The sequence below is a fragment of the Lentzea sp. NPDC004782 genome (assembly GCF_040609115.1).
Classification (GTDB): domain Bacteria; phylum Actinomycetota; class Actinomycetes; order Mycobacteriales; family Pseudonocardiaceae; genus Lentzea.
Window position 1 is genome coordinate 1 of sequence record NZ_JBEXJN010000047.1, and the last position, 55,569, is coordinate 55,569.

Genomic DNA, 55,569 nt, shown 5'->3' on the forward strand with positions numbered 1-55,569 from the left:
CCAGCACCCCCACTCCCGACCGATTCCACGATCCCGGCCCCAAACATCCACTTGAGGTGGATGAAGGCGCCCTTCATCGTCAGCAGATCCGGGGCAGCTGCTCGCCGACCAGCACGTCGACCACGCGGGAGGAGCCGACCAGAGTGTGGGCGAGAACGCGCCCCGCCGTCCCCCGCGTCACCTCGCCGATGATCGCGGCCTCCGCACCCTCCGGCAGCCCGCGCATCGCCTCCAGCACCGCGTCGACCGAGGCAGGTGCCACGAACGCCACCAGGCAGCCCTCGTTGGCCACGTGCCACGGATCGAGCCCCAGCAGGTCGCACGCGGCGGCGACCGGCGCGGGCACCGGCACGGCCGACTCGACGATCTCCACGCAGACCCGGGAAGCGGCGGCGATCTCGTTGAGCGAACCCGCGAGACCTCCGCGCGTCGGATCGCGCAGCACGTGCACGTCCGCGCCGCCCGCCGCGATCATGGCGGCCACGAGCTCGTGCAGCGGCTGGCTGTCCGACGAGACGTCCGCCTCGAAACCGAGGCCTTCACGGGCGCTGAGGATCGCGACGCCGTGCCGGCCGATCGGACCCGACACCAGCACGATGTCGCCGGGCACCGCACTGGCGGCGGACGGCCACGCGTCACGAAGCCGGACGCCGACGCCGGTCGTGGTGAGGTAGATGCCGTCCGCGGCGCCGCGGCCGACCACCTTCGTGTCGCCTGTGACGATGGGGACGCCCACCGCGCGGGCGGCGGCCGCGGCGGAGTGCGTGATGTCGCGCAGCTCCGCGATCGGCAGGCCCTCCTCGATGATGTACGCCAGGCTCAACGCGATCGGCCGGGCACCGCGCATGGCGAGGTCGTTCACCGTGCCGTGCACGGCGAGCGAGCCGATGTCGCCGCCGGGGAAGAACCGCGGCGTCACGACGTAGCTGTCGGTGCTGAACACCTGGTCCAGCCCGATCAGCGCGGCGTCCTCCAACGGGCCGGTGAGGCCGAGCTCCGGCGTGACGACCTCGGCGAGCAGCTCGGCCATGAGCTGACCGCCGGAGCCGTGGCCGAGCAGGACGCGTTCGGTTTCCACACGGGGGACGGGGCAGGAGAGGGTCATCGGTGCTCCGCGGTTCGGCCGGCGTTGAAGAACGCCGCGCAGGTGCCCTCGCTGGACACCATCGGTGCGCCCAGCGGTGTTCGGGGGGTGCAGGTGCGCCCGTACGCGGCGCAGTCGGTCGGCACGCGGGTGCCGCGCAGGATGTCGCCCGCGATGCAGTCCGGCGACTCCCGCGTCACGAGATCGCCGACCGCGAACCGGGTTTCGGCGTCGTGGCGGGCGAACTCCGGGTTGAGCTCCAGGCCGCTGGCCTTGATCGGGCCGATGCCGCGCCAGGTCCGGTCGGTCACCCGGAACACGCGGCGCATCGCGTCCTGGGCGGCGGTGTTGCCGGACCGGCGCACCGCGCGGGCGTACTGGTTCTCGACCTCCGCGCGGCCCTGTTCGAGCTGCCGCACCGCCATCAGGATTCCTTCGAGCAGGTCGAGCGGCTCGAACCCGGTCACGACGACCGGCACGCCGTACTTCTCGACGATCGGTTCGTACTCCGTCCAGCCCATGACCGCGCAGACGTGGCCCGCGGCGAGGAACGCCTGCACCTGCGTGTCCGGGTCGTCCATCAGCGCCGTGATCGCGGGCGGTACGAGCACGTGGCTCACCAGCACGCTGAAGTTCGTCACCCCGGTCGTCGCGGCGTGCAGCACCGCCATCGCGTTGGCCGGCGCGGTCGTCTCGAAACCGACGGCGAGGAAGACGACCTCGTGGCCGGGGTTCTCCCTGGCGATGCGGACGGCGTCGAGCGGGGTGTAGACGACCCGCACGTCCGCGCCGCGCGCCTTGAGCGCGAGCAGGTCGTCCGAAGTTCCCGGCACGCGCAGCATGTCGCCGTAGCTGGTGAAGATCACGTCCGGTCGCGCGGCGATCGCGAGCGCCCTGTCGATGGTCTCCAGCGGTGTCACGCAGACCGGGCAGCCGGGGCCGTGGATCATCCGGATGCCCGCGGGCAGCAGTTCGTCGATGCCCTGCCGCACGATGGTGTGCGTCTGACCGCCGCAGACCTCCATGATCGTCCAGGGCGTGGTCGCCGTCGCCCGCAGCTCGGCCAGCAGGCGCCGGGCCAGTACGGGATCGCGGTACTCCTGCAGGTGTTTCACGCTCCGAGCTCCGTCTCGATCGCGTCCGGCATCGCGCGCAGCACGGCGAGCGTCCTGGCCGCCTCGTCCTCGTCCACCAAGGTGATCGCGAACCCGACGTGCACGATCACGTAGTCGCCGACCTCGGCCTCCGGTGTGTAGGCGAGGCAGACAGGGCGGCGCAGCCCGTCGAAGTCGACGGTCCCCGACCGGGGCTCGGCGTCGTCCAGCGTCACGATCCGTCCGGGAATCCCCAGGCACATCAGCGGTCCCCTCCCGCGAGCACGGCCGCCGCCACGGCGGCCTGTCCGTAGCTGATCCCGCCGTCGTTGACCGGCACGCGTTCGCCGGCGAGCACCTGGAAGTCCCCGAGCTCGCGCGTGACGGCGTCGACGAGCCTGCGGTTCTGGAACACCCCGCCGCCCAGGCACACCGTCCGCGTGCTGCCCGCGACTTCGCGCACGAGCGCGGCGGTGACCTCGGCGACGGTGGTGTGGAACCGCGCCGCGGCAACACCCGTCGGGTCGCCGCACGTGACGAGGTCGCGCAGCGTCGGCACCGGGTCGTACACCCACAGCCCGTCGCGGCGGTGCAGCGTCCAGTCGAGCGACGGTCCGCGGTGGTCGGCGGCGGCCGCTTCGAGCAGAACGGCCGCTTCGCCCTCGTAGGAGTTCTCCTCGCACACGCCCAGCAGCGCCGCGGCGGCGTCGAACAACCTGCCGGCGCTGGAGGCGAGCGGGCTGTTGACCTGTCGTTCGATCATGCGCCGCACGAGACCGGCCTCCGGTGTCGGTCGCGTGTCCGGAATGGACGGTGCGCCGAAGTCCTCGGCGCCGTACAGGTAACCGAGCGCCATGCGGGACGGCCGCCGCACCGCGACCTCACCACCGGGCAGCGGCGCGCGGCCGAACCGGCCGAGCCGCCGGTAGTCCCGGTACGTGGCCAGGAAGATCTCGCCACCCCACAACGTGCCGTCGTCGCCGAGCCCGAGGCCGTCGTACGCGACACCGATGAACGGGCCTTGCACGCCGTGTTCCGCCGCCGTCGCCGCGACGTGGGCGTGGTGGTGCTGAACGGGAACCCTGCGCTCGGGTGACCACCGCTGCGCGTACCGGGTCGACAGGTAGCGCGGGTGCAGGTCGTGCGCGCAGTACTCCGGTGTCGTGCCCTGCCACCGGCACAACGCCTCCGCGGTGTGCTCGAACGCGGAGAACGTGTCGGCGTTCTCCAGGTCACCGGTGTGCGGCCCGAGCACCGCGCGGTCACCGACGGCGAGGGTCGTGGTGTGCTTGAGCTGCGCGCCCAGCGCCAGCACCGGAGCCGGCGACGACACGGGCAACGGCAGCGGGTCCGGCGCGAGTCCCCGTGCCCTGCGCACCATCCGTCCGGCGCGGACGACCGAGTCGTCGTAGCGGGCGAGGATCGGCCTGTTGTGCGCGAGGACGCCGTCCACCAGCGGTCCCAGCTTCGCCTCGGCGTCCTCGTCGGAGATCACGATCGGCTCGCCGGCGCGGTTGCCGCTGGTGACGACGAGGGGACGGGCGAGATCGTGCAACAGGAGGTGGTGCAACGGGCTGTACGGCAGGAAAAGCCCGACGTCCAGGCCGCCGAGGCGCGACGGTGCCACGACGATCGGAGCGGCGGACGACTGCAGCAGCGCGGCCGCTGCGCTGTCCACATAGGACAACCGGTTGGCTTCCGCGAGGTTGCGCACCATGACCGCCAACGGTTTGCGCGGCCGGTGCTTGAGCTTGCGCAACCGGGCGACCGCGTCCTGGTCCGCCGCGTCGCAGACCAGCTGGTAGCCCCCGACCCCCTTGACGGCGACGATGCCGCCGCGCGCGATCACCCCGGTCGCCACGTGCAGTGCCTCGTTGCCCAGGACGTCTCCCCAGCGCAGGCGAGGACCGCACTCCGGGCACGCCACGGGTTCGGCGTGGAAGCGCCGGTCGGCCGGATCGTGGTACTCGGCCTCACACCACGTGCACAGGGGAAAACCGCGCATCGACGTGCGCGCCCGGTCGTACGGCAACGACTCGACGATCGTCGCCCGCGGACCGCAGTCGGTGCAGTTGACGAACGGGTACCGGTAGCGCCGGTCGCGGGGGTCGAACAGCTCGGCCACGCAGGCGTCGCAGGTCGCGAGATCCGGCACGACGGTGCGCGGCCCGGCCGCGAACCCGCTGCCCAGCACGACGAACCCGGCGTGCCCGGCGTCCTCGTGCGGCGTGACGGTGATGTTGTCGACGCGCGCGTGCCGCGGTGCCCGCTCGTGCAGGGCCCGCCGGAACGCGTCGAGAGTGTCCGGTGACCCGCACGCGGTGATCACGACGTGCCCGCCGACGTTGCGCACGTCGCCCCGGATGCCGAGCTCGGTGGCGAGCCGCAGGACGTGCGGCCGGAAGCCGACACCCTGCACGGCACCGTGCACCTCGATGCGTTCGCCCGTGATCACGGTTCTCCCACTCTCCGATGGCCAGTCCTCTGAACCTGGCACCCGGCGGTGAGCCGTGGTGAGGGCACTAGGTCCCGCCCGAACCGGGACCGTTGGGACCGCGGCGGGCGATCAGCGGGGCACCCGCCGCATCCGGTGTGTGACCGACGTCTGCAGTGGTGCCCTTGGGCTGATGGTGGGTGGGGCTTTGGACCCTGCGTTCCGCGTGATCGAGGCGCGCACACTCGATGTTGACTTGTTGCGTCGGTGCTCGGGAGCAGACATGTCGGAGCGGCAGCGGCTCGAGGTTCTCGGTCGCGAGCAGTGCATGGCCTTGCTGAAGACCGTCCGGGTCGGGCGGCTGGTGTTCACCGAGGACGCCATGCCGGCGGTGCAGCCGGTCAACTTCGGCGTGCACCGGGGACACGTCGTGATCCGCGTGGCCGGTGGCGCGAAGTTGCGCGCCGCGACCGGGAACTCCGTGGTGGCGTTCGAGGCCGACGACCTCGACCCGGATCTGCGGGCCGGGTGGAGTGTGACGGTGGCGGGGCACGCCGAGCTGGTCGCTGACGTGGACGAGCTCGTGACGCTGTCGGGGACCTGGTTGCAGCCCTGGGTGGACGGCCGGCGGGATCACTTCGTCCGGATCCGCGCGGAGAGGGTGACCGGGCGCTGGCTCCACGTCCCGGTGGTGACCGGCGAGAGGGTGTCTGAGCGCGTGTTCAGGGACGGTCAGGTGGGACCGAGCGCCGAGCAGGCGGTGCGGGCGAAGTCGCGATGATGCCGAAAGGGAAACGCCCAACAGGCTGCCGGCTTTGGTGCGCAATGATGTACGGTGCCAGCGGATGCACCAATCTCCTGCGGCAATCACCGTGATGCGCACGGCAAATGGTGGTGCCAGGCTGGTTCGTTCGATCTGCCGTGCAACCCGGCGTTGGTCGGATTGATCTTCTGTCGGCGTTCCGGTGCTCGTAAAGCTGCGTGCCACTCCGTTCGGTTCACATACTGTGCGCTGTATTGGTGCTCAATTGTCCGTCGAACGCGTTCATTCGACGAGCTATTTGGGAATCTGATGCACCGCATTCGGTTCGGCGAGTGCGATTCGGGCCCTTGTTCCCTGTTTGTGTAACTCGTCGCAGACGACGCTTCGGTGGACCCTGTCTCAACCAGTGGAGCGAGGGCACATGCGTTACATGCCATTTCGTGACGAATACCGCGGTAGACGCACGCTGATTTTCGCGATCAGCGTGCTCGTGGCGGGCACGCTGTCCGCACCGGCGGTCGGCAGCGCGGCACCGGTCCGCATCAACGGCACGCAGACCCGTGTTGCGGCGGCGGGAGCACGTGTCACCGCGGCGGTGTCGGACCAGCCGCGCGGCTACACCGCGGCACAGGTCGCCGAGCTCACCGCGCGCAAGCAGCAGAAGGACAACCACACCGCCAACCTCGGCAAGCAGGGGCCGGAGCCGCGGCACGGCGCCCTGGGGCCGGAGATGGCGGTGCCCGGCGGGATCAGCACCGCGACCGCGAGCGTGCTGCGCAACTCGACGATCCCGGCCAGCGGGATCTCCGGCGGGGCGTCGTTCTCGTCGTTCGTGCAGGAGCCGAGCACGGATGCCAACGGCGGCAACATCTTCCAGACCGGAAACTGGTACGCGACCCGGTCGACGAACAACGGGGCGAGCTGGAGCTACCTCGATCCCTTCACGCTGTTCGGCAGCGGGTTCTGCTGCGACCAGGTGACCCAGTACGACGCCGCGACCGGCCGCCAGTTCTGGTTGCTGCAGTTCGACAACCACCTGGTGCTCGCCAACGCCTCCGCGGCCGGTGCGGGCGCGTTCACCAGCTGGTGCTACTGGAACCTCGACGCCACGTGGTTCGGTCTGGCGGCCGGCACGGAGCTGGACTACAACGACCTCACGATCACCAACAGCTTCGTGGCCATCTCGACCAACTTCTTCCCCACCTCCGGAGCGCAGGGCTCGGCGATCGTGCGGCTGCCGAAGGTGCCGATGAGCACCTGCAGCGGGTTCAGCTACAACTTCCTCAACCGCACCGACAGCTTCACCTTCAAGCTCGTCCCCGGCTCCACCGACACCCTGTTCTGGGGGAGCAACTGGGGACAGACCAACGGCTCGTCGTTCCGCGTCTACTCCTGGGCGGAGAACTCCGGCACCTACTTCTGGTGGGACCGCACCGTGGCGTCGTACGGCTTCTTCACCCGCAACAGCGGGCAGAACTGCGCCAGCACGGACGGCGTGGTGAAGAACTGGTGCCAGTTCGCCGACTCCCGCACGCTCGGCGCGTACCGGGCGAGCGGTGTCCTGGGATTCTCCTTCAACGCCAAGCAGGACGGCTCGCACCCGTTCCCGTACACCAGGATCGTGTGGTTCAACGAGTCGACCAAGGCCTACATCGGTGCCGGTGACCAGTGGGGCGGCTGGGGTGCGATCCAGTTCATGTCCATGGCGCCCAACAACGCGGGCCGCGTCGGCACCACGTTCGCGTGGGGTGGTGGCACCGGCACCACGCACTACTACCCCGGTGCCGCGGTGAACAACTCACCGGCCGGCGCGATCGACACCTCGCCGAACTACTACCTGTGGGGCGCCGGGAACACCTGCACCTCCAGCGGCGGGCTCTACCGCTGGGGTGACTACCTCACGGTGCGCACCTACAAGGCGAACCCGGCTCAGTGGGTCGCCGCGGGGTACGCGATCACCGGCGGGAACTGCGGCGCGGCAGGCGCTTACTCGGAACCGCACAACGTGCTCTTCTCCTGACAAGCTGAAAGGTGGCGGGCCGGCCTCGGCCCGCCACCCTCCCGACGTCGCGGTGGTGGTGCCGATGAAGGTCCTGATCGCGGTGCTGGTGCTGCTGGCCGCCGGGTGCGGACAGCAACCGGCGGCTCCCCGGGACTCCGGCGTCGAAGGGACCACGATGGTGGACGGCGGGTGCCCGCCGGCCCGCGACGCGCCACCCTGCCCGGACAAACCGCTGTCCGCCAGGCTCAAGGTGACTCGAGCAGGGTCGGACGAAGCCGTCGCCACGGTCACCAGCGGCGAGGACGGGCGGTTCCGCATCGCCCTGGCGCCGGGCGACTACACCCTGCACCCGGCGAACCTCGCCGGGACACCTCTGCCGATCGCTCAACCGGTCCCTGTGCACGTGGACGCGAACCGCTTCACCACCGTCGAAGTGGCCTTCGACTCCGGGATCCGCGATGCGCCGACTCCGCCCAGGTGAAGCGTTCACGGCCTGTTCCCGTCACCAGTGGCGCCGGCAGCGACCGCACACCGCGGTGTCCACTGCCGCTGTCGACTGACCGTCAGGCACTGCCCAGCGCGGCCTGGAAGAAGAGGGCGGAGGTGGCCACGCCACCGGCGACGGCGATGACGACCCAGGCGAACGCGCGGCGCAACGTGGCTGCGGGCAGGCGGTGGGTCAGGCGCCCGGTGGCCACCGCGGCGACGAGCGCGGTGCCCGCGAACACCGCCGTGACGGCGGGCTCGACGTGCGTGCCGGTGAGACCGTGGGCGGTGAGGCCGGCCAGTGCGGTGATGGTGATGACGACCAGCGAGGTGGCGACGGCCTCGGCCGCGGTCAGGCCGAGCAACATGGTCAGCACGGGCACGATGACGAACCCGCCGCCGACGCCGAACAGGCCGGTGAGCGCTCCGACGACGGCTCCGGCGGCGAGTGCCTTGGGCAGGCAACGCCGCCAGTTCACCTCCCCGCCGCGGGTGCGGCAGGCTCCGCCGGACTCGGCGGGCGCGGCGAGCATGCGCGCCGCCACCGCGACCATCAGCGCGGTGAAGGCGAGCAGCGACCAGCGTTCGGGGATCAGGCGTCCGAGCGCGGTGCCCGCGAAGGCCGCGGGGATGCTCGTGGCGGTGAAGACCAGTGCCACGGGCCAGCGGATCGCGCCGGTGCGCCAGCGGACGGCCAGGCCACCCAGCGCGGACACCGCGACCACGATCAGGGAGGTCGGGACGGCGGTGGCGAGCGGCACGCCGACGCCGTAGACCAGCGCGGGAACAGCGAGAATCGAGCCGCCGGCGCCGAGCGTGCCCAGCACGGCGCCGATCACCAGCCCGAAGAGCGCGGCCGGCAACATCAGGCCGCCAGGGGCAGGCCGGCCTGCTCGGCCCGGTCGAACTCGTCGTCGATCACGACCACGTGGTGGTCCGCGGCGGCGAGCACGGAGGCGGCGATGGAGGCGCGGTAGCCGGACTTGCAGTGCACCCAGATCTCGCCCGGCGGCACCTCGCCGAGGCGGCGGAGCAGGTCGTGCAACGGCACGTGCACGGCTCCGTCGATGTGCTTCTCCGTCCACTCGAGGTTGCGGCGGACGTCGAGGACGGTGACCGGGCGGTGGTGCCGCACGTGGGCGAGATCGGCGAAGTTCGCGCGCGGGAACGTGCCCAGGGGTGCCGAGCCCGACCACTCCTCGGGAGTGCCGGTCGCGGCCGACTCGACGTGGTCGACGCCGATGCGCACGAGTTCCCGTTGCGCCTCGGCGACCTGCGCGGCGGTCTCACCGAGCAGGGAAACGGGGGTGCCCCACGGGATCAGCCAGCCGAGGTAGGTGGCGAAGCTGCCGTCCAGGCCGAAGTTCAGGCTGCCCACGACATGTCCCGCGGCGAAAGCCGTGCGGGAGCGCAGGTCCACCACCCATTCGCCGGCGTCGATGCGGGCGCGCAGCTCCGCCGGATCGGCGGTCTTCGGCTCGATGAGGGTCACGGCGTCCGGGCCCGCCGTGTTGGCGGGTCCCATGTGCGCGTAGTAGGCGGGGAAGGCGTCCAGACCGGCGAGCAGTCTGTCCACATAGGACTTCTCGTCACTGGTCAGCGCCGGGTTGGTCCGCTTCTCCTCGCCGATGGTGGAACGTTCGCCCCGGGACTGCGTGGCGGAGCAGAAGCTGCCGAACCCGTGGGTCGGGAAGACCTCGGTGTCGTCGGGCAGCAGACCGGCCAGCCGGTGGGCGGAGGCGTACTGCGCACGCACCAGTTCGCCGGTGCTGCCCGGCCCGAGCAGGTCGGGACGGCCCGTGGAACCGAACAACAGCGATCCGCCGGTGAACACCGCGGGCGCGCGGTCGGGCGCCTCCAGCACGTAGGAGAGGTGGGTGAACGTGTGTCCCGGTGTGGCCAGGGCGCGCACCCGCATGCTCGTGCCCACCGCGACGATCTCGCCGTCGCGGACGGGGGAGCGGTCGAACGCCACGGGGTCGGCCGCGTTGACGTGGTACGCCGCGCCGGTCGCGCGGGCGAGCGCGAGCCCGCCGGTGACGTAGTCGTTGTGGATGTGCGTCTCGAAGACATCGGTGATCCGCACGCCGTGCTGCTCCGCGAGGGCGAGCACCCGGTCGATGTCGCGTTGGGGGTCGACGACGAACGCGACCGCGCCGTCGGTCACGAGGTAGCTGCGGTCACCCAGGCTCGGGGTGTCGATGCCGATGATCTCCGTCATTTCTCCTCCTCACGTACCCCAGGGGGTATCTGATCCCCACCATAGCGCGCCCCGCTGGCTACCCCCAGGGGTATGTGGGCTAATTTGCCATGTACCCCAGGGGGTATGCTGGGTACACGGCGTTCGACGAAGGGATTCGCCATGTGTCAACGAGTCACGTGCTCTCGCTGCGGCCGGCCGACCTATCGCGGCTGTGGCAACCACGTGGAGCAGGTGCTGGGAGACGTCCCCCGCGCGCAGCGCTGCTCCTGCGCGGAGCAGCCGCGGGAGTCCAGGTCGTGGTGGCCCTTCGGGCGTCGCTGACCTGCCCGCCGCCGGCGTTCAGGTACCCTCGGGGGTATTGAAGGAGGTGGCCGGTGGAGTTGGACGAGGACGTCCTCACGGACGTGGTGAAGCGGTTGCGGCGGGTCCAGGGACAGGTGGGAGGGCTCGTGCAGATGATCGAGTCCGGCCGGGACTGCAAGGACGTGATCACGCAGCTGGCCGCCGCGTCCAGGGCGCTGGACCGGGCCGGGTTCAAGCTCATCGCGAGCGGCCTGGAGAAGTGCGTGTCCGACGACTCCGAGCAGGCGGTGGCCGACCGGGCTCAGCTGGAGAAGCTCTTCCTGGCGCTGGCCTGACGGCTCAGCCGTGCAGCACGAGCGGCACGGCGGACAGGCAGGCGAGCGTGACCAGGGCGCCGACCAGCAGGAGGACGAGGGGCCGGGTGGTGGCGAGGTGCCGGTGACGGCCGAGCAGGACCAGCGTCACCGCCACGCCCGCCGTGCACACCGCGGGCGCGATCGCCAGGATCCAGCCGTGCCGGGCCGCGGCGTTGATGAGCAGCAGGGCGCACGCGGCGGACGCGAGTGCGGTCCGGTTCCACGCGAGGTTCGTGCGTTCGGGCTGCAGGCCGGGGTCGCGGCTCATCCGATGATCACCAGGACCGCGGCGAGCACCGCCAGGAGCAGTACGCCGGATGCGAGCACCACGACCATCCGGCTGTGCGGCAGGGGAGCGCCGGCCCGCATCGCCCGTTGCACGCGCCGCCACCGCGGGTAGCTCGCCGCCGCGACCATCGAGGCCAGGCCGACGCAGACCAGTGCGAGCGCCGTGGTGGCGCCGGGCAGGGCGAAGGGCGGCACGAGCTGCCGCACCGCGACACCGGCGGCCAGCAGGCCCAACGCGGTGCGGATCCAGGCGAGGAACGTGCGTTCGTTGGCCAGCGTGAACCGGTAGTCGGGTTCGTCGTCCGGTGGTTCGGCCGTCATCGATCCTCCTCGCCTCGCGGTGAGTATCGGCGGTGCCGGCGGGCGCCGCCATCGTCGAGCCAGGTGTCCGGATCGGCGCCGACCGCCGGACGGCGTCCAAGCCGTCGAGCTCATCACCCCCGGTCACCAGGTCGGACGGGCGCACCTCACTGTCCGCATCGGACACGTTCGCGGCCGTCAGGTGCACGGCGGCTCGTAGCCGAGTCCGGGGAAGTACTGCTCCCACTCGGCCCGCGTGATCGCGGGACGGGCCGTCTCGCACACCAACCGGCCGGCCTGCCCGGCGTCGTCGAGGGGGAGCTCGGGAACCTTCCACAGCAGTGCCGTGTCGTCGTCGCTGCCGGTCGCGAGCGTGTGCCCGTCCGGGCTGAACGCGACCGACACGACCGCACTGCCGTGCCCGGTCAACACGGCGATCTGCCTGGGTGACCGGGCGTTCGAGACGTCCAGCAGGCGGGTGGTCTGGTCGACGCCCGCGGTGGCGAGGACACGGCCGTCACCGCGGAACACCACCGACCGGACGATTCCGTCGTGGCCGGTGATCTTGCTGAGCAGGATCGGGTCGCGGGGATCGGTGGTGTCCCACAACAGCACGGCGCCGTCCTGACCGGCCGTGGCCAGGACGCGGCCGTCCGGGCTGAACGCCAGCCACACGACCGGGGCTGTGTGCCCGGTGAGGAACACCGGGTGCTCGGGGTCGGAGAGCCGCCACAGGCCGGGGTGGCGGTCCCAGCCCGCCGTGGCCACCACGTCGCGGTCGCTGCCGAACGCGACGGCGACGATCCCGTCCGTGTGCCCGCGCAGCGTGGTGACCTCCGCGCCGGTGCGCACGTCCCAGATCTTCGCGGTCCGATCGGTGCTCGCGGTCGCGACCAGCGTGCCGTCGTGGCTGAACGCCACGGCGTTGACCTCCCGGGCGTGTCCGCTCAGAACGGCGCGTCCGGCGCGGTCGTCGGAGTTCCACAGCCGTGCCGTGTGGTCCCAGCTCGCCGTGGCAACTGTGCGTCCGTCGGGGCTGAACGCCGCCGCGTTGACGGTGCTCTGGTGGCCGGTCAACGTGGCGATCTCCTTGCCCTGCGCCGTGTCCCACAGCTTCGCCGTGCCGTCGTGGCTCGCCGTGACGACCGTGTGCCCGTCCGCGTTGAACGCGACGGTGTTCACGTGCCCCGTGTGGCCGCGCAATCGGCTGTACGGCAGGGGAAACGTTCCGAGCAGGCTCGTGCGCGCCTCCTCGGTGGGGGACAGGCGGTACGCCGCGAGGCTGAGCTGGGCGGCGAGCGCCGGGTTCGTGCGGCGCAACGCGTCGGCCTTGCCCGCGACGATCCGGGAGAGCGCGACGTCGCGTTGCCGGGCCGCGGTGCTCTCGGCGTGCATGGCGTAGCCCGCCTCGGTGACGGCCAGCACGAGAAGGATCACCAGCGCCACGACCAGCTGACGCGCGCGGCGGGTGCGCCGGAGCTCCGCCGTCGTGCTGGCGTGCAGGAACGCCCGTTCGCGCGTGCTGAGCGCGTCCAGGTGGGGTACCGCCCAGTCACGGGTGAGGCTGAGCCGGACACCCCGGTACAGCGCGCCGGGGTCCCTGCCGAGCGACTCCCAGGTCTGCGTCGCCTCGGTCAGCCCGCGGTGCAGCAGCAGGCCTTCCTCGTCCTCCGCGAGCCAGTCGCGCAGTCTCGGCCAGCGCCGCAGCAGCGCCTCGTGCGCCAGTTCGACGCCGTCGCGTCCGGAGGTGAGCAGGCGTGCGGCGGTGAAGCGTTGGAGCACGACGCGGAGGTTCGGGTCGTCGTCCAGCTCGTCATGTGCCACGAGCCGTTTGACGTCACCGGTGTCCTCGCCGGCAGCGGTCAGCCGCCGGAAAAGGCTTCTCGCCACCAGTCGCTGACGTTCCGTCAGGCCGCCGTACACCGACTCGGCCGTCTGGGCCAGTGCGCCCGCGAGACCGCCCGCGGCCTGGAAACCTCGCAGCGTCAGCGTGTTCCCGCGTCTTCGCCGCCACGTCTCCAGCAGCACGTGGGACAGCAACGGCAGCACACCGGGTTGTACGGCGGCTTCGGCGGCGATCGTCGCCTGCAACGCACTCTCCAGCGCGCATCCCACCTGGACGGCCGGCTGCACGGTCGCGCGCTGGAGCTCGGCCGCGGTCATCGGCCCCACGGTGATCTGCCCGTCGCGCAACTTCTCGACCAGCTCGGGAAAGGCGGTGCAGTGCGCGAAGAAGTCCGCCCGCACCCCGATGACCACGCGGCACGGTGCGCCGACCAGCATCCGGACGAACTCCGCCCGCGTCCCGGTGTCGCGGCTCAGCGTGAAGATCTCCTCGAACTGGTCCACCACGAGCACGGGATCCGGGCCGTCCAGCTCCGTCAGTCGCCGGGCCAGCTCCTGCACCGGCCGCGGCCCCGGCGTGGCCAGGACGGCGGATTCCAAGCGGGGCAGCAGACCCGCGCGCAGCAACGACGACTTGCCCGAGCCCGACGCGCCGAACACGGCGACGAACCTGGTGCGGGACAAGGCGGCCAGCAGCTCTTCGACGAGCCGCTCGCGCCCGAAGAACCGATCGGCGTCCTCGAGCTGGAACGCCCCGAGGCCCACGTACGGCGCGCGGGAGTCATCCTGCTCCGGCGGCGGGCTCTCCGCGGCCAGCTGGGCGGCGAGCTCGTGCCAGCGTTCCTCCCACTGCTCGGCGTCGCCCGCGCAGGCCCGCACGTACGCGGTCGTCACGTCGAGGCTCGGCAGTTTCCGCCCGCTCGCCGCCTCGGACAGGGCGGCCGCCGAGAAATGCGCTCGCGTGGCCAGTTCGCGATAGGGCGGGCTTCCGTTCTTCTCCCTCAGTTTCCGCAGATCCGCCGCGAACCGCAGCAGCGGCGTGTCCCCCGGATCGAGCGGACGTTCCCCACGTGGCATCGACAACCTCCCCAAGTGCCGGCCCCGTGCGCATTGTTCAGCCCTTGTCGTTCATCGTCCGGCGACCGAACGAAGACAACCCGATCGCACTAGACATACGGCGTCGCGAGGGGGAAAGCACATGCCCGGCCCCGCGGTGATCGGGCTGATCGCCGGGCAGGGCGACCGCGACATCAACCACACCGAGGACCAGTACGCCAACTGAGGGGAAGACCATGCAACTGCGAAGACTCTGGCCGGCGCTGACGGCGATCGTGGCCGTGTCGGTACTGGCGGTTCCCGCCGCGCAGGCCGATCCGGCGGCGCTCGACTTCACCACGACCTGGGTGAACCACAACAGCGGCAAGTGTCTGGAGATCGCCGACTCCTACACCTACGACGGTGCCCGTGCCCAGCAGTGGACCTGCGACAGCAGCGTGCTGACTCAGCACTGGTACATGCACGGGGTCGGCGCCGCGTGGGAGCTCAGAAACTCCAACAGCGGCAAGTGTCTGGAGATCGCCGACTCCTACACCTACGACGGCGCCCGCGCCCAGCAGTGGACCTGCGACGGCAGTGCGACGCAGCAGTGGTACTGGGTCCAATGGGGCGGCGAGCCGGGCTATCGGCTGATCAACAAGAACAGCGGCAAGTGCCTGGAGATCGCCGACTCCTACACCTACGACGGTGCTCGCGCTCAGCAGTGGAGATGCGACGGCGGCGTGGGCACACAGCAGTGGCACTGACCATCGCGAAGGAAGGGGAATCGTCTTGTCCAGGAACCGAATGCTCGCGGTGATCTTCGCCGTCGCCGCGGCACTGGGCCTGCTCGGGCCCGCGGTGGCCAACGCCGCCGGCCAGGAGCCCGTCGCACCACTGGCGTGCTCGGCAACGCCGGACCGCGGTTGGGTGCTGTTCTACGAGCACTCCGACTGCCAGGGCAGGTACCAGGGCTGGGCGCGCTGCGGCATCCACGACTTCACCGGCGCGCTGTACCGCACCGCCAGCTCTTACTGGGACCGGCAGACCGGTGGCGCTTTCACGAAGGTCTACGAGGGCGCGACCGAGGTGTTCCGGACACAGCCGAACACGGGTGTCCGCGACGTCGCGCTGTGGGAGAACGACCGCAACGAGTGGGCCATCCTCCAGTGCTAGTACGTCTGACGATGATCGTCCTGCTGCTTCTCACCCTCTGCGGTGAGAAGCAGCAGGGCGTTCCCGCCGACATCGACCTCGACGCGGTGGCGTACCCGCTGGACGCGTTCGGCCTCACCGAACCCGAGCTGGCGGTCGTCGCACGGGCGAGGTACCTGATGACTTGGCGGTGCGTGCGGCAGCTCGGCGCCGACCTGCCGCCACTGCCGACCGGCAGGATGCGGGCAGGCCGCGCCGACCGGTACGGCCTCGCGTCCCGGCACACGGCCTGGGAATGGGGCTATTCGCTGGACAAACCGCCGGAGCGCGTCGTCCCGTGGGAGCTGCTGATCGACCCGGCGTCGCGCCTCTCGCAGCTCCTCCGCGACGGACCGGACGGCGGGTGCCTGGGAGCCACGAACCGCTTGCTGGGCGAGCCCGCCACCAGCCCGCTGCCCCGTCTCGACGACGAGGCGTGGCGCGCGTCCCGTGACACCCCGCCGGTCCAGCAGGCCGCGCAGGCGTGGCGGGACTGCGCGGCCAGGGCCGGCCTGCACTACGACAACCCGGTCGAGGCGCCGTACCAGTACTGGGGTGAGAAGCGGATCGCCGCCCACCGCACGCTGTCCGAAGCCGAGCGCAGAAACGGCCTGCGTCCCACCGGGCCGGAACGCAGGGCGGCGCTGGTGGACGTCCGGTGCAAGCAGCAGTCGGGGTTCCTGCGGGCGTGGGCCGACGCCGACGTCGCCGCCCAGCGCGAGCTCGTCGCGCGGCACCTCGGCGAGCTCACGGCGCACCGCCACGCGCTCGACCTGCTGATGCGCGCGGCAGAAGCCGTGAACACCTAGCGTTTCCGGTGTGTTTTGAGGGAGAGATGACCGGACGGATCGTCGTCGCAGGTGGCGGCATCGGTGGCCTGGCCGCGGCCGTGGCCCTGCACCAGCGCGGCAGGCAGGTGGTCGACGATCTCGGGCCGGTCGCCCGCCGGGCATTGCGCGCCAAACTCCGCAGATCAACGGTGTGACCGTCGGTTGAGGGCGTCGGGCAGTGCGCCACCTGACGCGGAGCGGCCTCGATCGCCCCGGTGATCGCCGCGTCCACTGTGGACCCGACTCGCCGACGCCACGTTCGGTCACTGTGCTCACCGCAGTGACCGAAAGCGGGTGCCAGTCAGGGTTTGAGGATGACCTTCTCACAGTTGTCCTGCTTGTTCTTGAACATCTCGAAGCCGCGTTCCGCTTCGTCCAGCGGGAGGGTGTGGGTGATGATCCGGGTGGGGTCGATCTCCCCGCGTTCGATGCGCTCCAGCAGCGGCTTCATGTAGCGGTGGACGTGGCACTGCCCGGTGCGCAGGGTCAGCGAGCGGTTCATCCACGCGCCGGCCGGGAACTTGTCGATCAGGCCGCCGTACACGCCGATCACCGAGACCACGCCGCCGCTGCGGCAGGACGTGATGGCCTGGCGCAGTGCGTGAGGCCTGTCGGTCTCCGAGCGCACGGCCTGCTTGACCCGGTCGTAGGCGGAGATGTGCGCGCTGCCGTGGGTGGCTTCCAGGCCGACCGCGTCGATGCACTTGTCGGGTCCGCGTCCGCCGGTCAGTTCCAGCAGGCGGGAGCGCACGTCGACCTCGTCGAAGTTCACGGGCGTGTGGCCGGCCTGTTCGGCCATCCGCAGGCGGTAGGGCTCCTTGTCGATGGCGATGACCTTCGCGGCGCCGAGGACCCTGGCGCTGTCCATCGCGAACTGGCCGACCGGGCCGGCGCCCCAGACCGCCACCACGTCGCTGGGCTGGATGTCGCACATCTCGGCACCCATGTAGCCGGTGGGCAGGATGTCGGAGAGGAACAGCACCTGCTCGTCGGTGAGATCCGACTCGATCTTCAACGGGCCGACGTCGGCGAACGGCACGCGCGCGTACTGCGCCTGCCCGCCGGCGAACCCGCCGGTCAGGTGCGAGTAGCCGAAGATCCCCGCGACGGGGTGCCCGAACATCTTCTCCGCGATCCCGGCGTTCGGGTTGGAGTTCTCGCAGCAGGAGTACAGCTCCGCGGCGCAGGCGGCACACGCGCCGCAGGCGATCGGGAACGGCACCACGACCCGGTCCCCGACGCGCAGCCGATCAGGGGCGACCCCTGAGCCGACCTCGACGACCTCGCCCATGAACTCGTGGCCCAGGACGTCGCCGTCCTGCATGGTCGGCACGTAGCCGTCGACCAGGTGCAGGTCCGAGCCGCAGATCGCGGTGGAGGTGATCCGCACGACGGCATCGCGAGCGTTGAGGATCTTCGGGTCCGGCACGTCGCGGACCTCGACCTCGTTGCGGCCCGCCCAGGTGTTCGCCCTCACGCGTCCGGTCCCTTCTCCAGTTCGGCGTCCGACAGCGGTTGTGCCGGGCGCTGCGGGAACTCCTCGCGCGCCCGCTTGCCCCACGGGGCGCCGTCGGACCGGACGACCTCACCGGTCTCCAGCACCTGCTTGAGCCGGCGCAGGTCGTCGTCGAGCTGCTGGTGCGGTTCCTCGCCGAAGTACCGGGCGACCGCCTTGCCGATCGCGCCGCCCGGAATCTCGTACACCAGGCCGACGTGGACCTCGGTGCTCTCGCCGTCCGGGGCGGCCACGAACCGGACCGTGCCGGCGTTGGGCACCTCGGCGTCACCGGTCGACCGCCAGGCGATCTTCTCGGCGGGCACCTCGTCGGTGATCTCCGCGTCCCACTCGACGTCCTTGCCGAACGGGGCGTCGGCGACCCAGTGGCTCGTCCGGTCACCGGTCGTGCGGATCTCCTCGAGATGTCCCATGAACACCGGGAGGTTCTGCAGATCGCGCCAGAACGCGAACACCTCCTCCACGGGTTTGCGGATGGTGGTCGTAGCAGTCAGTTCCACGGATTCTCCTTCGCGTGCTCCGCACCACTGGCGCGGAGCCGATCGACCTGGCTCGGTGGCCGACTCCGGCGGACAGCGCCGGTGACACCGCGGCACGCGGAGAGCTCGCCACGGTTTTGGACGACGTCCCGAGCGCGGTCAGGCCCACCGCCCCGTCCAAGCCAGGGGTGGGTCCCACTCGTACCGAACTACCCCTCGAAATTGCGCCTAACCCCGCCGGTCGACCGGAAACGCTTTGCCGGCAACGCGGTTTCGTCGTGTAGACGTCCAGGCAGCGGGAGCCCCCGGCGGGGACTTCGCGACCAGGGCGCCCGGAGAAGACACTCATCGCGCTGGACGAGGCCGTGTCCGCGGCTGATCCGCCCGCCGGCGAGGGCGGACGTCGAGGGTCTGGTCCGGTCGTTTCACTCGGTCGAGAGTTGGATGACGCGTCTGGCGATCTCGGCGTCGAGCGGGGTCATGTCCTCACCCACGGCGTCCGACGGTGGCCACCACAGGAAGCCGAGCGCCTCGGCGTCGACCAGCAGGCGGGGCGCGGCCTGGAGCCGGACCCGGTAGACGGCGAGCAGTTCGTGCCGGTCCGGGTTGATGAGATCGAACTCGGCCACCGCGACGCCGTCCGGTTCCAGTCCGCGGATGCCAGTCTCTTCGTGCAGCTCCCGAACCGCGGTCCGACGCGGCGTCTCGCCCGGCTCGCGTGCTCCTCCCGGCAGTTCCCACTGCCTTCGCCAGCTGTCGAACATCATGAGCACGCAGTCCGCGTGCTCGACCACGACCACGGACGCCGGAACGCCCACCCGATCACCCGCGCGCTCCAACTCCACATCGGTGACGACACGAAACCCCACCAACGCGTTGCCTGCGCGGTCACGGATCGGAAGCGGAGCCAGGAAAACCATGCAACTGCGTCAACGAGCCAGGTGCACGCTGAAGGCACCCGACGACGTCGACATGAGTGCGTGTTCGAGGTCGGCACCCCTCGGCGGCAGGTGAGTGCGTTCGCCGGGGAGTCAGGCGCCGACGGGCTTGCGGACATCGGCGGCCTTGGCCGGGCCGTACTTCGTGGTGAGGAGCTGGTCGAACAGCTGGTCGGCGGTCAGGCCCTGCTGGTTCTTGAGCCCGTTCAGCGCCTGCTCCGAGAAGGCGGCCACGGCCGGCAGGTCGAACTTCCACGCGCCGTCCTCGAGGGCGAAGCCGAACAGCTCCGTCGACGCTTCACCACGAACGGTCACCCTGGCCAACGCCTTGCCGTTGTTGATGGTCAGCTTGCCCAGGGCGACGTCGCGGAGGCTGTCGTCGCCGACGAGCCCCTTGTCGATGATCGCCTTCGCGAGGTCCTGAGGCGATGCGGTGCGCAGCATCGCGTGGTCCAGGTCGCCGCGCATCGCGTACGCGAGCAGCCGGCCGTTCAGTCCCAAGGCGGGGAGCGTCTGCTCGGTGCCGGTGAGGGCTTGCTGCCTGATCTGGTCGTACGTGGTGAAGGTGCTGCTCGTCAACACCGGTAGGGCCGCGGCGCCGTCCTTGGCCTCAACGGCCTTCATGCAGGTTTCGAACGCGCGGAGGACGGCCTGCGAGTCGTCAGCAGGCTTCGACGCCGTCGTGGAGGCCGAAGTGGACGTCGAGGTCGGGTCGGAGCTCGGGCCCGGGGCGCCGCAGGCGGCCGCAACCAGGCACAGGACGGCCACGATCAGTCGCTTCACGGGCGGAGCTTAGGAGATCGTGCCGCTTCCAGCGCGAAGATCAGGAAACTCGGCACCGACTTCGCGGATCTCGACTCGCAGCACGAGCGTGTGTTGTGTTCCCGCTGCGGTGCACTTGACAAGCCCGCGAGACTGCCACCTAATGGTAGTGCTTGTTACGCTACTTTAGTAACAATCAGGGGTGGGGCGATGGTGAGGTTCCGAGAGTGGGCGGGTGGCGGTCGGCTCCGTTGGCTGGTACTGGCCGTGGCTCCGATGGCGTGTGTGGCGGCAGTGCCGTGGCTGCTGGTGGCGGTCTACGGGGATCGCTTGCCGGATCACGCGTACGTGCAGGGCTGGTCACGGGTGGGGTCGGGGTATGCCTACCTCGCCCCGACCTGGTCGTCGTGGAGCGCTGAATGGCTGTACTGCCTGTTGTGGGCGGCCGTGTTCGGGGCAGTGGTCTGGCGGGTGCGGCAGTGGCCGCACCTGCAACGGGTGCTGGTCGCGGGCAGCTGGGGGGCCAGCACGACGGCCGCCCTCAGCGCGGCCGTCGGCGTGCTGTCCGTGCTCGACGTGCACGGTTATCCCAGCCAGCCAATGGCATGGTGGTACGACGCGCTGCCACCGGTGGTTGGGCTGTGTGGTGGAGCCGTGGGATGGTTGCTGGCCGGCCCTGCACCAACCTTGCCGGAAGCGGCTGAGGCTCCTGCACCGGACCTGCCGGCCAGGCGATTGGGCCGGACCGAACGGGCGATGTTCAGCCAAGTGGTGTGGTCGGTCAAGGCTCGGGTGGTCGGCCTTGTACTCGTGTTGTGTGCGCCGCTGGCGCTGCTGGGGATGTCTGCGTCCGGCGCCGCCGTGATGCTGCTGGCGCTGGGGCTGTTCATGGTGTTGCAGGCCACGGCACGAATCCAGATCGACAGCACCGGCGTGCTGGTGACCCTGCCACTGCTCGGCCGCGCGCGACGCCGCGTGCCCTACGAGCACGTGCGGCAGGCCGAGATCGCTGAGCATGCCCCGGTCGCGGGCTGGGGGCTTACCGAGAACAAGCGGTGCCGTGGGTACGTCACCGGACGCGGGCCCGTGGTGATCCTGCGGCTGACCGGCGACCGGCCCTTCATCGTGAGTCTCCGCGACCCGGTGGCCGCCGTCGCGCTGATCAACGGCCAGCTGGCCCGCGAACGGACCACCGGTACGACGACGGGAGCCTGACCCGCCGATGCTGATCGCCATTGACCCGTCCTCCCCGGTGCAACTCGCCGACCAGGTCGCCCAATCGGTCCGCGCGGGCATCGCCGACGGCTCGATCCAGCCGGGCGACCGCCTGCCCCCCGCCCGGGAAGCCGCCGCGGCCCTCGGTGTCGGCCTGCACACCGTCCTGCGCGGATACCAGCAACTACGCGACGAGGGGTTGGTCGAACTACGCCGAGGACGTGGAGCCATCATCACCGACGCCGGCAACTCGCTACGCGCCCGCACCGACCAGCTCGCACGCGACTTCACCGCCGCCTGCCGCCACCTCGGCCTCACCGCGGACCAGACACTGGACCTGGTCCGCAACGCCCTCCAGCGCCCTTGAACCACCTCACCGCCTGCCCGCACTTCGGCATGAGCGTGCGTTCGGAGCTATCAGATCCGGTCGTGTCCTGCTCCCGGAAGTACTAAGTGCTCACCTGTGCCGTGATCGTCGTACGCCTCCGTTCAGACCTGTTGACCTGCGGTTTGGCGCAGTTGAGCGGAGTTGAGGTCGGCTCGAGGACTCCTTCTGTGTGAACTATGGCGCCGGTACCGCGCCGACCTGCGGAAACAACACCCTGGCAGGTGAGCGCGGGTCAGTTCAGGTCCATTGAGGACCGTTCTGGCATGTTCGACGCGCGGAGTTGCTCCCAAGGCTCATCGGTTCCGGCTCGTCTGAGGCCGGCGTGCACCCTTGGCGGCTATGAGTTTGCGTGGACGGCCAGCCGTGCACAGCGACGTCCATGGCGGTGGAGCAGGCTCCACCATGAGAACGCCCCTTGACTGCACTGACCCCCGCAAGATCGATTCCTAGTCTTCCGACCATGACTTCGATCCCCGTTGCGGGCTCCGGCCGCGCCGCTTCCCACCGCTGGCAGACGCTGGTCCGGCGCTTCCCGCTGATCACGTTCTTCGCCCTGGCCAACGGCATCAGCTGGTTGGCCTGGGTGCCCTACATCCTGTCGTTGGACGGGTTCGGCGTCCTGCACTTCCGGTACCCGGACCTGTTGATGGGCAACCAGCTCACCGCGATCCTGCCCGGCGCGTACCTCGGCCCGCTGACCGCCGCGTTCACCGTCACCGCCGCCACCGAGGGCCGCGAAGGTCTGCGACGGTGGCGCAAGCGGCTCTTCCAGTTCCGCGCCGGCGTCCTGTGGTACGCGTTCGCTCTGTTCGCCGTCCCCGTGGCGGTCCTGCTCGGCACGCTGGCGGCGACCGACGCCGAAGGCTTCCGGGTGCCCTCGCTGATGGTGCTGGTCGTCTACGTGCCGATGCTGGTGCTCCAGTTCTTCACGACCGGCCTGGCCGAGGAACCCGGCTGGCGGGACTTCGCCCTCAGCCGGCTCCAGCAGCGCCACCAGCCGATGATCGCCACGTTCGTCCTCGGCGTTCTGTGGATCACCTGGCACCTGCCGCTGTTCCTCACCCCCTGGGCAGGTCCCGACGTCACCGCTGAAACGATCGCCCGCTTCGCCGTGATGGCCATGGAGATGAGCTTCCTGATCACCCTGGTCTACAACAAGGGACGCCAGAGCCTGCCCCTGGTCATGCTGCTGCACTGCTCGATCAACAACTTCCAGTCCGTCGCCTTCTCCGAGTTCTTCCCCGACGCCGGTGAAGAACTGCTCTGGGGGCCTGTGCTCGGCCTCGGCGTGCTGAGCCTCATCGTCATCGTCGTCACCAAGGGACGGCTCGGCTACACCGGTGGCGTCGACACGAAGATCCAGCCGGCCGCGTCGGTTCGCGGTTCAGCAGCGCGGACGCGGCAGCTCTGATCCGCTCGTCCTTGGTGCAGGAGCGCCATCCTCCGGAGCAGGCGATCCGCTGCGGCACGTGTACGGCAAGGGCGGTGCGAAGGATCTCCGTGTTGCAGCCGGTATCGGTCGGCTGGGACGTCAGCGGCCTGCGGGGGCAGAGCGCCCAGGTGCGGGCGGTCGGCCAGGCCACCGGTGTGCGGGGACACCTCGTGGTCGACCGGGTTCTGCTGAGCGACTGACCACTCCTCAGGTTGACTGCGGGTTGCGGTGCCAGGTCGCCAGCCGGGTCAGCAGTCCGGCGAGCAGTGCGGTCCGCGGCTGGACGGTGTCTGGACAGATGAACTCCTCCCGCGCGTGGGCGCCGCCGCCGACGGCGCCCAACCCGCACAGCACCGGCAGGCCGAGCGCGGCGACGAAGTTCGCGTCGCTCGCGCCACCGACCGCGGCGTCGCGCAGGTCGTGGCCCTGGTCCTGGGCGACGGCGCGGGCGAGGTCGAGCAGCCGGGCCGATGCGGCGTTCAGGGTCATCGGCGGCCGGTTCCAGCCGTGCGTGATGACGATGCGCACGCGGGGGTCGCTGGTTCTGATCGCTTTCAGTTCGGCGTCGACCCGGTCCTTTTCCTGCTGGGTGCGGACGCGGATGTCGATGGTCGCGGTGGCGCGGCCGGCGACGACGTTGGCGCCGGTGCCGCCGTTGATCAGGCCGACGTTGACGGTGGTGCCCGCGTCCGGTGCGGCGACTGCCGAGGCGGCGGTGACGAACTCGGCCAGCGCGTGGACGGCGCTGGCTCCGGCCTCGGGGGCGAGCCCGGCGTGCGACTCGATGCCGGTGGCGGTCACCGTGAACGTTCCGGTGCCTTTGCGGGCGGTCTTGACCGCGCCGTCGGCGGAGGGTTCCAGCACCAGGGTCGCGTCGGCCTCGGCGGCCGTGTGTTCGATGATCGGGCGTGAGGAGGGTGAGCCGATCTCCTCGTCGCCGTTGAAGACGAACGTCACCGTCGGCACCGGTCCACCGGCGTCCCTGGCCAGTTTCAGGGCCCAGATTCCTTGTGCCAGACCGGTTTTCATGTCGAAGATGCCCGGACCGCCGAGCTTCGGGCTGCGGCCGGCCGCGGGTGGTGCCCAGTCGGCGAGGGTGCCGGGCGGCCACACCGTGTCGTAGTGGCCGATCAGGGCGACGTGTCCGGGACCGGTGCCGGTGTAGGTCAGCGTGGCGGTGTCACCGCATCCGTCGCCGCGGTGGCGCCGCTGCACGTCGGGTGGTCCGAGCCGGGCCGTGGCCAGGTCTCGCAGGTGGTCCAGTCCCGCGGCGAGGCCGGGCAGGTCGTGGCTTGACGTCTCGTGGTTCACGAGGGAGAGGATGTCGGCGACGATGTCCGCCGTGAGGTCGTGTGTCATGAGGCGCTGATCCCGAACGGGACGCCCAGCAGGTACCAGGCGACGAAGAACGCGACCCAGACGATCCAGACCACGGCGGCGATCGGGATGGTGAACGAGGCCAGCGTGCCGATGCCCGCTGACTTGCGGTACTGCTGGATGAATCCGAGGGCCATCACGAAGTACGGGCTCATCGGGGTGACGCAGTTGGTGACGGAGTCGGCGACGCGGTAGACGGCCTGGGTGGTCTCGGGGTCGATGCCGACCAGCATGAGCATCGGTACGAGCACCGGTGCGGCCAGCGACCACAGTGCCGATCCGCTGGTGATGACGAGGTTCATCACGGTGATCAGCACGGCGATGCCGACGAGCACGACCCAGCCGTGCAACCGCAGGTCCCGCACCGCCTCGGCCCCGGTGATGGCCAGGACTTCGCCGATGTTGGTCCACTTGAAGTAGGCGAGGAACTGGGAGATGGCGAAGAACAGCACGAGGATGGGCGCCATCGACCGGACTCCGTCGGCCATGGCGGCGACGACGTCGCGCGCGGCGGGCAGCGTTCCGGTCAGGCGGCCGTAGACGGTGCCGACGACCGCGAAGAACACACCCAGGACCACCGCGATGCCGGTGATCAGCGGCGAGTTGACGATGCCGCCGCCTTCACCGCGCAACGGTGACGACGCCGGGACCAGACAGATCACCGCGAGTGCGATGAAACCCAGCGCGAGCAGGCCGGTCACCCGCAGCGCGCGGCGCTGCTGCGGGGTCACGGTCATCGCGTCGCGTTCGGCGGCCTCCAGTTCGGTGCTCGGCTGGTCCGCCTCCAGGTCCGAGCGTCGCGCGAGGACGGTCTCCACGACGACCGTGATCACGGTCGCGATGAGGAACGACGAGGCGAGGCCGAAGAAGTAGTTGGCCACCGGCGTGACGACGTGGTGCTTGTCGATCGTGCGGGCCGCGGCGGTGGAGATCGACGACAGCAGCACGTCGGTTTTGGTCAGCGCCGGGGACGCGTCGTAGCCCGCGGAGATCGAGACGTAGGCGATGATGCAGCCGAGCACCGGACTGCGGCCCGCCGCGCGGAAGATCAGCGCTCCCAACGGGATCAGCGTGATGTACGCGGCGTCACCGACGACGTGGCTGACCATGGCGGTGATCGACAGCGCGAAGGTCAGGTACTTGGCCGGCACCCGCGCGACCATGCGCCGCAGCATCGTCGAGAGCAGCCCGCTCCGCTCGGCGACGCCGATCCCCAGCATCACGGTGAGGATCGTGGCCAGCGGCGGGAAACTCGCGAAGTTCTCGACGGCGTTCGCGACGACCAGCGTGAGCCCGTCCCTGCTGAGCAGGCCGGCGACCTCGACGACCTTGTTCGTCGCCGGGTTCACCGCGTGGACGTGCATCGCCGCGAGCACGGCGCTCAGCACGGCCACACCGCCCGCGAACAGCCAGAAGAGCCAGAACGGGTTGGGCAGCCGGTTGCCTGCCTTCTCGATGGCGGCGACGCAGCGGAACGCGGCGCGCAGCACTCTCGACTGCGGTTCGGCGGTGGTGGTCATCGGTACCTCGTCGGGGCGCTTGAGGGAACTTTCGGCATACAGTGACCATTAGATGGAAGATTCGCTAGCGTGTAACCGATTCAGTGGGAATTACTGGCACATGAGGCGGGATGATGGCTCCTCCGAAGCTCGACGAGTTCGACCGCCGCCTCATCGGCGCGCTGCACCTGGCGCCGCGTGCCACGTGGGACGACATCGGCGAAGTGCTCGCCGCCGACGCGAGCACGCTCAAACGCAGGTTCAACCGGTTGCACGACGCGCGGATGATCCGCGTGATCGGTCAGGCCGACTGGGGCGTGCACTCCACCGCGATGCCGGTTCACCTGTTCCTCGACGTCACGGGCGCCACTCCGCTCGCCGTCCTCGGCCGGCTGCGCTCCGTGCCGCACGTGCAGCTGCTGGCGCAGATCTCCGGCGATTACCCGGTCTACGCGGTGGTGCACGCCCCGTCGGAAGCTGCCACCAGCGAGGCGATCGACCGCCTGTTCTCCATCCGGGGCGTGCGCCGCGTCAACGCCCTGCCCGCCCTGACCACCCTGCGCCGCGGCTTCAGCTGGGACCCCGGCTTCCTGACCGACGCGGAACGGGCCGAGCTGCTGGCCCTGACCGGCGACCGGACCGAGGGAAACGCGACCGCGACCGGCAAACCCCTGAGCGACGCCGAACGCACCGTGGTCGCACTGCTGATGCGGGACGCCAGAGCCTCCGCCGCGAGCATCGGCCGCGCCGCGGGACTGCCCACCTCGACGGCACATCGCCTCGTCCGCCGCGTCCTCGACGAGAAGTGGGTCCGCCCACGACTCGAAGCCGTGTCGGAATGGCTCGGGTTCCGCACCCCGTTCCTGCTCCGACTGCGAGTCGCCCCTGGCGAGACGCCCGCCGTCATGCGCCGCCTGGACAGGCTGCCCCAGACCCGCGTCAGCGTGCACGTCGCCAGCGACATCTCCGTCCTGTGCACAGGTCTGGTGGCCGATCGCGCCGCGCTGGCCGCGTTCGTCGACGCGGAACTGGCCGGAATCCCCGGAATTCGCGCAGTCAGTGTGGACGTGTATCTCTCGGAGCCGCGCCGTTACTGGCTGGACCGGGACACCGTCTCGGGCCTGGGGGAGTTCCACCCGCCGGCGGTCTTGTGACTGAGCGAAATCCAGGCTCCGAACAGGCAAGACGTGCAGATCGGGTCGTAGTGGAAGGTTCCGTCACAGGCTTGCGGTTTCGCGCTTTCGGACCTTTCTGGTACGACTTCTGTTCATCCGGGTGCGACTGCAACGTCGTGCGTCGTTCAGCAGCGCGGCAGAGAGTCCAGCGGTGTTCGCCGGGAAGGGGAGAACTGTGAAAGCTCGTCGCATTGCTGTCATCGCCGCAAGTCTCACCCTGGCTGCGTTCGGGATCGGGCCGGCCGGTGCCGCGGTCACACCCGATCACGCCGACGACCACGGCAACGGGCACGGGGGCAGGTACACCTTCGCGGTGATCGGCGACATTCCTTACGGCGCCGACCAGATCGCCAGGTTCCCGCGCGTGGTGCAGCAGATCAACGATGATCCGCAGGTGCAGTTCGTCGACCACCTCGGCGACATCAAGAGCGGTTCGTCCGTGTGCAGCGACGAGTACTTCACCTGGGTGAAGGCGCAGTTCGACAGGTTCACCGATCCGCTGGTCTACACCGTCGGCGACAACGAGTGGACCGACTGCCACCGAACCAACAACGGCGCCTACAACCCGCTCGAACGTCTGGCCGAGATCCGCTCGGTCTTCTTCCCCGAGCCGGGCCACACCCTCGGGCAGCACCCGGCCGAGGTCATCTCGCAGGCCGCTCAGGGCATCCCGGAGGACGTGCGCTACACCCGCGCCGGCGTGGCGTTCGCCGGGCTGCACATCGTCGGCAGCAACAACAGCCTGGCTCCGTGGACCGGCAAGACCGGCCCGACCCCGGAGCAGACCGCCGAGGTGCTCACCCGCACCGCCGCGGTGATCCAGAGCATCCGCGACACGTTCGCTCAGGCCCGCACCGACCACAACAGGGCGGTTGTCCTGCTCACGCAGGCCGACATGTTCGACCCCACGGTTCCCAGCCCGTCCTATGAGGACTACTTCGCCTTCCAGCCGATCGTGCAGGCCATCGCCCGCGAGTCCGCCGGCTTCCACGGCCCGGTGTACCTGTTCAACGGCGACAGCCACGTCTACAACGACGACCAGCCACTCGCGGCCGGCTCCAAGTGGCTTTCCTTCTACGGCGTCGACCGGCCCGTGAACAACCTGACGCGCGTCACGGTCGACGGTTCCACCGCCGTGAACAACTACCTGCGCGTCACCATCGACCCCCGCGACCGCGCCGTCCTGAGCTGGACGCGGGTGCCGTTCACCTCATGACCGCCGGTCGGCCGGATCGACGACAATCGGATTCGCCGTGTCCGGGACTTCCGCGCGATGCCGTTGCTGGATGGCGGGTTTCCTCGCGTGTGGTCGGCGCGGCACCGGGGCGGAGAGCGCTTTTGTCCCTGCGGCTCAACCAAGTCGTTGAGTCGCAGGGACGAAAGCGCCCGATGCCTGGTTCGAGTGCGAAGTCCGGTTCGGACGGACGTCACCGCATCACGTGCTCGAAGACGCCGGCACCCTCAGCTCGCTTCGCACACCGTGCTGTGACAGGAAGTCCAGCCAGCGCGCGGCGGATTCCGCCGTCGCCCGGTGCAGGCCCGGCTCGGTGCGACCCGCCAGGAGGTCGGCCACCCCGCACGCCAGTGTCACCGACACCGTCCGCGCCATCGCGGTCTCTTCGCGGTCGCCCACCAGGTCCAGCACGTACTCGCCCGACCAGCGCCGCCCGTCCTCGGTCTCGAGGGTCAGCGCCACGGAGAGGACGACGCGGTCGAGGTCGTCGTCGTTCATCGGGTACTTCTCGGCCAGCTCGCCCGCCAGCGCGGTGACGCGGTCGTCGTCGTCCTCCCGCAGCACGGCGAACACCTCGGACCAGGCTCGGCGCCAGCCGTGCAGGCGCACGGTGCCCCGGACGAACGTCTCCAGCCGCCAGGCGCCGGGCACCTGGTACTGCCCGATGAACGGCACGCTGTCGCGGTTGGGATACACCTCGAACGTCTCGCCGTTGACGGTCTGAGGCCTGGTCGCCTCCCACGGCCTTTCCGCGACCCGCTCCCGTCCGTTCTCCACGTACCGGGCGGCCGTGCGCAGCGCCGTCAGCACGCTGCGCGGCGCCCAGCTGAAGCGGTAGCGGAACTCGTTCGGCTCGGCCGGGAGTCCACCGCAGTAGGACGTGAACACCGCCGACGCCGGGGTGTCCGCGCCGATCTCCGCCTTCGCGCGCTCCACGAGCAGGTGCGCGTACAGGTGGTCGATGCCGGGGTCGAGACCTGCCTCGGTCAGCACGACCACACCGCGGTCCGCGGCGTCCTGCCCGAGCGCGACGAGCTCGTCGGAGGCGTAGCTGGAGCACGCGAAGTGCGCGCTCCGGTCGAGGCACAGCCGCACCAGGGCCGGGTGCTCGGGCGCGGGCAGCATCGACACGACCACGTCGCCCGCGCGCAGCTCGGCGGCCAGCGCGTCGTGGCCGAACCGCCGCACGCCCGCCTTCCCGGTCAGGCCGAGCCCGGCCAGGCACCGCTCCGCCTTCTCCTCGGTGCGTGCCCACAGCACCACGTCGTGCGACGACGCGAGCACGCCCAGCCCGCTGCCGGTGGACAGTCCGGTGCCGATCCAGTGCACCCGGCCGGTGGGCGGGACGAGGTCGGTCATCGGGACGCCTCCTTCATCGATGTGACGGTGTCGTGGAACAGCCGCTCGCAGCGCTGCCAGGGCGAGGTCGACCGGGGCAGGTCCAGCAGCAGCGGCAGCAGGTCGGCGGAGAACGCGTCGGTGGCCTCCAGCGGCACCAGCGACGGGAGGTTGTCGATCGCGATGAGGTCCAGCGGCGGCTCGTCGCGCAGCGCCCGCGCAGGGCTCTCCCAGCTGGTCGTGCGGTCGTAGATCGGCAGGACGTTGAACGGCGAGCCGACGTCGCACGTCACGTCACACAGCGTCCGCAGCACACGCCCTGGCGCGTCGAGGTCGGCGGGCCGCAGGAACGGGGGCACCGGCGAGGACGTGAGCACGGCGTTGACCATGACGTCGTGCCGCAGCAACGCCGACCGGTCCAGATCGCGCGTCTCGGCGAGGTCCCAGCGCGTCGGTGTGACGCCGGCGGCCGTGAGCGCCCGGTCCGCGCCGCGACCGCACCGCCCCAGCGCACCGACGACCACCGCGTTCAGCGGGGCTCCGCCGGCCAGCCGCGCGTCCAGTTCGGGCACGGACGTGGGCCGCAGCGGTGCGTCGAGTTCGCCGCGGTGGTGCAGCACGGCCAGCGCCGCGCCGACGTACCCCGCCCAGTAGCCGAACGCCGCGAGCCGCCTGCCGGAGTCGTCGGTCAGGTACTCCAGGTCGAGCAGCACACCGCCACCCGCGTCGAACCGGCGCAGCAGCCGTTCCGCGCCTTCCTGCTGCTTGTAGGCGTGCCCGAAGAACACGTGCCGGTGCCGCAGCGCGGGTGGATCTTCCGGCAGCTCCTTCAGCCCGACGACCACGGCGTCCCCCGGTGCGTCGACCCAACTGCCCTCGTCGGCCACGGAGCAGCCCGCGGCGGCGTAGTCCTCGATCGGGTGCACGCGTTGCGCGGACCGCTCGACAGTCACGGCGAAGCCTTCGCGCACGAGCGAGGCGGCGTCGGCCGGCGTGATCGGCGCGCGGCGCTCGGTGGCCCGCACCTCGCTGCGCATCCACAGTTCGATCGTCATGTCGCGCAAAGGTAGTCGTAGCGACCGATCACCTGCTGGGCCGCGGTTTCCACCGCGTGCAGGTGGTCGAACGTCGCCTTGACCACGGTCGGCCTGGACCGGCCCCGTTCGGCGGACCGCACGGCGAAGTGCAGCGCCATCGGCAGGTCGCGCCACGCGGCGCAAGCGGCGAGGAACTTCTCGGCGTCCTGACCGGTGGGGTGCCGGGTGTGCAGCAGCCGTGCGTAGCGGAACGTGTGGTGCTGGGAGGCGGCCCACACGTCGTCGAGGAACCTCGCCCGGCCAGGGCGTTCGCCCAAGGCGATCCAGAACTCGCCCAGCGCCCCGATCGCGTCCGCCCCGAGCCGCCAGCCACCCGGCAGACCGGGGGAGCGGTGACCGCGGGGGCCGAGCACGAACCACCGGTAGCGGTCGGCCGGCGGTGGCGGCACGGGCACGCCGAACAGGTGCTCGTCGCGCAACCGGTGCTCGGGTCGCCGCACGGGGACCGGCGCCATCGCGGACAGCAGCGCGGCGTCCTCCACCCGCCCCTCGAACGGCTCCTGCCGTCCCTGCGGCAGCAAGGCGGAGAAGTCGTCCACGACGTGCCACCAGCCGCGGCCGCGGCCGTCCACCAGCAGCAGGTGCGGTGCGCTGTCCTCCGCGCGGGCGACCGACCACGGCAGCGCCGCGCTGGAGGCCGCGACGACGACCTGGCCGCGCCGGTCGAACTCCTCGGCGACGCCTGCCAGAGCGGATTCTCCGGTCGCCGCGGAGGCGTGCTCCAGCACGCCCTCCCTCGGCAGTTCGTGCAGGGGCACGGCGTGATGGGACACCGCGAGCGCGTCGCCCGGCAGGTCCACCCGCACGGCCAGGCGCACCGAGCGGGCGATGGCGTCGAGCGCGTCCGGGTCGTCGCGCAGCAGATAGCGGGCGAGGTTCGCGGTGTAGCAGCTCAACGCCCGTGTACCGGCCTCCTCGGGTGCGGTGGGCGTGCTCATCCGGCCCTCTGGCCCGTGCAGGTGGGCGTCACCACGTCCACCAGGTCGGCCACGGTGTGGAAGCTGCGGCCCGCGAAGAGGTCGTCCGGCAGTGTCACGCCCAGCTCGTCCTCCAACCGGATCAGCATGGACAGGAAACCGACCGAGGTCACCCGCAGCACCTCGCCGTTCAACGGCTCGGTGTCGCCCACCGTCGCCGGGTCGATCGTCAGCCTCGACTCGGCCACCACCATCTTCTTCACCGCCGCGTTCACCTCGTCGCGCACGCCGGCGTCCGCCTTCGTCATCGGTCCTCCCCTTCGGTGCCGTCGTGGCGGAACCGGACGGCCCCGCCCCCGTCGACCACCCAGCTCCTGGTGAGCAGGGCGGCCAGGCCGACCGGGCCGCGCACGTGCAGCCGGCCGGTGCTGATCGCGATCTCCGGGCCCGCGCCCATCGTGGGTCCGTCGTGCAGCCGCAACGAACCGTTGACCACGACGGCGGCCGCGTCGACGTGTGCGGTGAAGTGGTCGATCACCTCGGCCGAGCGGGCCACGACGCCTTCCGTGTGCCCGGTGCCGAACCTCCGCACGTGCCGCACCGCTTCGTCCACACCGGACACCACACGCACGCCCAGCGTGGTGTCCAGGAACTCCCGGCCGTCGTCGTTCCCGGCCAGTTCCAGCACTTCGAGCGCACCGGTCAGCTCGGCGGGCAGCCGCTCGGAGACCTCGGCGGGCACGCGCAGCACGAGCTCCCGCACGTCCGGCTCGTGCAGCTGGCCGATCAGCGCGGAGAAGAAGCCGTCGGCCAGGCCCTCGTCCAGCAGCAGCATCTCCAGAGCCGTGCAGCCGGCGGGGTCGGGCAGCTTGCTGTCGAGGACCAGGCGGACGGCCTCGTCCGGGTCGGCGGAGGAGTGCGCGTACAGGTGGTTGACGCCCGCGCCACCCGCGATCACCGGGATCCGGGACGCGGTGCGGCAGTACGACACGAGGCCCGCGCCGCCGCGGGGCAGCAGGACGTCGATCGCGTCGTCGCGCTTCATCAGCTCGCGCAGGCCGGCGCGGTCGGTGTCCAGCAACACCTGGGCCAGGTGCTCCGGCAGGCCGGACTCCCGCAGCGCCGACGCGATGACCCCGGCCAGCACGGCGTTGCAGCCGCGGCATTCGCTGCCTCCGCGCAGCAGCACGGCGTTGCCCGCGCACACCGCGAGCACGGCGCTGTCCAGCGTCACCATGGGGCGCGACTCGTAGACCATGAGCAGCACACCCAGCGGCCTGGCCACCAGGCGAGCCCGGCTGCGCCCGGCGCCCCGCACCTCCGGTCCCGGCGCGGTCACCTCAGGCAGGTCCTTCGCGACCCGCCGGGTCAGCTCGACCACGGCGTCGCGATGCGCGCCGGTCAGTCCCATCCGCTCGGCCATGGCGGGCGACAGGCCCGCGTCACGGGCGGATCGCACGTCCGCCTCGTTGGCGGCCAGCACCTCGTCCCAGCACTCCTCGAGGTGTCCGCGCACCGCGTCCGCGAAGGCCGTGTACGCCGGGTCACCCACCGGCGGAGCGGCGTCGGCCGCCCGGCGCGCGTTCGACACAATGGTTTCGATCATGGCTCCGTCCGGTTCTGCGATAAAGGTCGTCGACTTCACGGAAGCAGAAGTCCGTGCCACTCACAACTCCACCCGGCAAATGATCTGAAGAGTCAATGTCCGAAAAGGACGACGAAAAATTGTGACCCCTCCGGATCAATTCCCGGACAGCGCTGGTACGTCTGGAGCAAACCTGGTTGCGCCGGCCGGTAGGGGGGTGCGGCCGAGTGGCGTGGTTTGGCCAGGGTGATGACGTTTCGCTGCTGGTCCCGGCTGATCCATAAACCTGTTCGGTCAACTTTTTTCGCACTTGCGCCCCTCCTGGTGTGGCAGTACCAATGAACTGCGAGTTGTAATCGAAAGGCCCGGGCGGGTGCCGTCAAACAGTGAGCGGCTACCGGATCCCGGTCTGGGGAAACGTGGTTTGGCGCGTTCTGGTCGCGTGTACACGTATTCGTGCGCGCCTCTTCGGCGTGTGTGTTCGTTTGAGCAAGTCGGTTATTCGTTCTAGGGGGGAATTGCGTGGTCGCATTTGTCCAATCGCTCGCGTTCGCACCGTGCGCGGCTTTGTTGAACCGGGTCGACTCAGCTCTGCTGGACTGCGTCTCCGACGACCTCGCCCTGCTGCTGGCGCAGGCCGGGGTGGACGACGTCCGCACCCCGTTCGCGTCCCGCTGGAAGTTCTGCCTGATCGAGGACTCCGACGGGCCGCCCCGGCTGAACCTGCCGTCCCGAGACCAGGACACGTGGCTCGCCACGCGAACCGGGTTCACGCCCCGCTGGCGTGACGTCGGCGGTGACGTCGCAGCGGCCGTGCTGGCCTGGCACGCCGAACTGCACGCGGGCAGGGCCGTGCTGGTCGTCGGCGACGCCTTCCACATGCCGTGGCTGCCGTACCACCGCAACGAGCACATGGCGCACGGGTTCGTCGTCGAGGGGATCGATCCGCTGGGTGAGTCCAGGGAACCGGTGCTGCACGTCGTCGACCCCTACGACAACGCCACCGCCTACGGCCGCGCCGTGCCGCTGAGGGCCAAGGTCGGCCTGGCGGACGTGGCGCTCGCGCTCGGCGACGGTTCGTGGGCCGTGCTCGACCGCGTCGGCGAGCCCACGCCGGTCGACGTGCCGCACCAGGTCGGCACCAACGCGGAGGGAATCCTCGCCGCCGAGCGGGACGGCTCGTTCGACCGGCTGCTCGACGGGCACGCCGACCTCGGCAGGGAGGCCGTGGAGAACCTGGCGCTGCAGATCTGGCTGCTCGTCCGGGACCGGTCGCTGCACCGGCTGTGGCTGATCGACGAGCGCGCGGAGCTGCGCCGCATCGGCGTGGAGGAACTGCCCGCCCGGTTCGAGGCCGAGCTGGTTCCCGCGTGGCGCAAGGCGTCCGAAATGGCCTACGTCGCCACCCGCCGCGTCCACGCCGGCCGGGCCGCGCCGCGTTCGGTGCTCGACGCCGTCCGGATCGCTACCGAGCAGGAGACCGCCGTCGCCCGCTGGGTGGTCGAGACGACGAGGAGCGCCGCATGATCACCGTGCTCGATCGCGTCCTGGCCGCGGCTCGGCGCACACCGGACGCCACCGCCCTCGTCGACGCCGCCGGTGCGACGATCTCCTACCGCGAGCTCACCACCGCCGTCGACGGCCTGGCAGCGGCGCTGCTGCACCGGGTCGTCCCCGGCGGCCGGGTCGCCGTGGTCAGCACCAAGCGGCCGGGCACGGTGCTCGCGATGCTCGCCGTGCTGCGGGCCGGATGCGCCTACGTGCCGGTCGACCCGTCCGCACCGCAGGAGCGGCAGCGGTTCGTCGTGGCCGACTCGGCGTGCGCCGTCGCCATCGGCGGCGACGACCTCGGCGTCCCCGCCGTCACCGCACCGGGCACCCCGGCGTCCGGCTTCCCGCGGCTGCACCCCGACGACGAGGCGTACGTCCTCTACACCTCCGGTTCCACCGGTACGCCCAAGGGCGTCGTGATCACCCACCGCAACGCCGCCGCGTTCGTCGACTGGGCCGCGGCCGCGTTCCCGCTGCGGCCGGGCGACCGGGTGGCCGTGCACGCGCCGCTGCACTTCGACCTGCCCGTCTACGACGTCTACGTCGGGCTGGGCGCGGGCGCGGAGCTGCATCCCGTGCCGGAGCGGCACGCGTTGTTCCCCCAGGCGCTGCACCGGTTCCTCGTCGAGCGCGCGATCACGCACCTGTACGCGGTGCCGTCGGCGTTGACCGCGTTGCTGCGGCGCTCGACGCTGCGCGCCGACGGGCTGCCCGCACTGCGGCGCGTCCTGTACGCGGGGGAGGAGTTCCGCGCCGCCGCGCTCGCCGAGCTGATGCACGCGCTCCCACAGGCGACGGTGGCCAACCTCTACGGCCCGATCGAGACCAACGTCATCACCAGCCACGTGCTGGACGGCCCACCCGATCCGGACGGCCGCGTCCCCGTCGGGCGCCCGGTCGACGGCACTCTGATCGGCCTGCTCGGAGCGGACGGCACGGCGTCGTTCGACGGCGCCGGCGAGGGCGAGCTGGTGGTGACCGGCGACTGCGTCACCCCCGGCTACCTCGGCCGGCCGGACCTCACGGCTCGCGCGACGGTCGAGCTGCCGACCCCCGCCGGACCGCGCCGCTGCTACCGCACCGGCGACATCGCCCGCCGTGACGCGGACGGCCTGCTGCACCTGCTGGGCCGCCGCGACGGACTCGTCAAGACGCGCGGCTACCGGGTCGAGCTGGGTGACGTGGAGGCCGCCGCCGGCACCCACCCGGACGTGGCCGAGGTGGTGGTCGTCGCCGTTTCCGACCCCGAGCTGACCCACCGGCTGCACGCGCTGGTCGTGCCCCGGCCCGACCGCGGCGCGCTCACCGGGGCGGACGTGCTCGCGCACTGCCGGGCCAGGCTGCCCGGCTACATGGTGCCCGGCGCCGTGCACGTCGTGCCGGACCTGCCCCGCACCAGCACCGGCAAGGTCGCCCGCGCCGACCTGCCCGCCCTCGTCACCACCATCGGGAAGGAAGTCTGATGCGGCCCCAGAGACAGGAACTGGCCGACCGGGCCGCGCACGCGGTGGCCGCGGTGCTCGGCACACCACCGGGCGCGCCGCGTTCGGCGCACTCGCTGTTCGACCTGCCGGGCTTCGACTCGATCGCGGTCGTCGCCGTGCTGGAACGCCTGGAGACCGACCTGGGCGTGGAAGTCCCCGCGGACCTGATCGTCCCCGAGGCGTTCGACTCGCTGGACTCGCTCACCGACCTGCTCGCGACCACCGTCGCCGGCGCGAACCGGGAGGCGGTCCGATGACGGCCTTCCTGCTGCACCACCTGCTCGACCGGCGGGCCGAACTGACCCCCGACGCACCCGCCGTGCGCCGCGGCGAGCAGACCTGGACCTACCGGGACCTGCGCACCAGGTCCCTCGCCTGCGCCCAGTGGCTGCGCGGCCGGGGTGTCACGCGCGGCGACCGGGTGCTGCTGCTCGCACCGCACGCGCTGGAGACGACCGCGCTCGTGCACGCCTGCTCCCGGCTCGGCGCGCTGCACGTCGTGCTCAGCGACCGCATCCGCCCCTACCACCTCGACCACATCCTCGGCGACAGCGAGCCTCGGCTCGTCCTGGCCACGGACGAGGCCGCCGACCGCCTGTCGGTCGACGTGCCCGTGCACCGGCTGGCCGAGCTGCCCGCCACGCCGTCCGAGCCCCTGCCCGCCGGCGACCCGTGCGCGGGCACCGACCCGGTCGCACTGATCTACACGTCGGGCAGCACCTCCATGCCCAAGGCGGTGATCTCCACCCACGCCCAGGTGCTGTTCGCCGTGGCCGCCATCCAGGCGCGGCTGGGCTACCGCCCCGACGACGTGGTGTTCTGCTGCCTGCCCCTGTCCTTCGACTACGGCCAGTACCAGATGTTCCTGTCCTGCCGGGCGGGAGCGTGCCTGGTGGTCGGCGACGACGGCGACGCCGGCCCCGCGCTGCTGCGCCGGCTGTCCGAGCACGGCACCACGGTGTTCCCGCTGGTGCCGAGCCTCGCCTCGACCCTGGGCCGGCTCGTGGGCCGCGCCGGCGGGCCTCCGCAGCGGCTGCGGATGGTGACCAACACCGGCGCCGCGCTGCCGGTCACGGCGTCCGTGCGGCTGCGGGAGGCCGTGCCGGGGCTCGACGTCGTGGCCATGTTCGGCCTGACCGAGTGCAAGCGCGTCTCCATCGCCGAGCCGAACGCCGACCTGACCCGGCCGGGCTCGTGCGGCCTGCCCCTGCCCGGCACCGAGGCCTACGCCGCCGACGAGGACGGTCACCGTCTACCGGCGGGCGAGGCCGGTGAACTGGTGGTGCGCGGACCCAACGTGATGGCCGGGTACTGGCGCGCGCCGGAGCTGACCGCCCGCCGGTTCCGCCGCGACGCGTTCGACCAGCCGGTGCTGCACACCGGAGACCGCTGCCGCTTCGACGAGGACGGTCATCTGTACTTCATCGGCCGCGACGACGACATCTACAAGCAGCGCGGCATCCGGGTGAGCTGCCTGGAGATCGAGGCGGCGGCACTGGACGTGCCGGGGGTGGAGCTGGCCGCCGTGCTGCCGCCGGACGACTCGTCCGGGTCGCGGCTGGCGGTCGCGGGCGACCTCCTCGTGCCGTACCTGGTGGAGCAGCTGGGGGACCGGCTGGAGGAGCAGAAGCTGCCGAGCCAGGTGGTGGTGCTCGACGCCCTGCCGCTCAGCGTGAACGGCAAGGTGGACAAGAAGGGGCTGGCGGAACTGCTGGCCCGCCGGGGCGGTGCACGATGACCGCGCTGAACGACGCGGGCACCCGGTGCGCCACCACCGCGCCCGCCGCGGAACACGTCGCAGACCTCGTCGGCACGCCCGCCTACGTCTACGACCTCGCCGCCGTCGAAGCCGCCCACGCCGACCTGCGGCGCGCGCTTCCGCACCCGTCGGTCCTCTACTACTCGCTGAAGGCCAACCCCCACCCGGCAGTCGTCGGCACCCTCGCTCGCCTCGGGTGCCGTGCCGAGGTCAGCTCGGACGGCGAAGTCGACGCGGCGCTGGCGGCGGGCGTGCCCCCGGGCGAGGTGCTGCTCACCGGGCCGGGCAAGTCCGGCGCCGTGCTGGAGCACGCGCTGCGCCTCGGGGTGACCCGGTTCTCCGTCGACTCGCCCACCGACCTGCGGGCGGTCGGCGAGCGCGCGGCGAGGCACGGGGTCGAGGCGAGGTGCCTGCTCAGGGTCAACGCGGACGAGGGGGTGGCGGGCACCGGCCTGACCATGACCGGCACGGCCTCGCAGTTCGGCGCCGACGCGTCGTGGGTCGCCGCCGACCCGGCGTCGTTCCTCGGTCACGCCGCCGCGGTCGTCACCGGCCTGCACCTCTACATGGGCAGCAACTTCCTCGACGAGGACGCGCTGGTACGCCAGTTCGAGGTGGCCGTCGACCTCGCCACCGCGCTGTCCGGCCGGCTCGGGCGGCTGGAGGAGGTCGACCTCGGCGGCGGGTTCGGGGCGCCCTACGCACACCGGGGTGAGCGGCCCCGGTTCCCCGGGCTGGCCGCGCGGCTCACCGTTCTGCTGGACCGGCGGTTGCCGGGCTGGCGGGACGGCGCGCCGCTGATCGCGTTCGAGTCCGGCCGTCACCTCGTCGGCGACTCCGGTGCGCTGGTCACGCGGGTCGTGGACGTCAAGTCCTCCAAGGGGGAGCTGTTCGTCGTCCTCGACACCGGCGTCAACCACCTCGGCGGCATGTCCGGTCTGCGCCGGCTGCCCCGGCTCGCGCCCGACGTCGTGCCCCTCGGACGGCGGGAGCCGGGCGAGGTGACCGCGACGCTGGTCGGTCCGCTCTGCACGCCGCTGGACACGCTCGGCCGCGGTATCCGCATGCCCGCCGTGCGCCCCGGTGACCTCGTCGTCGTGCCCAACGTGGGCGCCTACGGGCTCACCGCGAGCCTGCTCGGCTTCCTGGGCCACACCCCTCCCGCCGAGGTGGTGGTGCGCGGCGACACCGTGCTCGACGTGTCGCGCCTGCGTCTCGTGCGGGGCACGGCGCAACCCCCGGTCCACAGTGGATGAAAGGACGAAAACCGTGGAAGAGAACGCCTTCGACGCGGTCCTGCGCCGGCACCTCAAGAACCTGCCGGAGGGCGCGGAACTGCCGCAGGACGCGCCGCTCAAGAAGTTCGGCCTGGACTCGATGCAGGCCGTGGAGCTGCTGTTCGACCTCGAGGACGAACTGGGCGTCGTGCTGCCGGACGAGATGATGACCGGCGACACCTTCGCCACCGCCGAAAGTCTGCGCCGGGCCGTGGACGACTCCGCCGTGGGGACGTCGTGACGACCACCCAGGCCCGGCCGGCCGCGCGCCAGGAGATCGGCGACCGGGTCGCGGCGGTGCTGCCGGTGCTGCGCGAACACGCCCGGCGGGTCGACGCGGACGCCTCGTTCCCCACCGCACCACTGGAAGCGTTGCGGCGCTGCGGGTTGATGGGCCTGCTGGTGCCGACGGCGCACGGCGGGCTCGGCGGCGGACTGGACGACCTCGTGCGCGTCGCCGCCGAGCTGTCCGGCGAGTGCCTGTCCACCGGCATGATCTGGGCGATGCACTGCCAGCAGGTCGCGGCGCTGGCCGTGCACGCGGGTCCGGAGCTGCGGGCCGGCCTGCTGCCCCGGCTCGCCGCGGGTGAGGTGTACGTCGCCTCGGTCACCAGCGAGAAGGTCAAGGGCGGCCACCTGCTCAGCGCCCACGCGCCACTGCGCCGCGAGGGCGGCCGGGTGCACGTCGACCGCGACGCGCCGATCGTCACCGGTGGTTCGGACGCCGACGGCTTCCTGATCACCATGAAGGACTCCGAATCGGCGCAGCCGGCCGAGGTGTCGCTGGTCTACGCCGACCGCGCGCAGCTGACCGTCACGCACGCCGAGGGCTTTTCCTGGGACCCGATGGGGATGCGCGGCACGCACAGCGGACCGCTGCACCTGTCCGGCGTGGTCTCCGAGAGCGCGATCGTCGGCGGCGCGGGAGGGTTCCGCGAGGTGGCGCTGCGCACGTTCGTCCCGGTCGGCCACATCGCGTGGGCGTCGTGCTGGCTCGGTGCCGCGCGCGGGGCGTTGCGGGCCGTGCTCGAGCTGGTGCGCAGCCCCGTCGGCCGCAAGCAGTTCGCCCTCGACTCGGACCTGCTGCGCGCCCGGCTGGCCAGGGTGCGGCTCGACCTCGACACCACGGCCGCGCTCCTCGCGCAGGTGGTGCGCGACACCGGTCTCGCGCCCGATCCGGAAGCGCCCGACGTGCAACTGCGCCTCAACGGGCTGAAGGTGCACGCCGCCGAACGCTCGTTCGCCGTCGTGGACACCCTGATCGAGGTGGTCGGCCTGCGGCACGGCTACCTGCGTGACGCGTCGCTGCCGCTGGAGCGGTTGTTCCGCGACCTCAGGTCGGCGTCGCTGAACTACGCGAACGACCGGCTGCTCGGGGCCAACGGGGCGCTGGTGCTGGTCGACCGCGGGGTGGGGCTGGCGCTGTGACCGCGTCCACGACCCTCACCGTGCCCGTCCTGACCGTGCCCGCCGGTCCGGGACTGCGGCCGGCGCACGTCGCGGTCGTCCCGGCGGACGCCACCGGCACGAGCTTCGCCGACGAAGCCGAGCACGCCGCCGCCGAGGGCATGGGACCGTTGCGCGCCAACGAGTTCCTGCGCGGACGGTCGTTGCTGAGGCAACTCGTGGCCATGGTGCTCGGCCACCGTGCGGCGGCCCGGCCGCTGCGGACCACCGGCCGCGGCAAGCCGTTGCTGCTGCCCGGAATCGGCGTCTCCGTCTCGCACACCGACCGCCACACCGCCGCGGCCGTGTGGACCGGTGGCGACATCGGCGTCGACGTCGCCGAGCCGCCCGAACCGCTGCACCGCGGACTGGTCCACCGCTGCTGCGGCCCGCACGCGACCGACGTGCTCGCCCGGCCCGACGCGGCCTGCGCGTTCAGCCGCGTCTGGGCCGTCCAGGAAGCGTGCGTGAAGGCCACCGGCATGGGGCTGGCCGACCTGCCGTGGCGCATCCCGGTCCACCCCGACGCGCGCGAGGGCCGGTGGCGCCACATCCGCTGGCGCCGGGTGGACGCCGAACCGCCCTGCGCCCTCGCCCTGGCCGTCCGGCCGTCCCACCACGAGGAGATCCGGTGACCACACCGCCCACTGCCTGGTACAACGTCCTCGCCGACCTCGACTTCGAGCTGCCGCCGGACCTGCCGCCGCCCGCGCGGCCCGAGGACGCCCGGCTCGACCCGCAGGTGCCGCTGAGCCTGATCCGTCAGGAGGTCACGCGCGAGCGCTGGGTGCCGATCCCCGAGGAGATCGCCCGGCGCTACGCCCAGTGGCGCGTCACGCCGTTGCGCCGCGCCACCGAGTTCGAACAGGCGCTCGGCACCCGCGCCCGCATCTACTACAAGTACGAGGGCGGCAACCCGTCCGGCAGCCACAAGCTCAACACCGCCATCGCCCAGGCCCACTACTACCGGGCGGCCGGCGCCAAGCGGCTCGCCGTCGCCACCGGTGCGGGACAGTGGGGCACGGCGGTCGCCACGGCGTGCCACCTGTTCGGCCTGGAGTGCGTGGTCTACATGGTGCGCACCAGCCTGGAGAACAAACCGCACCGTCGCACCATCATGGAGATGCTGGGCGCCGAGGTGATCGCGAGCCCCAGCGACGGCACCGCGGCGGGCCGCCGGTTCGCCCACGAGCACGCGGGCACCCTGTCCATCGCGCTGGCCGAGGCGATGGAGGCCACCCGCGAGCCCGGCACCCGGTTCTGCGCGGGCAGCGGCGAGACGTATTCGTTGCTGCACAACACCGTCATGGGCCTGGAGGCGATCGACCAGCTCACCGAGTGCGGTGAACGGGCGGACGTCGTGATCGCCGGGCTCGGCGCGGGCAGCAACTTCGGCGGGCTCGCCTTCCCGTTCCTGCGCGGCGATCAGGGCCACGTGCGGTGCGTGTCGGTGGAGCCCGCCGCGTGCCCGAAGCTCACCAGGGGCCGGTACGCGTACGACTTCACCGACAGCTCCGAGCAGAACCCGTTGCAGAAGATGTACACGCTGGGCTCGCGGTTCACTCCGCCCCGGATGCACGCGGGCGGTCTGCGCTACCACGCCACGGCGAAGGTGATCAGCGCCCTGTACGACCGAGGCCTGATCGAGGCGACCGCCTACCAGCAGCGCGAGGTGTTCGAGTCCGCCGTGCTGTTCGCCCGCAGTGAGGGCCTGGTACCGGCACCCGAGAGCGCGCACGCCGTGCACGGCGCCGTCGTCGAGGCCGCCAAGGCCGACCGCGACGGCAGGTCACCGGTGATCCTGTTCTCGCTCAGCGGGCACGGCCTGTTCGACATGAGCTCCTATCGGTCCTATTTGGATGGTCATGTGGACGAGGAGGTGGTGGTCACCGACGAGGACATCGAGCGGTCGCTGGCACACCTGCCGCCGCAACCAGAACACCAAGCGGCCGGCGTCTGACGGCCGCTGGAGGAGGACGCCATGCGCACCCAGGACCGGCTCGCCGCCGGTACCGAGTTCCGCGACTTCATGACCCAGTGGCCCACCGGCGTCACGGTCATCACCACCGGCGACGGTGCCACCCCCGTGGGGTGCACCGTCAACGCGATGATCTCGCTGTCGGTCCGGCCACCGACGCTGCTGGTCTCGCTGGCCACCTGCAGCGGCACCCTCGGCGCCATCCGCAGATCACGGCTGTTCGGCGTGAGCGTCCTGTGCTCGCGGCAGGCGGACCTGTGCGGGCGCTTCGCCACCGGTGCCCAGGCCGACCGCTTCCGGGACGTGCCGGCCCACGTCGTGCACGGCGTGCCGCTGCTGGCCGGCGCCGCCGCCGCGATGGTCTGCGACCTGCGCGACGAGCTCGTCTACGGCGACCACGTGCTGCTGGTCGGCGTGCCGCTGTGGCACGAGGTCGACACCGCCAGCTCACCGCTGGTGCTGCACCAGCGGGCGTTCCGCGCACTCGGCTAGGAGAGAGGTTTGTGGATGAAGGGCGCCTTCATCCACACCAGGTGGAGGAAGGAACCCTTCATCCACCTCACCGGACGGGCTATCTGCTCAGGAGGGCTGCCAGTGGACTTCCGGACGTTCTCGGTGCACCACGCCGGCGGCGGTGTCGCCGAGGTCGTGCTCGACGGCACCGGTGAGGGCAACGTGATGGGCGGTCTGGTGTGGACGGAACTGCCCGCGCTGGTGGCCGCGCTCGACGCGGACGCGGACGTGCGGGCCGTCGTGCTGCGGGGCGCGGGGGAGTGTTTCAGCGGCGGCCTCGACCTGCGGTGGTACCTCCCGCACTACCGCAGGCTCGCCCGCGGCACCGACCTGCCCGCGCGGCTGCTCGCCGAGGCGACGTCGATGCAGGACGCGCTCGGCGCGGTCAACCGCAGCAGGCTCGCGTGGATCGCCGCCGTCCACGGGCCGTGCGTCGGCGCGGGCCTCGATCTCGCGTCGGCGTGCGACATCCGGCTCGCCTCGGCCTCGGCGTCCTTCTCGCTGCGCGAGGTGCGGCTCGGGATCGTGGCCGATCTCGGTGGCCTGCAACGGCTTCCGCACGTCATCGGCACGGCCGCCACCAGGGAGCTCGCCCTCACCGGCCGCGACGTCGGCGCGCCGGAGGCCCTGGCGCTGGGGCTGGTCACCAGGGTCGCTCCCGACGCACGCGCGCTGCGGGAGGACGCCCTCGCCACCGCCCGGCAGATCGCCGGGCACCCGCCCGCCGCCGTCGCGGGCGTCAAGGCCGTGCTCGACCGCACCAGGGACCTTCCCGTCGCCGACGGGTTGCGCCACGTGGCGCTGTGGAACGCGGCGTTCCTGCCGTCCCCGGAGTTGCCCGGCCTGCTCGCCGCGGCGCTCAAGTCGTCACATTGAGCCAGGAGGAACGATGAGCGAGACCACCGCGCTGTGGTTCAGCGCACTGACCAGGGACACCTCGTCGGAGGAGGTGCGCGGCCGGGCGCTCGTGTCCGGCCGGGGCTGCCACGTCACCGACGCGAGCGGCCGCGAGTACCTCGACGCGCGGTCGGCGCTGTGGAACGCGAGCCTCGGGTACGACAACCGGGCCGTCGCCGACGCCGTGTCCCGCCAGCTCGCGACGCTGCCGGTCGCCCAGTCGATCCGGCACGACCAGCCCGCGGAGATCACCCTGCGCTACGCCGAGCGCCTGGTCGCCGTGCTGCCGGAGCACCTGCGGCACGTGCGGTTGTGCACCACCGGCGCCCAGGCCGTGGAGGGCGCGGTCTTCCTGTCGCGCTTCACCCGCATCGTCGCCGGCGACCCGGACCGCACGCACGTGGTGGCCCAGCTCGACGGCTACCACGGCATCGGCGGCCTGGCCACCGCGATCACCGGCGAGCCGGAGGTGCACGCGCTGCACGGACCGCTCACGCCGGGCGTGCACCACGTGCGCCCGTGGGACCTCGGCCACCTGCGCGCCGAGGTCGAGCGGATCGGCCCCGGCCGGATCACCGCGATCGTGCTCGAACCGGTGCTGGGCACCGGTGTGGTGGAGGCGCCGCCCGGTTATCTCGCCGAGGTGCAGCGCCTGTGCCACGAGCACGGCATCCACTTCGTGATCGACGAGGTGTCCACCGGGTTCGGTCGCACCGGCGCGCTCACCGTCACCGGAGAGCTCGGACTGCGGCCGGACATGCTGTTGCTGAGCAAGGGGATCAGCTCCGGCTACGTCCCGCTGGCCGCGATCGCCACCACCGCCGAGGTGCTGGCCGCGGCTACCGCGCGGCCCGATGTCGTGCTGCCGCACGGTTCGACCGGCGACGGCAACCCGGTGGCGGCCGCCGCGGGACTGGCCGTCCTCGACGAGCTGGCGGACGGCCGCGTGCTGGCAGGTGTCCGCGAGCGGGGCGCGCAGCTGGAGCGGGCGCTGGCGGAGCTGGACGGCGTGCTGAGGGTGCGCGCCAGGGGCCTGATGATCGGCGTCGACCTCGACGCGGACGCCGGCACCGTGGCCGACCTGCGCCTGCGCTGCCGAGCGGAGGGCTTGCTGCTGTCGACCGCGGGCAGCACCGTCATCCTGACGCCCCCGCTGGTCATCACCGCCGCGGACTGCGAGGAACTGGTGGCCAAGCTCGACCGGTCGATGCGGGCCACGCTGCCCGCCAGGGTCGCCTCGTACGCGGGCTGACCTGAACGCCGTCACGGCGGGGGCGTGCTCTCAAGGCACGCCCCCGCCGACGTCCGCGGGATCAGGCCTGGCCGGCCGGCACGGGCTGTGCGGCGGCCGCCTGCTGCTGCACGCGGATGACGAGCACCACGCCGACCATGATGAGCGTGAACCCCAGCACCTGACCCAGCGGTGGCCACTCCTGCCGCGCCGCGTAGACGTAGGTGTAGCCGGACAACGTCTCGACGTTCACCAGCATCCCGGCAACGGTGGGGGAGAGCTTCGCGGAAGCGGCGTTCCACAGCCACGTCGCCACCCACGACACCAGAACGCCCAGCACGATCGCGACGACCAGGAACCCCGCGACCCCCGTGCCCCCTGGTGCCACGCTCAACTGCCCCGCCACCGCGGCCAGCGGCAGCGCCACCACCGTGACGGCGCCGGTCGCGACACCGACCACCGTGGCCCACTGCCCGGCGGGCACATCGGGGTTGTTCGCCATGAACTCGGCGTTCGCGATGCCGTACCAGGTCCACAGCGCCACGGCGGCAACGCACGCGAGCAGGCCGAACACCTTCGTCGTCACCGACGTCGGCTCAGTGGCCTGGGCACCGGAGATCTCCAGCCCGTTCACCACCACCAGGCCGATCGCCACCAGCGTGACCGGCAGCGCCAGGCTGCGCCAGGAACACAGCCTCGACACCCGGTTGCCCACCAGCGCCATCACCACCGGGATGCAACCGATCACCATGTTCGTGACCGGTGCGCCGACGGTCTGGATGCCGACGACCAGGAGCAGGTAGTACCCGGCGTTGCCGGCGATGCCGAATCCCAGGGCGGCCAGCCAGTGCCGCCGGGCGATCCGCCGCACCGCCGCGCCACCCAGGACGAACAGCGCCAGGGACAGCGCCCCGTAGGCGAGATACCGGCCGGCCGTCACGGCCACCGCCGACCACCCGGTCAGCAGGTCCGGCAGCACGAACGCGAGACCCCAGACGAGACCTGCGCTGACACCGGCTCCGAGCGCCACCGCGCCCGAACCGCGGCCGAAGGACATGGCGACTCCTCCCCTGAGTCCTGTGGGAAGAGGTTGCACGGATCGGCCGGGCGGTAAACGACGCGGTCACGTCCCTCCGCGAGCTCCATCGCCTGCGGCGACAACGCGATGCCGGAACCGCTGAGGTGGTCGAGCCCGGTGAGATCGCCCTTCAGCCCGTGGTCAGGTCGACCCCTTCGCCGTTGAACGTCACCGGACGTTCCTCACCACGACGCGGGCCACGTCCGATCCGATGCGTTGGCCCGAGATGTGGTCGATGCGGCTGTGCACGCCGGCGAAGATCCGGCTTTCCCCGGCCTCGTCGGCCACCTGCTGGAACGTCTGGAAGTGCCGGGCGGTGCCCGGCGACACCTCGGACGTCACCGACAGCATCTGGTGAGCGCCGAGTTCGTGCCGCAGGATCGTCGCGCCCGCTTGGGAGATCACGCTGTGCGCGCCGGGGTACGCCGGGTCGGCCGGGGTGGTCGCCAGGCTGTTCCAGGCGGGGTTGGCCGTGGTCGCCGGGTTGCCGTCGGTGTCGGCCAGCCGGACCGCGGTGATCGGCCGCCAGATCCGGTAGTGGTACTTGGCGTCGTAGAAGGCGATCACGGCGTCGGCGAACGCGAGGTTGAGCCGGGCGAACACCCGCGCGGCCTTCGCCGTGGAGACGGTGGTCAGTGCGGACTGGGCAATCTCGTTCCAGTAGTTCCAGATCGGCGCGGCCCAGAACTTCGCCTGCGCGGTCTGGTCGGCGGTACGAGCCGCGCTGGTGTCCTGCCCCAGCGAAGCGACCTCGTTCGCGGCGGTCCCGTACCGCGCGCTCGTGAGGTCCGGGTACCGGCCTGGCCGGAAGACATCGGCCCGGACCAGCACGAACGGCCGCACGGCCGGCCAGTGGGTGAACACAGCCGGCGCGAACCCGGGCGGGGTCGGGCGGTACTGGCCAGGTTCGCCGCCTGGTGGGATCGCGGGTGGGGTGGCCGTCGAGCCGTCGTTGGCGCGTGCGCGGAGGATCTGCCGGGCGGCCTGCCTGCCGGCGCGGATTCCGGGCTCCGGGTCGTGAGCAGTGGCCAGTTCACGGGCCAGTTGGGCGGCGAAGTCGGCGGCCATCGCCGGATACAGGCTCGCCAGCACGTCGTGCGCAGCCTGGGCCGCGGCGGCCTCGTGCGACCGGGTGGCGGTCACGGCGTCGTGGACGGCCGCGTGCATCATCGCGAAACTGCGCGTGGGATGCACGGTGGCGGGATGTGCCCCGGGAGCTCGGACGATCCGCAACAACGTGCGGTTCCAGGCGATGACCGGCGTGCTGGTGGCCGGTTCGGCGAGGACGGGCAGGCCGGTGACGGCCAGCGCGGCAGTCGTGCCGCCGATGACAAGAAGGCTCCTGCGGGAAAGTGGTGTGGTCACGCAAGGGATACGGGCGGAGGTTACGTGTAACCCGGCTGCGTATCCATGGGCAAGGGGTGGGGAGGGTGACACACGTGGCTCAACGGTTCCGCGCCCGGTACGACGCGCCCGCAGACGCCGAGCAGGATCCGCCGCGCTTGCGTGTGGTCGACATGGACGCGTACCCGGACTGGGATGCCATCTACCGGGACAACGTCGAGCGCGTCTACCGGTTGATGTACGCGAAGGTGGGCAACCGACCGGATGCCGAGGACCTCACCACGGAGGTGTTCGTGACCGCTTTGCGGCCCATGCACGCCTCAGCGAGCGTGGGGGAGGTTCGCGCGTACCTGTTGGCCACCGCACGCACGGTTCTGGCCACGTTCTGGCGGCGCACCCTCGGCCGGGAGATCACCACCTTGGACGAGGAACGGGACGTCGGCCTGCTGACCGACGACCCGCCCCCGGAGGACACCGGCGCATCCGAGGTGGAGAAGATCCTGGCCGAGCTGCCCGACCGGCACCGGCGCATCCTGCAGCTGCGTTTCCTGGAGGGCTGCTCCATCAAGGAGGCCGCGGTGGAGCTGGGGATCAGTGTCAGCAACGCGAAGGTGTTGCAGCACAGAGCCTTGCGCCAGGCGACGGCGGTGGCGGAGGGGATGCGGACGTGAGCCCTGCGTGGAAGTTCGTCGAGGACATGCTCGCCCGGCGACGGGTCCGCCGCACCGAGACCACCGAGGACGACGCGGCCGACATCCGCACGGCGATCCTGCTCAACTCCGCCCGGCCCGGCGGTGATCGGCCGGACGAGGAGTTCGTGGCCAGGCTCGGCGCCCGGCTCGCGGCCGAGGCGGAGGGCAAACCCGAGGTCAACAACCGCCGCAGGTTCGTCCAGACCACCTCGGTGGCCGCGGCCGCCGCCGTGCTGGGTGCGACCGTGGATCACCTGGTCCACCCGTCTCTCCCCACCGAAGAGGCGACCATCGTGCCCGACCACGGGCAGTGGCGGGTTGTGGTGTCGTCCGCTGACCTGGTGGAGGGCGCGGTGCGGCCGTTCGACCTCGGCACGGTCACCGGGTTCGTGCAACGGGCCGGTGGCGAGGTGCGCGCGGTGTCCGGAATCTGCACACACCTGGGGTGCAGGCTCGCGCTGGACACGGCGGCTCCGCGGTTGAACTGCCCGTGCCACCGCACGGCGTTCACTGTGGACGGTGCGGTCGCGTTCCACCAGCTGCCCGCCGCTCCGCCGCCGTTGCCCCGGCTGGAGGTCCGGGAGAACGCGGGGAACGTCGAGGTCCTGGTGCCGCAACGGCCGGTGTGAGAAGCAGCGGTGAGAGGGGCCGCCCCCTGGCACTCCGTGGTCGGTCGGGGTACGGGGCGGCTGCCGGCGGCGGGATTTCCCGCGAGCGGTGCCATGACGCTCATCGACAACCCCGCCGCCATTCCTCCTCTGAGCAGGTAGCCGGAAGTCAGCTGAGCAACCCGCCGTCTGGTTCAGTGGATGAAGGCGCCCTTCATCCACGTAACTGCCCGGCAGACGGGTTGCGGGCAAGACCTCTGGCAGGGCGCTCAGCCGCAGTCCGGCGGGGCGAAGGGCAGGTCGACAAAGCCGTCGATGGTCTCACCGGTGTCCAACCGCTTGGCGTGCACCGACATGCGGTTGGTCTGGTTGTGCTTGGTCGGGTTCGGATGGACCTCCCTGATCCCCTCTGCCGTGGAGACGTCATCCGGGTTGCTGAAGAACCCGACACCGTTGTCCGCGAAGGACACCGACCAGTGTTGCCCGACGGCGGTGGCGATCTCGAACTCCTCGCCCGCCACCAACGGATTGCCGACCGGACCGTCGTCGTCGTACTGGGACTTCAGTTTCCACGAAGTGCCCAGCGTGCCGACGCCGTTCGTCTTCACCGCCGGGCCGCACCTCCGGGCACCTGCCTGCGCGATGCCACCCATCACACCGCTGACGACAGCCAGGCCACTGAGGGCGATGGCGATCCCGGCCGTTGCTCTGCGCATCAAACCTCCTCCCACTCCGTCTGGACACTCACATGTGTCGATACGCAGGAGGGTTACAGCTCCCGCAGGGCTGCCGCCGTCTGGTCGTCGATCGGCGAACCCCGCTGGTGCCGGACAACGTCAAGCCGGTCGAGCAGGTGACACCGGCGGAAGTCCTTTGTAGACGGTTCAGGGGCGGAACTGCCAGTCGATCTCGGTGCTGATCTCCGAGACGTGTGCGCTGACGATTCGCCAGCCGGCGGGCATCCGCACCCACGTTTGGCTCTGCCGGCCCACGACTGGCCGGCCGGGGTAGCGGAACAGGGTGGTCACCACGGCGGTGTCGGTGCCGAAGGTGGTGATCCGGGTGTCCCGGCCGTCGAGCGGTCCCTGGGTGGCGCGCCACGCGCGCAGTTCGTCGATGCCCTGCTGGTGGTCGGCGATGCCGAACCGGACGGTGGCCGGGCTGGCCCAGAACGACTCGTTCAGCACGGCGTGGTCGCCGGCCAGCAGTGCCGCTTCGTAGCGTGCGAAGGCCGCCGACACCTCGGCGTGCACGGCTGGGTCGTCGGCGGCCGGGGCGGGGGGGCCCGGGGGCGCCGCCCCCGCCGCCCCCCGACCGGGCTGGTGGTGTTCATGAGGCGGCTGCCGCGGGCTTGGCGTCGATCAGGTCCGTGGCGGCCGGCTGCGGCTCGCCGCCGGACGTCGAATCGCGGTGGAACGATGCGAACACCGCGCAGACCACGGCGAAGAACAGGTAGCCCAGCGCGACCTGACCGCCACCCGCGTTCCAGCCGATCTGCTCGGCGTGGATCAACCCGACGAACGACAAGAGCTACTCGGAAACCCGGTCCGGTGACCAGCAGGGCACGACTCGCCGCCCTTGTCGTGGTGGATGAAGGGACCCTTCATCCACCCCAGGTTCAGGAAGGGTCCCTTCATCGACAACGCTCGCCGCGTGGGCGGGCTCGCAATCCTCGGCCTCGCACTCGCCGGCACCGTGCCGATGGTCGCCTCCTGAGAGACGAAGGTCCCGAGCAGGGCGGGCCCCGGGCCACTGACCGGTGGGCACGCTCCGCGAGACGCTGAAGTACATGAGCGACAGCGAACTTCGTCCGATCGTGGTCGGCGTCGACGGGTCCGCGGCCGGCGCGGCGGCATTTCGCTGGGCCGTTGAGGAAGCGCGCCGGCACGACTGCCCGATCGACGCCGTCTCCGTGTGGCACATGGACTACGGCGTGATGATGACTCCAGGAGCGGCTGAGGCCGGGCTGGACCCGGCCGGCATCGAGGCGGAGAACAGGTCCGTGCTCGACGCGGCGACGGCGGATGTCGACGACGTGGACCTGCGGCGGGTTCTCATCGAAGGTGACGTGAAGAGGCTGCTGGTCGAGATGTCCCGGGACGCGCGGATGCTCGTCGTGGGCAACCGAGGACACGGCGCGGCGGCCGAGCTGCTCCTGGGGTCGGTGAGCGCCTACTGCGTGCGCCACGCGAGCTGTCCGGTCGTCGTGGTCAAGGAGACCTCGTGAGCACGCGATCGCACCGCCTCACCGTCCGGCACGTCCGCGACGACGAGTACGCGATCCGGCTTCGCGCCCACGAGCTGCACACCGACCAACCGGAAAGCGATCGCGCGCCGTCACCGATCGAACTGTTCGTGGCATCGCTCGCGACGTGCGTCGCGCACTACTGCGGGACGTACCTGCGTCGGCACGAACTTCCAGAGGACGGGCACGCCGTGCACGCCGAGTACGAGATGGCGGCCGATCGGCCGGCTCGGGTGGCCGCGATCCGCGTCCGGGTGCACGTCGACGCTTCGCTCACACCGCAACAGAAAGCGGCGTTGCAGGCGGTCGTGAACCACTGCACCGTCCACAACACGCTCCGGCAGCCACCGGTGGTCGAGATCCGGGTCGACTCCGGCGATCCAGCGCCCGCCGAGCGACAAGAAGCAGGGAGGCAGCGATGACTGCGGCAGCCACCGGCTATCCGGTGCACGTGCACGCGCGGCTCGACTCCGGCCTGAGCCGGTGGTTGTGGCTGGTGAAGTGGTTCCTGGCGATTCCGCACTACCTGGTGCTCGTGTTCCTGTGGGTGGGGTTCGCGGTGTTCAGCGTGGTGGCGTTCTTCGCGATCCTGTTCACCGGGCGCTACCCGCGGGTGTTGTTCGACTTCAACGCCGGCGTGCTGCGCTGGTCGTGGCGCGTGGCCTACTACACCTACGGGGCGCTGGCGACGGACCGCTATCCGCCGTTCAGCCTGGGCGCCGAGCCGGACTACCCGGCGACGCTCGACATCGCTTACCCGGAGCACCTGTCCCGCGGTCTGGTGCTGGTGAAGTGGTGGCTGCTCGCGATCCCGCACTACCTGATCGTGGGGTTCTTCGTCGGTGGCAGCACGTACGTCACCTACCAGGCAGGCGAGACGATCCGCAACTCGGGCGGCGGCCTGATCGGTCTGCTGGTCTTCTTCGCCGGGGTGGCGCTGCTCTTCACCGGCCGGTATCCGAAGAGCCTGTTCGACTTCGTGCTCGGCATGGACCGCTGGGCGTTGCGCGTGGCCGCCTACGCCGGGCTGATGACCGACGCCTACCCGCCGTTCCGGTTCGACACCGGCGGCGACGAACCCGCCACGACGACGATCGACCAGGCGCCGAAGCCCGCCCCTGAGCACCGCGGCTGGACACCGGGGCGCGTGGTCTCGGTGGTGATCGGGGCGCTGCTGCTGATGACCGGTGGCGCGATCGGCGGCACCGGCGGGTTCGGGCTCTGGGCGGACTCGACGCAACGCGACGCGGCGGGGTTCCTCAGCACCGGTTCGGAGTCGTTTCACGGCACGGGCTACGCGCTGGAGTTCGGCACGGTGGAACTGCGCTGGACGGACGCGGACTGGGGCCTCGCGGACAGCTGGCTCGGCGAGGTCCGGGTGAAGGCGGACGACGACGTCTTCATCGGCATCGCCAGGACGGACGACGTCACGCGTTATCTGTCCGATGTGGAGCATGATGAGGTGAGCATGGTTCAGTCGCGGGTGACTTACCTGCACCGCGGCGGCGGTGCGCCCGCGGATCCCGCCGCGCAGAACTTCTGGGCGGCCTCCGGCACCGGCCAGGTGACCTGGCGGGCCGAGCAGGGCAACTGGACCGCGGTGGTGCTGAACGCCGACCGCTCACGGGTGGTCGACACCCGTCTCGCGGCGCAGGCCGAGGTGCCCGCGCTGCGGCCGGTCTCGATCGGCCTGATCGTCGGTGGCGGCGTGATGGTGTTGCTGGGGCTGGCACTGATGCTGGCGGCCGCACTGACTGCCGGACGGTCCCGGCGTGACGACACGTCCGCCGCCCCGGCGGGACCGACGCCGTAGCGTCGGTGAACAGCTTGACCTGGAGGTGGTTCGGGTGCGCGCGTTCGACGTGATGTCCGCTCCGGCGCTGACGGTGTCACCGCGGACGACGGTGGAGAAGGCCGCGGCCCTCTTGGCGGAGCACGGATTCGCCGCTCTGCCGGTGATCGGCGACAACGGCGAGCTGGCCGGTGTGGTCTCCGGAGAAGACCTGCTGCGCGAGCAGCTGAGGACGCGGCGCACCGCACAACGGGTTGCGGACGCGATGAACCCGTGCGCGGTGGCCGTGGACGCCGACATGCCGGTGGGTGAGGTGGCCAGGCAGCTGCTCGGCCACCACTACCGTTCACTGCCGGTGGTCTGCGACGGCGTGGTGGTCGGTGTGGTGAGCCGGGAGGACCTGCTGCGCGCGCTCACACCACAAGACGAGGTGAACGCGGCGAGAGTGAGCAAGTTGTTGTGCGACAACCTTGGCGCTCGCCCGTGGGACGTCGTCGTGCTGGGTGGCGCGGCCACGGTTCTGGGCGTGTTCCACAACCACGACGAGGAGCTGGCCGCGAGGGATCTCGCGGCATCCGTGCCGGGGGTGCGTTCCGTCGTGGTGCAGCCGTGCGCGTCCCCGGCCTGAGCTCGTCAGGATCGAACACGACGCCTGTTCAAGTGGCCAACTCACTGCGTGCGACGCATCCACCTGCCACCGAGGCTCGTCGCGAGCAGCACCGCACCGGCGACGAGCAGCAGCACCCCACCGCCCACCGCGCCATCGGTGAGGTCCCACACCAGCTCCGGCACGACGATGGTCGTCGCGACCACACCTGCGACGAGCAGAACCGTTGAATGCACACCGAAGTAGATGACGAAGCAGACGACCGCGAGGCAGGCGGTGAGCGCGTAGGCGACCGGGGCATCGCCTCCCAGCGGTTGCTGTGCACCGAACAGCGCCGTGGCGGCACCGACGGCGAGCGCGAGCTGGGCCGGCCTCAGAACGTCCACGAGGGACAGGAACAGTCCGGCCAGCCCGAGCGCGAACAACGCGGCGCCGCTGGGGAGCGCGCTGTCGGGCGCCAGTTCGGTGATCCACGCGATGACCGTGAGAATCGCTCCTGCCGCCAGGACCAGGTATGCGAACGCCGTGGTGACGAGGACGTAGGCCGCGACCGCCACGAGCAGACCCGTCGTGGTGCCCACCACGAACTGGTGCGAGCTCGCTGCCGTGCCCGCGGTGAACGCCGCGGTCACGGCAGCGAGCGAGAACAACGTGCTGACCACACGACGTCGGCGATGCGCGACGGACCGCACTGCGGACATCCCGCCCGCCACCGCGAAAGCGGCGACCACGAGACCCGCGGTGGCGGCACCGAGCACCCCGACCCTGGCGAGCCGGGTCAGGTCCTCCCAGGACACCCCGAGCACCAGCGCGGCGCCGCCGAGCACCAGGCCGCCGCCGAGGTAGGCGGTGACCTCGGCGAGGCGGTCGGCGATCCGCGGCGGTGCGGCGGTGTCCTCGAGAGCCGCGACCACCGCCTCTTCCTGCTCTGCTGACAGCACTCCTCGCGCGGTCAGCGCGTGCAGCGCCTGCTTCTGCCGTGCGGTCACCGCCATGGTCACTCCTTCGGCCGGTTCGCCACCACGACGGCACCGAACAGCGCGGTGCCGTTCACGGTCAGGACGGGCGCGTCGTCGGGAAGCTCGCGCTCGTCGTTGCTCGTCTTGTCGTCGATGCCGCCCATGAACGGCAGGCCGCCGACCGACACGCGCCAGCCTTCCGGCACGAGGACGTCGACTCCGCCGAAGAGCGCGAACGCGTCGACGTCCGCGTCCGTGTCGATGTGCGCCTCACGGAGGTCGAGCGTCGCACCTCCGAAGATGGCTGAGACGTCGGCGTGCCGCAGGTGCTTCGACCGCTCTTTCGTGCTGGCACCACCGAACATCGCGACGGGAGTGCGGGTCCCGTGGTGCCGGCGCAGGCCGACGAGCACCGCGACGCCCACCCCGGCGAGCACCGTGGGCAGCAGGAGATTCCCGGTCGTCCAGTCGAGCGTGCCCGCGAGCAGCACGAGGCCGAGCACGACGATCACGACCGGCCCGAGCGACACCCGCCGTTCAGCGGCCATGGCGACGAGGCCGAGCACGACCACGGCCGCGGGCCACCAGTTCGCGATGACCGGACCGGAGTCGAGCACGCCGACCGCGTCGAGGATGCCGAACACGCCGAGCGCGAGCAGCACCAGCCCGACCCAGAGGCGGACGGGTTTCACAGCTGCTCTCCCTGGCGTTCGACCTCGATGGTCCAGTCGCTCGCGAGTGCGGCGATGGCACCGATGGCCGTCACGACGGGCGCGGCGATCGCGGCCACCACGCCGGCGGTGACCGGGACCTCCATCACGGTGTGTCCCTTGTCGTTCTTGATGATCAGACGCCGGACGTTGCCCTCGTGGATGAGCTGCTTGGCCTTCTCGACGAGTGCGTCGCCGCGCAGGCGGGTCTCGGACTTCTGTTCGATGG

Annotated in this window: 60 protein-coding genes (1 of these 60 only partly in view); 32 read left to right on the top strand and 28 right to left on the bottom strand. The window is 71.2% G+C overall.

The window, feature by feature from the left end; genetic code table 11:
- Positions 1–79: 79 nt before the first annotated feature.
- Genes hypE through hypF form a run of 4 tightly spaced genes read right to left on the bottom strand, consistent with a single transcriptional unit; the run spans position 80 to position 4,633 of the window.
- Positions 80–1,105 (bottom strand): hydrogenase expression/formation protein HypE, encoded by a 1,026-nt coding sequence (hypE, locus tag ABZV40_RS33950; protein WP_355450967.1) that lies wholly within the window; start codon positions 1,103–1,105, stop codon positions 80–82.
- Positions 1,102–2,199: a hydrogenase formation protein HypD gene (gene hypD, locus ABZV40_RS33955; protein WP_355450970.1), complete on the bottom strand. Its 1,098-nt coding sequence runs from the start codon at positions 2,197–2,199 to the stop codon at positions 1,102–1,104. The genes hypE and hypD overlap by 4 nt, the downstream gene beginning before the upstream one ends.
- Positions 2,196–2,441 carry a HypC/HybG/HupF family hydrogenase formation chaperone gene (locus ABZV40_RS33960; protein ID WP_355450973.1) on the bottom strand — a complete coding sequence of 82 codons (246 nt, stop codon included), beginning with the start codon at positions 2,439–2,441 and terminating at the stop codon, positions 2,196–2,198. Before ABZV40_RS33960 ends, hypD begins: the two co-directional genes overlap by 4 nt.
- Entirely contained in the window at positions 2,441–4,633 is a 2,193-nt protein-coding gene (gene hypF, locus ABZV40_RS33965; RefSeq protein ID WP_355450976.1) for a carbamoyltransferase HypF, read from the bottom strand. The genes ABZV40_RS33960 and hypF overlap by 1 nt, the downstream gene beginning before the upstream one ends.
- A gap of 262 nt (positions 4,634–4,895) precedes the next feature.
- Between hypF and ABZV40_RS33970 the strand changes: the two genes are divergently transcribed.
- The 3 genes from ABZV40_RS33970 to ABZV40_RS33980 all read left to right on the top strand — a co-directional run bounded on the left by ABZV40_RS33970 (position 4,896) and on the right by ABZV40_RS33980 (position 7,858).
- Positions 4,896–5,393 (top strand): pyridoxamine 5'-phosphate oxidase family protein, encoded by a 498-nt coding sequence (locus ABZV40_RS33970; protein WP_355450979.1) that lies wholly within the window; start codon positions 4,896–4,898, stop codon positions 5,391–5,393.
- A gap of 403 nt (positions 5,394–5,796) precedes the next feature.
- A complete protein-coding gene (locus tag ABZV40_RS33975) occupies positions 5,797–7,395 on the top strand; it encodes a hypothetical protein (RefSeq protein WP_355450982.1) in 1,599 nt (532 codons plus the stop codon).
- Between the two features lie 64 nt (positions 7,396–7,459).
- A complete protein-coding gene (locus tag ABZV40_RS33980; RefSeq protein WP_355450985.1) occupies positions 7,460–7,858 on the top strand; it encodes a hypothetical protein in 399 nt (132 codons plus the stop codon).
- An 82-nt stretch (positions 7,859–7,940) separates the two neighbouring features.
- Here the strand turns inward: ABZV40_RS33980 and ABZV40_RS33985 are convergent, their stop codons facing one another.
- Both ABZV40_RS33985 and ABZV40_RS33990 read right to left on the bottom strand, forming a co-directional pair.
- Positions 7,941–8,729 (bottom strand): sulfite exporter TauE/SafE family protein, encoded by a 789-nt coding sequence (locus ABZV40_RS33985; RefSeq protein WP_355450986.1) that lies wholly within the window; start codon positions 8,727–8,729, stop codon positions 7,941–7,943.
- The gene (locus tag ABZV40_RS33990; RefSeq protein WP_355450989.1) at positions 8,729–10,084 is read right to left on the bottom strand and encodes an MBL fold metallo-hydrolase; all 1,356 of its coding nucleotides are present in this window, start codon (positions 10,082–10,084) and stop codon (positions 8,729–8,731) included. Before ABZV40_RS33990 ends, ABZV40_RS33985 begins: the two co-directional genes overlap by 1 nt.
- A 356-nt stretch (positions 10,085–10,440) precedes the next feature.
- On the opposite strand from ABZV40_RS33990, the gene ABZV40_RS33995 reads away from it, so the two are divergent.
- Positions 10,441–10,704: a metal-sensitive transcriptional regulator gene (locus ABZV40_RS33995; RefSeq protein WP_355450992.1), complete on the top strand. Its 264-nt coding sequence runs from the start codon at positions 10,441–10,443 to the stop codon at positions 10,702–10,704.
- Positions 10,705–10,708: 4 nt separating this feature from the next.
- On the opposite strand, the gene ABZV40_RS34000 is transcribed toward ABZV40_RS33995, so the two are convergent.
- From ABZV40_RS34000 to ABZV40_RS34010, 3 genes are all read right to left on the bottom strand, one after another.
- Positions 10,709–10,993 (bottom strand): DUF202 domain-containing protein, encoded by a 285-nt coding sequence (locus tag ABZV40_RS34000; RefSeq protein WP_355450995.1) that lies wholly within the window; start codon positions 10,991–10,993, stop codon positions 10,709–10,711.
- Complete coding sequence (locus ABZV40_RS34005; protein ID WP_355451004.1) at positions 10,990–11,334, bottom strand: DUF202 domain-containing protein; 345 nt, start codon at positions 11,332–11,334, stop codon at positions 10,990–10,992. Before ABZV40_RS34005 ends, ABZV40_RS34000 begins: the two co-directional genes overlap by 4 nt.
- Positions 11,335–11,511: 177 nt before the next feature.
- A complete protein-coding gene (locus ABZV40_RS34010) occupies positions 11,512–14,235 on the bottom strand; it encodes a WD40 repeat domain-containing protein (RefSeq protein ID WP_355451007.1) in 2,724 nt (907 codons plus the stop codon).
- Positions 14,236–14,450: 215 nt separating this feature from the next.
- Between ABZV40_RS34010 and ABZV40_RS34015 the strand changes: the two genes are divergently transcribed.
- Genes ABZV40_RS34015 through ABZV40_RS34030 form a run of 4 tightly spaced genes read left to right on the top strand, consistent with a single transcriptional unit; the run spans position 14,451 to position 16,372 of the window.
- Positions 14,451–14,960 (top strand): RICIN domain-containing protein, encoded by a 510-nt coding sequence (locus ABZV40_RS34015; protein ID WP_355451010.1) that lies wholly within the window; start codon positions 14,451–14,453, stop codon positions 14,958–14,960.
- Between the two features lie 25 nt (positions 14,961–14,985).
- Positions 14,986–15,369, top strand: coding sequence for a hypothetical protein (locus tag ABZV40_RS34020; RefSeq protein WP_355451013.1), 384 nt, complete (start codon positions 14,986–14,988; stop codon positions 15,367–15,369).
- Positions 15,370–15,380: 11 nt separating this feature from the next.
- Entirely contained in the window at positions 15,381–16,196 is an 816-nt protein-coding gene (locus tag ABZV40_RS34025; RefSeq protein WP_355451016.1) for a hypothetical protein, read from the top strand.
- A 26-nt stretch (positions 16,197–16,222) separates the two neighbouring features.
- Positions 16,223–16,372, top strand: coding sequence for a hypothetical protein (locus ABZV40_RS34030; RefSeq protein ID WP_355451019.1), 150 nt, complete (start codon positions 16,223–16,225; stop codon positions 16,370–16,372).
- Between the two features lie 146 nt (positions 16,373–16,518).
- Here the strand turns inward: ABZV40_RS34030 and ABZV40_RS34035 are convergent, their stop codons facing one another.
- From ABZV40_RS34035 to ABZV40_RS34050, 4 genes are all read right to left on the bottom strand, one after another.
- The gene (locus tag ABZV40_RS34035; protein WP_355451022.1) at positions 16,519–17,694 is read right to left on the bottom strand and encodes a zinc-dependent alcohol dehydrogenase; all 1,176 of its coding nucleotides are present in this window, start codon (positions 17,692–17,694) and stop codon (positions 16,519–16,521) included.
- The gene (locus tag ABZV40_RS34040; protein ID WP_355451025.1) at positions 17,691–18,233 is read right to left on the bottom strand and encodes an SRPBCC family protein; all 543 of its coding nucleotides are present in this window, start codon (positions 18,231–18,233) and stop codon (positions 17,691–17,693) included. The genes ABZV40_RS34035 and ABZV40_RS34040 overlap by 4 nt, the downstream gene beginning before the upstream one ends.
- A 404-nt stretch (positions 18,234–18,637) precedes the next feature.
- A complete protein-coding gene (locus ABZV40_RS34045; RefSeq protein WP_355451028.1) occupies positions 18,638–19,081 on the bottom strand; it encodes an NUDIX hydrolase in 444 nt (147 codons plus the stop codon).
- A gap of 162 nt (positions 19,082–19,243) precedes the next feature.
- On the bottom strand, positions 19,244–19,933 hold the full coding sequence (locus ABZV40_RS34050) for a hypothetical protein (protein ID WP_355451031.1): 690 nt from the start codon (positions 19,931–19,933) through the stop codon (positions 19,244–19,246).
- A 264-nt stretch (positions 19,934–20,197) separates the two neighbouring features.
- Between ABZV40_RS34050 and ABZV40_RS34055 the strand changes: the two genes are divergently transcribed.
- The 4 genes from ABZV40_RS34055 (at position 20,198) to ABZV40_RS34070 (ending at position 23,147) form a co-directional block, all read left to right on the top strand.
- Entirely contained in the window at positions 20,198–21,127 is a 930-nt protein-coding gene (locus tag ABZV40_RS34055; protein WP_355451034.1) for a hypothetical protein, read from the top strand.
- A 7-nt stretch (positions 21,128–21,134) separates the two neighbouring features.
- Entirely contained in the window at positions 21,135–21,494 is a 360-nt protein-coding gene (locus ABZV40_RS34060) for a GntR family transcriptional regulator (RefSeq protein WP_355451037.1), read from the top strand.
- A gap of 481 nt (positions 21,495–21,975) precedes the next feature.
- A complete protein-coding gene (locus tag ABZV40_RS34065; RefSeq protein ID WP_355451040.1) occupies positions 21,976–22,926 on the top strand; it encodes a CPBP family intramembrane glutamic endopeptidase in 951 nt (316 codons plus the stop codon).
- An 89-nt stretch (positions 22,927–23,015) separates the two neighbouring features.
- Positions 23,016–23,147, top strand: coding sequence for a hypothetical protein (locus tag ABZV40_RS34070; protein WP_355451043.1), 132 nt, complete (start codon positions 23,016–23,018; stop codon positions 23,145–23,147).
- A gap of 7 nt (positions 23,148–23,154) precedes the next feature.
- Here the strand turns inward: ABZV40_RS34070 and ABZV40_RS34075 are convergent, their stop codons facing one another.
- Positions 23,155–24,306 (bottom strand): M20 family metallopeptidase, encoded by a 1,152-nt coding sequence (locus ABZV40_RS34075; RefSeq protein ID WP_355451046.1) that lies wholly within the window; start codon positions 24,304–24,306, stop codon positions 23,155–23,157.
- Positions 24,303–25,844: an AbgT family transporter gene (locus ABZV40_RS34080; RefSeq protein WP_355451049.1), complete on the bottom strand. Its 1,542-nt coding sequence runs from the start codon at positions 25,842–25,844 to the stop codon at positions 24,303–24,305. The genes ABZV40_RS34075 and ABZV40_RS34080 overlap by 4 nt, the downstream gene beginning before the upstream one ends.
- A gap of 110 nt (positions 25,845–25,954) precedes the next feature.
- On the opposite strand from ABZV40_RS34080, the gene ABZV40_RS34085 reads away from it, so the two are divergent.
- On the top strand, positions 25,955–26,977 hold the full coding sequence (locus ABZV40_RS34085; protein ID WP_355451052.1) for an Lrp/AsnC family transcriptional regulator: 1,023 nt from the start codon (positions 25,955–25,957) through the stop codon (positions 26,975–26,977).
- A gap of 196 nt (positions 26,978–27,173) precedes the next feature.
- Positions 27,174–28,214 (top strand): metallophosphoesterase, encoded by a 1,041-nt coding sequence (locus ABZV40_RS34090; RefSeq protein WP_355451055.1) that lies wholly within the window; start codon positions 27,174–27,176, stop codon positions 28,212–28,214.
- Between the two features lie 219 nt (positions 28,215–28,433).
- Here ABZV40_RS34090 and ABZV40_RS34095 read toward each other — a convergent pair whose 3' ends face one another.
- From ABZV40_RS34095 to ABZV40_RS34115, 5 genes are read right to left on the bottom strand one after another with little or no spacing between them, the layout of a single operon-like run.
- Entirely contained in the window at positions 28,434–29,591 is a 1,158-nt protein-coding gene (locus ABZV40_RS34095) for a saccharopine dehydrogenase family protein (RefSeq protein WP_355451058.1), read from the bottom strand.
- Positions 29,588–30,625 (bottom strand): saccharopine dehydrogenase, encoded by a 1,038-nt coding sequence (locus tag ABZV40_RS34100; protein ID WP_355451061.1) that lies wholly within the window; start codon positions 30,623–30,625, stop codon positions 29,588–29,590. The genes ABZV40_RS34095 and ABZV40_RS34100 overlap by 4 nt, the downstream gene beginning before the upstream one ends.
- Entirely contained in the window at positions 30,622–31,605 is a 984-nt protein-coding gene (locus ABZV40_RS34105; RefSeq protein WP_355451064.1) for a hypothetical protein, read from the bottom strand. Before ABZV40_RS34105 ends, ABZV40_RS34100 begins: the two co-directional genes overlap by 4 nt.
- Positions 31,602–31,892 carry an acyl carrier protein gene (locus ABZV40_RS34110; protein ID WP_355451066.1) on the bottom strand — a complete coding sequence of 97 codons (291 nt, stop codon included), beginning with the start codon at positions 31,890–31,892 and terminating at the stop codon, positions 31,602–31,604. The genes ABZV40_RS34105 and ABZV40_RS34110 overlap by 4 nt, the downstream gene beginning before the upstream one ends.
- Positions 31,889–33,190 carry a glutamate-5-semialdehyde dehydrogenase gene (locus ABZV40_RS34115; protein WP_355451069.1) on the bottom strand — a complete coding sequence of 434 codons (1,302 nt, stop codon included), beginning with the start codon at positions 33,188–33,190 and terminating at the stop codon, positions 31,889–31,891. The genes ABZV40_RS34110 and ABZV40_RS34115 overlap by 4 nt, the downstream gene beginning before the upstream one ends.
- A 546-nt stretch (positions 33,191–33,736) precedes the next feature.
- Here ABZV40_RS34115 and ABZV40_RS34120 point away from each other — a divergent pair.
- The 12 genes from ABZV40_RS34120 (at position 33,737) to ABZV40_RS34175 (ending at position 45,326) form a co-directional block, all read left to right on the top strand.
- Positions 33,737–34,696, top strand: coding sequence for a hypothetical protein (locus tag ABZV40_RS34120; RefSeq protein WP_355451072.1), 960 nt, complete (start codon positions 33,737–33,739; stop codon positions 34,694–34,696).
- The gene (locus tag ABZV40_RS34125) at positions 34,693–36,183 is read left to right on the top strand and encodes an amino acid adenylation domain-containing protein (protein WP_355451075.1); all 1,491 of its coding nucleotides are present in this window, start codon (positions 34,693–34,695) and stop codon (positions 36,181–36,183) included. The genes ABZV40_RS34120 and ABZV40_RS34125 overlap by 4 nt, the downstream gene beginning before the upstream one ends.
- Positions 36,183–36,461 carry an acyl carrier protein gene (locus tag ABZV40_RS34130; RefSeq protein ID WP_355451078.1) on the top strand — a complete coding sequence of 93 codons (279 nt, stop codon included), beginning with the start codon at positions 36,183–36,185 and terminating at the stop codon, positions 36,459–36,461. Before ABZV40_RS34125 ends, ABZV40_RS34130 begins: the two co-directional genes overlap by 1 nt.
- Positions 36,458–37,942 (top strand): class I adenylate-forming enzyme family protein, encoded by a 1,485-nt coding sequence (locus ABZV40_RS34135; protein WP_355451081.1) that lies wholly within the window; start codon positions 36,458–36,460, stop codon positions 37,940–37,942. The genes ABZV40_RS34130 and ABZV40_RS34135 overlap by 4 nt, the downstream gene beginning before the upstream one ends.
- A complete protein-coding gene (locus tag ABZV40_RS34140) occupies positions 37,939–39,219 on the top strand; it encodes a type III PLP-dependent enzyme (RefSeq protein ID WP_355451084.1) in 1,281 nt (426 codons plus the stop codon). Before ABZV40_RS34135 ends, ABZV40_RS34140 begins: the two co-directional genes overlap by 4 nt.
- A 13-nt stretch (positions 39,220–39,232) precedes the next feature.
- A complete protein-coding gene (locus tag ABZV40_RS34145; RefSeq protein ID WP_355451087.1) occupies positions 39,233–39,481 on the top strand; it encodes a phosphopantetheine-binding protein in 249 nt (82 codons plus the stop codon).
- The gene (locus ABZV40_RS34150; RefSeq protein WP_355451090.1) at positions 39,478–40,668 is read left to right on the top strand and encodes an acyl-CoA dehydrogenase family protein; all 1,191 of its coding nucleotides are present in this window, start codon (positions 39,478–39,480) and stop codon (positions 40,666–40,668) included. Before ABZV40_RS34145 ends, ABZV40_RS34150 begins: the two co-directional genes overlap by 4 nt.
- Positions 40,665–41,321, top strand: a complete 657-nt coding sequence (locus ABZV40_RS34155; RefSeq protein ID WP_355451093.1) for a 4'-phosphopantetheinyl transferase superfamily protein — start codon at positions 40,665–40,667, stop codon at positions 41,319–41,321. The genes ABZV40_RS34150 and ABZV40_RS34155 overlap by 4 nt, the downstream gene beginning before the upstream one ends.
- The gene (locus ABZV40_RS34160; RefSeq protein WP_355451096.1) at positions 41,318–42,646 is read left to right on the top strand and encodes a TrpB-like pyridoxal phosphate-dependent enzyme; all 1,329 of its coding nucleotides are present in this window, start codon (positions 41,318–41,320) and stop codon (positions 42,644–42,646) included. Before ABZV40_RS34155 ends, ABZV40_RS34160 begins: the two co-directional genes overlap by 4 nt.
- Positions 42,647–42,667: 21 nt before the next feature.
- Positions 42,668–43,156 (top strand): flavin reductase family protein, encoded by a 489-nt coding sequence (locus ABZV40_RS34165; protein ID WP_355451099.1) that lies wholly within the window; start codon positions 42,668–42,670, stop codon positions 43,154–43,156.
- A 102-nt stretch (positions 43,157–43,258) separates the two neighbouring features.
- A complete protein-coding gene (locus ABZV40_RS34170; protein WP_355451102.1) occupies positions 43,259–44,053 on the top strand; it encodes an enoyl-CoA hydratase-related protein in 795 nt (264 codons plus the stop codon).
- Positions 44,054–44,066: 13 nt separating this feature from the next.
- On the top strand, positions 44,067–45,326 hold the full coding sequence (locus ABZV40_RS34175; RefSeq protein ID WP_355451105.1) for an aspartate aminotransferase family protein: 1,260 nt from the start codon (positions 44,067–44,069) through the stop codon (positions 45,324–45,326).
- 61 nt (positions 45,327–45,387) lie between these two features.
- Here ABZV40_RS34175 and ABZV40_RS34180 read toward each other — a convergent pair whose 3' ends face one another.
- A complete protein-coding gene (locus ABZV40_RS34180) occupies positions 45,388–46,362 on the bottom strand; it encodes a DMT family transporter (protein ID WP_355451108.1) in 975 nt (324 codons plus the stop codon).
- 189 nt (positions 46,363–46,551) lie between these two features.
- Positions 46,552–47,748, bottom strand: a complete 1,197-nt coding sequence (locus tag ABZV40_RS34185; protein WP_355451111.1) for a vanadium-dependent haloperoxidase — start codon at positions 47,746–47,748, stop codon at positions 46,552–46,554.
- 74 nt (positions 47,749–47,822) lie between these two features.
- On the opposite strand from ABZV40_RS34185, the gene ABZV40_RS34190 reads away from it, so the two are divergent.
- Complete coding sequence (locus ABZV40_RS34190) at positions 47,823–48,398, top strand: RNA polymerase sigma factor (RefSeq protein ID WP_355451114.1); 576 nt, start codon at positions 47,823–47,825, stop codon at positions 48,396–48,398.
- Positions 48,395–49,048 carry a Rieske (2Fe-2S) protein gene (locus ABZV40_RS34195; RefSeq protein ID WP_355451117.1) on the top strand — a complete coding sequence of 218 codons (654 nt, stop codon included), beginning with the start codon at positions 48,395–48,397 and terminating at the stop codon, positions 49,046–49,048. Before ABZV40_RS34190 ends, ABZV40_RS34195 begins: the two co-directional genes overlap by 4 nt.
- Before the next feature lie 248 nt (positions 49,049–49,296).
- Here ABZV40_RS34195 and ABZV40_RS34200 read toward each other — a convergent pair whose 3' ends face one another.
- The 3 genes from ABZV40_RS34200 to ABZV40_RS34210 form a co-directional block, all read right to left on the bottom strand.
- Entirely contained in the window at positions 49,297–49,743 is a 447-nt protein-coding gene (locus ABZV40_RS34200) for a hypothetical protein (protein WP_355451120.1), read from the bottom strand.
- Positions 49,744–49,911: 168 nt separating this feature from the next.
- Positions 49,912–50,280, bottom strand: a complete 369-nt coding sequence (locus ABZV40_RS34205; RefSeq protein ID WP_355451123.1) for an AtzH-like domain-containing protein — start codon at positions 50,278–50,280, stop codon at positions 49,912–49,914.
- A 76-nt stretch (positions 50,281–50,356) separates the two neighbouring features.
- Positions 50,357–50,554 (bottom strand): hypothetical protein, encoded by a 198-nt coding sequence (locus ABZV40_RS34210; protein ID WP_355451126.1) that lies wholly within the window; start codon positions 50,552–50,554, stop codon positions 50,357–50,359.
- Between the two features lie 262 nt (positions 50,555–50,816).
- Between ABZV40_RS34210 and ABZV40_RS34215 the strand changes: the two genes are divergently transcribed.
- Genes ABZV40_RS34215 through ABZV40_RS34230 form a run of 4 tightly spaced genes read left to right on the top strand, consistent with a single transcriptional unit; the run spans position 50,817 to position 53,692 of the window.
- Entirely contained in the window at positions 50,817–51,254 is a 438-nt protein-coding gene (locus ABZV40_RS34215) for a universal stress protein (protein ID WP_355451129.1), read from the top strand.
- Complete coding sequence (locus ABZV40_RS34220; protein WP_355451132.1) at positions 51,251–51,694, top strand: OsmC family protein; 444 nt, start codon at positions 51,251–51,253, stop codon at positions 51,692–51,694. The genes ABZV40_RS34215 and ABZV40_RS34220 overlap by 4 nt, the downstream gene beginning before the upstream one ends.
- Positions 51,691–53,085 (top strand): DUF4389 domain-containing protein, encoded by a 1,395-nt coding sequence (locus ABZV40_RS34225; RefSeq protein ID WP_355451135.1) that lies wholly within the window; start codon positions 51,691–51,693, stop codon positions 53,083–53,085. Before ABZV40_RS34220 ends, ABZV40_RS34225 begins: the two co-directional genes overlap by 4 nt.
- A 34-nt stretch (positions 53,086–53,119) precedes the next feature.
- Positions 53,120–53,692 carry a CBS domain-containing protein gene (locus ABZV40_RS34230; RefSeq protein ID WP_355451138.1) on the top strand — a complete coding sequence of 191 codons (573 nt, stop codon included), beginning with the start codon at positions 53,120–53,122 and terminating at the stop codon, positions 53,690–53,692.
- A 41-nt stretch (positions 53,693–53,733) separates the two neighbouring features.
- On the opposite strand, the gene ABZV40_RS34235 is transcribed toward ABZV40_RS34230, so the two are convergent.
- The 3 genes in view from ABZV40_RS34235 to ABZV40_RS34245 are tightly spaced (at most 2 nt apart) and all read right to left on the bottom strand, a layout consistent with a single transcriptional unit that may run on beyond the window.
- Positions 53,734–54,666 carry a hypothetical protein gene (locus ABZV40_RS34235; RefSeq protein ID WP_355451141.1) on the bottom strand — a complete coding sequence of 311 codons (933 nt, stop codon included), beginning with the start codon at positions 54,664–54,666 and terminating at the stop codon, positions 53,734–53,736.
- A gap of 2 nt (positions 54,667–54,668) precedes the next feature.
- The gene (locus tag ABZV40_RS34240; protein ID WP_355451144.1) at positions 54,669–55,322 is read right to left on the bottom strand and encodes a LiaF domain-containing protein; all 654 of its coding nucleotides are present in this window, start codon (positions 55,320–55,322) and stop codon (positions 54,669–54,671) included.
- Positions 55,319–55,569: the 3' portion of a DUF4342 domain-containing protein gene (locus tag ABZV40_RS34245; RefSeq protein WP_355451146.1), read on the bottom strand. It continues 169 nt past the right edge of the window; only the last 251 of its 420 coding nucleotides appear in the window; its start codon lies beyond the right edge, outside the window; it ends in the stop codon at positions 55,319–55,321. The genes ABZV40_RS34240 and ABZV40_RS34245 overlap by 4 nt, the downstream gene beginning before the upstream one ends.

Coding starts and splice junctions, on each gene's coding strand:
- hypE (WP_355450967.1), bottom strand. CDS start 1,105: ATGACCCTCTCCTGCCCCGTCCCCCGTGTGGAAACCGAACGCGTCCTG.
- ABZV40_RS33960 (WP_355450973.1), bottom strand. CDS start 2,441: ATGTGCCTGGGGATTCCCGGACGGATCGTGACGCTGGACGACGCCGAG.
- ABZV40_RS33970 (WP_355450979.1), top strand. CDS start 4,896: ATGTCGGAGCGGCAGCGGCTCGAGGTTCTCGGTCGCGAGCAGTGCATG.
- ABZV40_RS33975 (WP_355450982.1), top strand. CDS start 5,797: ATGCGTTACATGCCATTTCGTGACGAATACCGCGGTAGACGCACGCTG.
- ABZV40_RS33980 (WP_355450985.1), top strand. CDS start 7,460: ATGAAGGTCCTGATCGCGGTGCTGGTGCTGCTGGCCGCCGGGTGCGGA.
- ABZV40_RS33985 (WP_355450986.1), bottom strand. CDS start 8,729: ATGTTGCCGGCCGCGCTCTTCGGGCTGGTGATCGGCGCCGTGCTGGGC.
- ABZV40_RS33990 (WP_355450989.1), bottom strand. CDS start 10,084: ATGACGGAGATCATCGGCATCGACACCCCGAGCCTGGGTGACCGCAGC.
- ABZV40_RS34000 (WP_355450995.1), bottom strand. CDS start 10,993: ATGAGCCGCGACCCCGGCCTGCAGCCCGAACGCACGAACCTCGCGTGG.
- ABZV40_RS34005 (WP_355451004.1), bottom strand. CDS start 11,334: ATGACGGCCGAACCACCGGACGACGAACCCGACTACCGGTTCACGCTG.
- ABZV40_RS34010 (WP_355451007.1), bottom strand. CDS start 14,235: ATGCCACGTGGGGAACGTCCGCTCGATCCGGGGGACACGCCGCTGCTG.
- ABZV40_RS34015 (WP_355451010.1), top strand. CDS start 14,451: ATGCAACTGCGAAGACTCTGGCCGGCGCTGACGGCGATCGTGGCCGTG.
- ABZV40_RS34025 (WP_355451016.1), top strand. CDS start 15,381: ATGATCGTCCTGCTGCTTCTCACCCTCTGCGGTGAGAAGCAGCAGGGC.
- ABZV40_RS34030 (WP_355451019.1), top strand. CDS start 16,223: ATGACCGGACGGATCGTCGTCGCAGGTGGCGGCATCGGTGGCCTGGCC.
- ABZV40_RS34060 (WP_355451037.1), top strand. CDS start 21,135: ATGCTGATCGCCATTGACCCGTCCTCCCCGGTGCAACTCGCCGACCAG.
- ABZV40_RS34065 (WP_355451040.1), top strand. CDS start 21,976: ATGACTTCGATCCCCGTTGCGGGCTCCGGCCGCGCCGCTTCCCACCGC.
- ABZV40_RS34075 (WP_355451046.1), bottom strand. CDS start 24,306: ATGACACACGACCTCACGGCGGACATCGTCGCCGACATCCTCTCCCTC.
- ABZV40_RS34080 (WP_355451049.1), bottom strand. CDS start 25,844: ATGACCACCACCGCCGAACCGCAGTCGAGAGTGCTGCGCGCCGCGTTC.
- ABZV40_RS34085 (WP_355451052.1), top strand. CDS start 25,955: ATGATGGCTCCTCCGAAGCTCGACGAGTTCGACCGCCGCCTCATCGGC.
- ABZV40_RS34095 (WP_355451058.1), bottom strand. CDS start 29,591: ATGACCGACCTCGTCCCGCCCACCGGCCGGGTGCACTGGATCGGCACC.
- ABZV40_RS34100 (WP_355451061.1), bottom strand. CDS start 30,625: ATGACGATCGAACTGTGGATGCGCAGCGAGGTGCGGGCCACCGAGCGC.
- ABZV40_RS34105 (WP_355451064.1), bottom strand. CDS start 31,605: ATGAGCACGCCCACCGCACCCGAGGAGGCCGGTACACGGGCGTTGAGC.
- ABZV40_RS34110 (WP_355451066.1), bottom strand. CDS start 31,892: ATGACGAAGGCGGACGCCGGCGTGCGCGACGAGGTGAACGCGGCGGTG.
- ABZV40_RS34115 (WP_355451069.1), bottom strand. CDS start 33,190: ATGATCGAAACCATTGTGTCGAACGCGCGCCGGGCGGCCGACGCCGCT.
- ABZV40_RS34125 (WP_355451075.1), top strand. CDS start 34,693: ATGATCACCGTGCTCGATCGCGTCCTGGCCGCGGCTCGGCGCACACCG.
- ABZV40_RS34130 (WP_355451078.1), top strand. CDS start 36,183: ATGCGGCCCCAGAGACAGGAACTGGCCGACCGGGCCGCGCACGCGGTG.
- ABZV40_RS34135 (WP_355451081.1), top strand. CDS start 36,458: ATGACGGCCTTCCTGCTGCACCACCTGCTCGACCGGCGGGCCGAACTG.
- ABZV40_RS34140 (WP_355451084.1), top strand. CDS start 37,939: ATGACCGCGCTGAACGACGCGGGCACCCGGTGCGCCACCACCGCGCCC.
- ABZV40_RS34165 (WP_355451099.1), top strand. CDS start 42,668: ATGCGCACCCAGGACCGGCTCGCCGCCGGTACCGAGTTCCGCGACTTC.
- ABZV40_RS34175 (WP_355451105.1), top strand. CDS start 44,067: ATGAGCGAGACCACCGCGCTGTGGTTCAGCGCACTGACCAGGGACACC.
- ABZV40_RS34180 (WP_355451108.1), bottom strand. CDS start 46,362: ATGTCCTTCGGCCGCGGTTCGGGCGCGGTGGCGCTCGGAGCCGGTGTC.
- ABZV40_RS34200 (WP_355451120.1), bottom strand. CDS start 49,743: ATGCGCAGAGCAACGGCCGGGATCGCCATCGCCCTCAGTGGCCTGGCT.
- ABZV40_RS34215 (WP_355451129.1), top strand. CDS start 50,817: ATGAGCGACAGCGAACTTCGTCCGATCGTGGTCGGCGTCGACGGGTCC.
- ABZV40_RS34225 (WP_355451135.1), top strand. CDS start 51,691: ATGACTGCGGCAGCCACCGGCTATCCGGTGCACGTGCACGCGCGGCTC.
- ABZV40_RS34235 (WP_355451141.1), bottom strand. CDS start 54,666: ATGGCGGTGACCGCACGGCAGAAGCAGGCGCTGCACGCGCTGACCGCG.